Raw genomic sequence first — 56,385 nt, 5'->3', positions numbered from 1 at the left:
TTGATCTTGCTCTGCTCATCTTTAGGGTCTACGAGCCATCGGTCGACAGACTGGCCTTGATCGTATGTAGCCAAGCAGCCTTCTTCTTTTAAAAAGCTCGGGGGACCAGCTCTCCAAACCACTGTCTCGTCTGGGTTTTGGATGCTCTTGATGTAGCCTTTGACTTCCCGCTTCTTGCTGCTCATCTTGGGCTGCGAGGGCTCTGCAGCCTTTGCCGAAGTGTTGACACCAAGTGCTTTGGCTGCTTTCAGAATTTCGCTGTCGGAGTACAGATCAGTAATCGCCGGCACCCTCAAGCCGGCTTGGGTTAGCTCTGCAAACGAGATATCTTGTTCTTTGATGTCTTTGATCAATTGCGTAATGCAATGCTCTCGTTTGGCTCGTGCGGCGATCTTTTTTTGGCGCAACTCCTGGAACTCAGCTTCTTGAGCTGCATCAGTCTTACCGTCGATGTAGAGCCCTGTCAGCTCCTGGTATCGTTGCTCATCAACTTGGCTGAAAACGGGGCCGATTGGATGTGATGCTGTCTGTTCCATAGGTGTCTTTCCGTGGACTCGTGGCCAGGGTGTTAGCCCTTGTGTATCTGTAAGTGTCTTTAATATTACATGCGCCAGAGTGCCTTAAGCTCAAACATCAGGCAGGTAGCTCTACCCGGCGGTAGTGCCTCGGTTAGTTGGTGATAAGGCATTTGAAGAGATGGATTATTTAGACGCGGTTGAACGGGTGGAGCGAGAAGCTGGGCTGCTGTTCTCTCGCTCAATTGCGCGATCGTATGGGGGGCTTCGTTCTCCCCGACGTGGAGAGCTGGCCTTGGGGAAGGGGTGGTATAGCTCCTTCCCTTGGCAAGTTCTGCGCGTGGCAGTGCACACGTATCTTTCGTTGGCCGTCAATGTTTCCGGCCCTCACTTCCGATGGAACGAGTCACGCGAACGGATGGAGTTCAGCGCCCTTGGAAAGCGCTTGCTGCTTTGCCTGGACCTATCAAGGTTGGAGCAGGAGCTGCTTGCTCGTGATGTAAGGGATTCTTTGCGTTCGGCGGCTTTTGTTGAGAGCGCTCACTTTTTTCTGTTTCAGGAATTGCTCGCTCGGGAAGCTGAGGCCATAAAGGGCGCCAACGCAGAACTGTACTTAGAGAATCACCGCTTTACCAGGGAGGATGCCGTTGCACTGCAGAGTCGTCTGGATGAGACCCTCGGCAGGCTTTGCGAACCTCAGGCGCGAAAGCGCAATAAAGGCCTCTACGACGAGGCTTACCATGCAGAGCAATCTATCCAGAGCTATTTGAATGAGCTGAGGGCCGCTCACCCCCGCCTGGAAGCTTTTGCATTTGAAATTTGCCTGGACACCTTTGAAGGCAATGCCTTGGCCGTGGACCAGGAGGTAAAGCGTGCTCGGCATCAACTGATGTGCGAATTTCCAGAGAACTTCCTGGAAGCTCTAAAGCAATCTGCTGCATTCGTTGCTTATCTTAAAAAACAGGGCTCAGCTGAAATCAAAGGCCATCTGATTAAGCTCTCGGCTACAGAGCGGGGAGAGCCTCGTTGTACCTTGATCCTAGTGGGGCCAGAGGTGAAGGAACTCCTAGCCAGTCGTGCTACTCAGCACTCTCAGCTTTCGCTGTTATGGGCGGATTTCATGTTGGGTCCATGGGGAATGCTGAAAGGACATTGGGGCAGGTCAATGCGCGCCCCTGGTCTGCGGATTTTGCAAGGCTGCGAGTGGTCACTGCCGGAAAAAAGCGCAAGCGCCTGGAGGGCCCTGCACCAATTTGTGGATGAGGTCTTCGTAAAAGAACTGTATTTCATGCGATTGCTGCTGCCTCCCAGAAGGAGGGCGTGGTCCAAAGGAGGGTCAAACTGAACGCGCTGCATCGTCGCCTGCATTCTGGAGTGCATGATTCAACTGGCATACTTCCTGAGCCATTGGCACTTTTTTACCCATGTCCTCTATTGATTTGCCCATGCCTGCTCTGCGTGCCATAGACTTTTCCGCGGTTGTTCTTGCGCTGAAAGAAGCGGTCCCTAGCTTGTCCGCTGTCTATGCCTTCGGAAGCCAAGTCAGTGGTGAGGCTGGACCAGAGAGTGATCTGGATGTTGCTTTGATGTCTGACGAGCCACTGGCGGCAGAGGCCCTTTGGGGTCTCAGTAGTCGATTGGCTGGCATTGTGGGTTGTCATGTTGACTTGCTGGATCTGCGATCTGCCTCGACGGTCATGCAGTACCGGATAGTGACAACAGGGCAGCGACTGTGGGCCAGAGATGAACAGGCGGCTCTCTACGAAACCTTTATCCTGAGCCAGAAGACCGCATTGGACGAAGCGCGGGCAGGGCTGCTAGATGACATTCAGAAGACGGGGACTGTGTATGGTCGATGATGTGTTGATCAACAAGGCGGCGACCATAGAGCGCTGCGTCATGCGTGCGCGGGAAGAGTACGACAAGTCGCCTGCGACATTTGCTGCTGATCACACCCGACAAGACGCAGCCATCTTGAATGTGCAACGGGCCTGCGAAGCTGCACTAGACATGGGGCAGCACTTGATTCGACGAGAGCGCCTGGGCATTCCTCAAAGCTCGCGAGACGTGTTCACTCTACTAGCTCAAGCTGGCTGGATTGAAGCTGTACTCGCTGAGCGTTTACAGAAGATGGTTGGCTTTCGAAATATTGCGGTGCACGACTATCAAGCGCTGCAGTTGCCTATCGTGGAGGCTGTCATCACTAAGCATCTGTGTGACTTCACGACGTACAGCAAGGTGATTTTACTAAGGGATGTAAGTCGGGCTGGATATGAGAGAGAGTAATTCGGTCTCTTATGCGGCAAAGCCTAGGAAGCGGGGAACGGATAACACAGAAAATAATGTTATGGTTTCTTAGTTTTGTATCTTTTTGATCTGATCAAAATTTTATTTTGATACAATCTTCGGATGTTTTTGTCTCGGAGTCGTTCCCACTGTTATGGAATCTGATCCGACATCCGAACTGCCCCAATACCAGCGGGACCGGCTCAAACACATCGAGTTGCGGTTGCGCTTTCTCGGGGAGGTTCGCCGCCCCGATTTGATGCAGCGCTTCGGCATCCAGTCGGCTGCGGCTTCGCGGGACCTTGCGCTTTACAAGGAGCTGGCACCGGCGAACATTGATTACGAAAGCCGTGGCAAGCCTCGCCGGTGGTGAGTCAGGCCGACTTCTACGAACGTTTCGTGCAGCCCGCTCTAAGCCGAAAAGGCAAAGTGTGTGTGCTGATCTCGGATGCCTTCCGCTATGAGGTAGGCGAGGAACTGCAAAGCCTGATTCGGCGCGAAGACCGTTTTGACGCTGAGCTGGTACCAGCCCTGTCTTGCCTGCCCAGCTATACCCAGTTGGGGATGGCCTCGCTCTTGCCGCACAAGACACTGCAGATTGTGGAGGACGGCAGTGGCCAGGTGGAGGCCGATGGCATCAGCGCCACTGGCACCGCCAACCGAGCCCGCATCTTGGCTCAGACAGTGGCTGCATCCACTGCTGTGCTGGCGAAAGATGTGCTGGCCATGGGCAAGGAGGATTCACGCGCCTTGGTGCGCGATCACGATGTGGTGTACGTCTATCACAACCTGATCGACAACATTGGCGACAAGCTGTCCACTGAAGAGCGCGTCTTTAATGCTGCGGAAGATACGCTGGACGAGTTACTGCGGGTGATCAAAAAGCTGGCCAATGCCAATGCCAGCAACATCGTGGTCACGGCGGATCATGGATTTATCTACCAACACCACCCGCTGCAGGACAGCGACTTCCTCAGCACCGAGCCCAGCGGTGATGAGATCCTTTATGTCGACAGGCGCTTTGTGTTGGGGCGCGGCCTGCGTGAACACAGCAGCTTCAAAACCTTTCAGCCACAGCAGTTGAGCTTAGCGGGCAGCTTGCAGGTACAGATCCCCAAGTCGATCAATCGCCTGCGCCTGAAAGGTTCGGGTAGTCGTTTCGTGCACGGTGGTGCCACCTTGCAGGAAGTGGTGATCCCTGTCATTAGTATCAACAAGAAGCGCCAAAGTGACGTTGGCAAGGTGGAGGTGGAGTTGATCGGTGGTGGCGGCAAAACCATCACGACGGGGCAGCTGGCCGTCGTGCTTTACCAGACTGAACCGGTGACAGACAAACGGCAACCGCGCCGCTTGCGCGTGGGCCTGTATGCGCTGTCAGGCGAGGCAATCTCGGACGTGCAGGAATTGAGCTTCGATATGCCCTCCTGCAACCCGCGTGAGCGTGAGGTCGCTGTGCGCTTCATCCTCAGCCGCAAGTCGGATGATTACAACAATCAGCAGGTTGAGCTGCGTATGGACGAACCGGTGGACGGCACTTCCCACTACACGCGCTACGTGTCAGTGCGATACACGATCCGTCGCTCGTTCACCAGCGAGTTTGACTTTTGAAACAGGCGGAGGGTGTACCGATGAGTCAACTGGATAACAAGATCAATCAACACTTTGCCGGGCTGGTGGTTCGCAAGGACTTGGTCAAGACTGTGAAGGGCAACGCCATCGTGCCCACCTACGTGCTTGAGTACCTGCTGGGCCAGTATTGTGCGACTGACGACGAGAATACCATCCAGGCAGGCATCGACACCGTGCGCGAAATCCTGCGCAAGCACTATGTGCATCGTAATGAAGCCGGGTTGGTGCGCTCCACCATTAAGGAAAAGGGCCGTCACAAGGTGATCGACCGCATCAGTGTGGCGCTCAATGACAAGTCCGATGCCTATGAGGCTGAATTTGCGAACCTAGGCATCAAGAAGGTCATCATTGATTCGGCCACGGTGAAGGCGCACCCCAAGCTGCTGGTGGGCGGTGTGTGGTGCATCGCTGACCTGGAGTACATGTTCACGGAGGACAAGAACGCTACCCCTTGGGTACTCGCATCCATCAAGCCCATTCAGCTGTCGCACTTCGACTTCGACGGTTACCTAGCAGCGCGCAAGCAGTTCAGCACGGAGGAGTGGATTGACTTACTCATCCAGAGCGTCGGCTTCAACCCGCAGATGTTCGGCAAGCGCAACAAGCTCAGCCAACTGGTGCGTCTGATTCCTTTTTGCGAGCGCAACTTCAACCTGATAGAGCTAGGTCCCAAGGGCACGGGCAAGTCGCACATCTTCTCGGAGTTTTCACCACACGGCATTTTGATTTCCGGCGGTGAGGTGACTGTGCCCAAGCTGTTCGTCCACAACGGCACGGGCAAACTGGGCCTGGTAGGCTATTGGGACGTGGTGGCCTTCGACGAGTTCGCCGGCAAGCAAAAGCGTGTGGACAAAGCGCTGGTGGACATCATGAAGAACTACATGGCGAATAAGTCGTTCTCGCGTGGAGTGGAAACGCTTGGCGCTGAGGCCAGCATGGTGTTTGTAGGAAACACTGACCACACAGTGCCCTACATGCTCAAGCACTCGGACCTTTTCGATCCTCTGCCTGAGAAGTTCCATGACTCGGCCTTCCTGGATCGCATCCATAGTTACATCCCGGGCTGGGAAGTGGATGTGATTCGAGGGGAAATGTTCTCCAGCGGCTACGGCTTCGTCGTGGACTATCTGGCGGAGATCCTGCGGGCACTTCGCAACCATGATTTCTCTGACCGCTACAAGGCCTACTTCAGATTGTCAGATGACATCTCGACGCGCGACCGCGATGGCATCAACAAGACATTCTCGGGCTTGATGAAGGTGATTTACCCCCACGGTGAGGCGAGCACGGAGGAGATCGAGGCGTTGCTCCGGTCGGCGATCGAAGGAAGAAAGCGGGTCAAGGACCAGCTGCTGCGTATTGATTCCACCTATCCAGCCGTTCGGTTTAGCTACATCGACCAGCAAGGTAAAGAGCATGCGGTGACGACGCTGGAAGAGGAGGAATACCCTGCGGCCTATCACCAGCGCATTGCTGCAGAAGCGCCAAACAGTGGGGCCTTCGCAATGGACGCAGCCATCCAAGTCCCGGCCACTCCAGCAGCATCGGCTCCAGCGACCATTGTTGCTCCACCGGCACCCGTATCTCCGGCCGCTGACGCGCCGAAAGAGCAGCACTTGGTGTTCCAAGAGAACCAGCGCGGCGTGGCATTCGACAAGCTGTTCGGGCCTTACCTGGCAGGCGCGAAGCGAATCATCGTGACAGACCCGTATCTGCGCATGTTCCACCAGCAACGCAATCTGATGGAGCTTCTCGAGACGATCAGCCGCAACTCAAAACCCGAAGATGAAGTGGCTGTTCACGTCGTGACGGTGGAAGACGAATTCAGCGGGGACCGGCAGACAGAGAACTTCGAGAAGATGGCTGAGGCATGCACCTCCGTCGGTATTCAGTTCTCTTGGACATACGACACCTCTGGCACCAAGCACGACCGCGACATCACAACGGATCATGGCTGGAAGATCGTGCTTAGCCGTGGGCTTGATGTGTTTCAGCGTTGCGAGCTGAACGATGCCTTCAGCTTCGCCAACCGCATGCAGCAGCACCGACAATGCAAGGAGTTCAACATCACATTCGTGAGATTGCAGTGAAGCTGCATTTGACAGTCGTCCGAGGTCATCTTCAGATAGGCAAAAAACAAAACCGTATAACGTGGAGCCCAGCGCACAAGGCGCCAGGCTGGGTGGGTCATTGCTGACTGAAAATCATCCTTCGCTTAGTGCTCGCCAGCCGTTCTCGGTTTTGCGCATGGTGATGCTTCCCTTCATTTGAAGCTGCTGCTCTTGCAGCCAGTACAAGACATCCTGTGCCTTGGCGGCTTCGTTGTAGATCTGAAGCAGCGCGGGATAGAACAACTTCGCGGAGCCTCCATTCGGGCATCCAGCAACGTACATGGACCAGACGCTATCCTTCACCTTGCCGAAGATGGTGTTTTTGGGCTGGTTGTGCTCTTGTTTTTGCCGGGACTCTTGCTCCAGTGCATCGAGCGCCTGCATCTTCTGACGCAGGCTGTCTGGCATCGGATGCTCGTTTTCCCACTGGGTCAGTGCTTTCCGATAGGTGGTCTTTTATCCATTGATCGGCTGCTTTGATGTTGACGTAGAGGCGGCGGTGAACGACAGCGACCTGCGCGCCTTCGCGCCAGGTGCCAGCCTTCTTGCGTTGTTTGACTGTCTCTCGAGTTACGCCTGTGAGTTCCTCAAACTTCGAGGCCAGGACCCACTCGGGAGCATTGACCGACTCATCATTGGCGGCAGGTTTTGCAGCTTGTGTATCTGAATGTTTCATAAATCAAGGCCGAATTCTGGTTTTGACGAGGTAGCCAGCGTCTGGTGATGGGCGCTGCCTGCGGGTGTTGGGCTGTGGCCGGGTGGCTTGGTTGTATGCATCCCAGAGCTGCAGCCCCTCAGGACACCGCTCCTGCATTCCAGGCGTTGCGCCCGCTGAAATGCAATAGGGGCAGTTGAAGTGGTGGAGCAGGTAGTCCCGGTCTTCGGGCAGGCCTTCGCTTCCACGGTTGGCGTCAATCAGTGGGTTGTCATGGCTGCTCATCGCCAAAGTTCGGCATTTCCCAGTCGCATGGCAGCATGGCCTCGCCTAAGGTATCCCCGTAGCTTGTGCTTGTGGCGTCCCAGTCGCACGCGCCCTCGGGCATGATGAACAACGCAGCCATGGCGGCTATCTCGTCGTTCAAATGGTGGTCGTCGTGCTCTGGGTCGTAGCCTTCTTTTGCGATCTGGCGCGCCCGCTCTGCAAGCACATCGCGCGCTGCTGGTGTCAGCGCATCCCGCGCGTCTGCCTGCGCCTGGGGTGCGTGCAAGTTGACCAGCGCAGCGCGCAACCGGATCTTGATTTCGTTCAGGTCATCCTGTCCGATGGCCCCGTCTGTAATCGCGTGATGGAACGCCAGCGCCATGCTGTCGTCCACTTCCACCGCCTGCGCCTTTCCACCAGTAGCCAGCTGGGCGCGCAGTTGCTGCTCTGTGAATAGCTTGTGCTCGCCTTCTTCTTTGAGTGCATCAACGCCCCAAGTGAATTCAACAGAGCCTTTCGTGGGCGATTCACGCTTGCTTGTGGCTATGACTGCAGGCTCAGGCAGCACCACTGGCGCGGCTGCTAGAACCGCTGGCAGCGTGTAGACAGTCTCGGCACGGTGATCATTGTGGATAGCGAGGTCTGCCGGGTGCCGATAGAAAAGATCCGCTCCGGCCGGCGTGGTTACGACATATCCTAATGGCTGTGGAATGGTCAGTGCAACAGGCGCGGCTGCCGGGGTGGCGGCAAGCGCGGCGCGAACTGCAACCAGCGCCTTCGCTTCGCTGGTCACACTGATGGAATGGACTGGATCGGCTTTCAGGATGCGCGCAGTGGCGACTTCCAGCGCTGCTTCGGATTGCAGCAGCGCGTCGCGCACTGCATCAGGCACTGCCACGGCTGCGGGCGCTGCTTCATCCATGGCGAGAATCGCCTGTTTGCTGTAGTGAGCAAGAGCTTCGGTCTTTGTGGGTGGCTCTTGGATCTGGAGCAGGCATGTACTGCGTGCTTCAATAGCCGCTTGATAGCCAAGCACCCACATTGCTTTGTCATTGGTGTTCAAGCAGTCAGGCGCATCCGCGATCGTGATCTTGTCTTGCATATAGGTAGCTCCCAGAATGAGAAAAGCCCGCTGCTGCGGGCTGGTGTGTAGGTGATCAGGGCATACAGCTCATGGCTGCTTCGATGAAGACGCGCGCGGCTTCCGCGTTGATGGCATTGCCGTAGGCGCGCAGGCGTCCCACTCTGGCGGGAGCCCCATGAGCCAGCGGGAATGAGCCGGGTTCAACTGGCCGCCACTTTCCATCCCGGCACAGGAGCCAGTCAGCAGCTGACCAGTGGCCGTTAGTCGGGCTGGTCCTTGATCGCAGTCCCAACCCGTCAGCCGGGCTGCATCCGCGGGGTTCAGTCCCGGATTCATGCCGCGTAGCACCTTGGCCTCCGGGGCCTCTCCTTTTCCATTGTTGGTTGTGGTCGGTGTCGGCCATCCTGAAAGATGGAATGCCTGGTCCGCCAGACTGATCTGAGGATCCGTTGGCTTTCGTGTGCCAAGTATTGGCGGCCGCGCTTTGGCCTGCGTCATCGTGCTGTCCGGAGTGTTCCAGCCCGCAAATTGAGCCAGGCCTGGCAGGGTTACCTGCGTTTTCGATCCATCCGGCCGGCGGCCTGTCGCGCTGGAGTTGCCCATTAAGTGGCCTCCGTCCCCGTCGCCCTTCGTCGGCGTAGGCCATCCAGTAGAGCCGGTCGCGGATATGCGGAGCACCGACGCCCGCAGACGGGAACGGGACCGCCCCGACCCTGTATCCCACTCCTTCCAAGTCATCTTGTACAAGGTCGATCCAAGGATTTGCGTCACGGCTCGCAACCTGCTCTCCAAAGATTGCTGGAGGGCGGCACTCCGAGATGAGCCAGTGGAAGTGCGGCCAAAGGTGCCGCTGGTCATCAAACCCAGCTCCCGCGCCTGCCGCGCTGAAAGGTTGGCAGGGGCAGGAACCAGTCCAAACAGGTCGATCATCTGGCCAGCCGGCGCGGCGAAGTGCATGTGACCAGACGCCGACACCGGCGAAGAAGTGGCACTGGGTGTAGGGCTTGAGGTCTGAGGGGTGAACATCTTCGATGCTCCTTTCGTCAACGTCGCCTGGTGCGATGTGCCCGGCTGCAATGAGATTGCGCAGCATCTGGGCCGCGAACTGGTCGATTTCGTTGTAGTACGCAGGTTTCATGGCTCCAGAAAGCAAAAAGCCCGCTCAGTGGCGGGCTCTCAGGCGCTGCGAAATTTACCCGCAGCCACCAAATTGAGGACTCATGGTTTACTTTTATTGCGCATATGCGCCCATGAAAGGATAAGAATGAAAGCTGTTACTTACATCACGGTCAAGACCGAGTCCGGGGTCGAAATCTTGTTAACCCGTCGCAGTTGGCTAGTCTCGGCACAGGTGCGCGGGTACCCGAGACGCGCCAGCCCTTACCGCCTCCATACCAGTAGTTCCAGCCAACCCACGATCCATCGGGCATCCGAGCAGCGACGGAGTTGCATTCGTAATGGCGCGAGAGGGGAGTGGGGAAGTCTGTTTCTTGGCAGGTGCAGCGTATTTCGTTGCGGGCGTCCTGCAGTTCCCGGTTTTGGTTGTTGTCGTCGTAGAGTTGATCGACGTTCTCGGCGGTGATCGCGCCGGGGTCGGCGATGTTCTCGAATGCAACTGCCTTCAGCAGAATCGCCCACTTCAACTTCTGTACTGGTGTCATCTGGCACTCCTTGAAAAAACAAAAGCGCCCTCGGGTGGCGCAGGCTCTGCAACCGCCTGCTGACTCTGGACACCAACCAAGTGCAGCGCGATGCAGCGAATGGCGAAAGCGATGCAGATGATTTGATGTTCAGCCGCTCCAAGATTCTGGAGCTCAAGGACAGTGCCCTGGACCAGCTGAGCCAGACCTTTACCCACGAGGGCAAGGTGTCGCTGTGGGACAAGTCCGTGGGCACCATGCGCCACCTGGGTGAGCGCGCCCCGGCCTTCAAGCCGGTGTACGAGGCAGCCAGCCAGAACATTGACGATGTGAGCATGCTGGCCAACGATGCCGCCGACATGGCGCCGCGCATTCTGCCGCGTGTCGAGTCTCTGGGCGACCTCAAGAAAAAGCCGGTTTCTGCCGCCGACAACAAGGCCGTGGGCAAGCCGTTGTTCGAGGGCACGCTGATCTGGGGGCGCGACGAGAACGGCAAGGCGACCTTGGTGGAGGATCTGCAAAAGCGCCATGCCAGCCTCTCGGTGCACAACAAGGCGGCCATGCTGCTCAAGCAGGGAAAGATTGATTCGGGTGTGCTGGCCATGTGGCAGGGCAAGCCTTTGGAGCAGTTTGAGAAGTTGATTGACTCTCGTTTTGAGAGCGTGTTTCTCAAGCCCGGTATTGTCTGGAGTGATGCCGAGCTGCAATCTCTGTTTGGCGCCAATGCCAACCAGATCAGTCTGTACCAGGAAGCGCGCGCGGCCATTGATCGCTCCATCGACATGACGGCACGCACCGACATGCTGCGTGTAGTGGGCGAGAAGTACGAGGCCATGCGCGATGCCGTGCTGGGCCAGCCATCCGTGGAAGCGGCTGCCCAGCTGCTGATTGATACGCTTGAGGGTGATGTGCAGCGGGTGCGCGAGCGCCTGGCGGCCTGGAACCGCGACAACCCCGAGCAGCCCATGGTGGTGAAGATGCCGGATGTGTGGAAGAAGGTGCGCGAGATGAACAAGGACCGCACCCAGCGGATCGCGGATACGGCGCCCAAGGCGCTTAGGGCGCAAATGAGGGAGGAAGCGGCTGCGTTGCGGAGCTGAGAGTGGCCGGCCGTGGGGCCGGTTGCGACCCACTGCTGTCACCCAGACATCGAACGCAGATGACTGCTATGCAGCGTGTCCGGTCCTTCGTCTGCCAGGGTCGAACTCACGCTTTCTGGTAACAAGCCGTCATCGACTTGCTCGGCCCCAGATCGGTCGAGCGGCTGGTCTGAAGATCGCAGCAGCCGTTTGCGACGTTCTGACCCGTTGATAGGGTACGCAGCCTTCTGATGACCGCTTCTATCGAAAATTGGCTCACGCTCCCGATCCGAAGCAGATAATTGGGATTAGGGCAAAAGAAGGCATTAACTTTGGTCACAGAAGCTCTACTCTGCCAAGAATCCGCTTAAAGCGAATGCTGCGGGCCATATCGACTTGTGGACGCGGACTATGAACCTCGTTATCGTCTAGAGCATGTAGCCTCAGGCGGACATGCTCGCCCCATTTAGGTGCCAAGTTATTCGACATCTGCAACTTGGACTAGCATTTGATAAAACATGCTTGGCTCGTACGTCTTGCGAACCAAGGCCGCCTTCTCAGCGGCCTACCAGCTCCGCCTGTGCTGGTCTCTCTATCGTCTCTGTATGTCTAGTTATACGCACAGTCCTATGCCTATCTGGAAGATAAGCGATAGACCCTGTCCGGAGATTCCGATGGCTACCCAAAATACTTGCAGGTATTAACAGCAGGCAGATTCAATTTAAGATGTCGCTCACTCACCAAACAAAGCCACCTGCTGCGAATCTGAATTTACTTCATGCAGAAAGACTCTGCGGAGAGCGAACTAACAAAACGGGAATCGGTGAATGTCGAAGAATGCTCTCCGCGCTACTACCTAGAACGACACGCCCGAATCCACGCCTTCCGTGTGTACCCAGGACGATCAAATCAGCTCGCCATCCCTGCGCTTCGGCGAGAACAATCTCATATACGGCACCTTTAAATTCCTCTTTTAATTTTATGTCGACCATAACACCAGCTTTAAGTGCCACATCAGCAGCTTCCTGAAGAATGCGTGCACCGTCCATACGCAGTTCATTTAACCAGTCTCCAGCATGACCTGAATAGGAATCCATCGCAAGGGCGAGAGAAAGATCGTCAACAACATGAATCAATCGTAATCTTCCCTCTGTCGACTTTGCGAGCCGAACTGATTCTTCCAATCCCAATTTAGCTGTGTCGCTTCCATCAATAGGAACAAGAATTCTCTGATACATAGGATCTCCTTTTTGAAGCCAATGGATGCTTATGGCAACATTCGTTAGTGCACACTTAGCTCGCTGCATATGGCACTAAACAAAGTCTCTATCACTTCTCTAGTGCATATGAGCAGCTCTACAGATACCATTGAGTGCTCCTGCCGAGAGCCGTTCAGAGGAAAAATACTTGTAGGTAGCCGAGAATTAACATTTACGCGAAAAACCCATGAGCGATAAACCGTTACCCAACATTGATTTCAAAATTTATAGGTTGCTCCTTCTTGAGGAACAATAACGTCACACTGCTCCCAAGCTTGCTGCTGTCGCAGAAGCACCGCTAAGGCCTGGGATGCAGGATTCTCTCCATGCACCACAAAAACCTTGCGAGGATGGCGCTTGAAAGCATGTGCCCAGTCGATAAGCGCTTTCTGATCGGCATGTGCCGAAAATGCGCCAAGAGTATGTATAGAAGCCTGAACTTCGATATCGTCACCCAAAAGGCGAACATGCTTTTCACCATCGACTAAGCGTCTACCCAGCGTTCCCTCAGCCTGGAACCCTGCAATAACTACAGCGCAATCTCGGCGTCCCAGATTTTCGTGCAGATGGCGGATCACCCGGCCCGCGTCGCACATGCCGCTAGCAGAGATGATCACCGCACCAGATCTAATTAGAAGAAGCTCTATGGAGTCCTTAACATCACTTACGAAGTGAAGGCGAAACTGCAGCCGCAACTGCTTGGCTTGCGAGAGCAGTTCGCGTGCATCGTCATCAAACAGCGCGAAATGTTTGAGGGTGATCTCTGTGGCAGCAACGGCCATGGGCGAATCTATATATACATCTAAAGGGCCTAACCTACCCTGCGTTGAAAGAAGCAGAAGGTGATAGAGCAGTTCTTGCGTGCGGCCAACAGCAAACGCTGGAATAACAACATTGCCTTTGACTAAAGTGTTTTTGATCACCCCAACCAGTTCATCAAGCGTGGAAGGCATGTCTTTGTGCATGCGATCTCCGTATGTGGACTCTATCAGCAGCACATCGGCCTCTTCAATGAAGGTGGGGTCACGCAGGATGACGCGTCCTGGCTGGCCCAGATCACCGCTGGCGACGAGCTTGCATATTTTCCCCAACGAGTCCGTTAACCAAATTTCAATAATTGCTGAACCCAGGATATGTCCTGCATCGCGAAAGCAAGCCTTTACAGAAGCATGCGGTGAAAATTCAATATCGTAGGAGATGGTCCGTAACTGGCGCATGCAATGGTTTACATCGCGCAGCGTATAAAGCGGCGGGTGCACTTCGCGACGATGCACCTGGTTCTTACCTTTGGTCGCCCGTTTTTCGTTGCGCTCAGATTCCATCTCTTGGATGTGCGCACTGTCTTTTAACAAGACGTCCAGAAGATCAAAGGTGGCTGGCGTCGTAAATATCGGCCCGACAAAGCCATGCATGCTCAGCCGAGGTAGCAGGCCACTGTGGTCTATGTGCGCATGTGTGAGCAACACGAAGTCGATTAGCTTGGGGTCAAATGCAAATGGCTTGTAATTGCGCTCCTTGGCCATGCGACTGCCTTGAACCATGCCGCAATCCACGAGGAAGCGGCAGCCTTCAGCTTCTATAAGAAAACAGGATCCTGTCACTTGTTGCGCTGCGCCATGAAAGGTAATTTGCATAGACTAAAGCCAATGGAAGTTTCAGGAATTAATGATGGTGCCAAGGCAGATCACAACATGTCACTTGTAGTCGATCCAGCGTGGATCAAACGAAAAATGCTTTAAATCCGCTCTTGATCCATCCTTTTATCTTGGGCCTTGCTCATGCGTATTTCAAGTTGCCTGGGGTGATTGCATTGCACATGATCCATAGATCAATTCTTAATGGCAACTTTTAGAACTCCATCACGTTGATGACTAAAGAGGTCGTATGCAGCAACGATGTCTTCAAGCTTGTACTTATGGGTGACTAGCGGGCTGAGATCAATGCGGCCACTTTCAATCACGGACATAAGACGACGCATGCGCTCTTTGCCACCTGGGCATAAGGCTGTATTGATACGGTGGTCTCCCAATCCAGCCCCAAAAGCATTCAATGGAATCTTTAAATCTTCCGAGTAAACACCTAAGCTCGATACAGTGCCTCCTGGGCGGATGCATCTCAATGCGCTCTCGAATGTGCCTTGTGTGCCAAGTGCTTCAATTGCGCTGTCAGCCCCTTTGCCACCCGTAATTTTTAGCACCTCAGCGACTACATCCTCAGTTTTGAAGTTCAAGGTTACAGTGGCACCAAGCTTTTTAGCTACAGCAAGTCGATCTTCATTGCCATCCACACCGATGATGATGCTTGCCCCACGAAGCTTGGCGCCAGCAGTGGCACACAAGCCGATTGGCCCTTGCGCGAACACGACAACGACATCACCTATCTTGATGTTCGCATTCTCCGCACCGGCGAATCCGGTAGACATGATGTCCGGGCACATCAGGACTTGTTCATCGGTCAATCCATCTGGGACCGGCGCCAAGTTACCTTGAGCATCAGGTACAAGAATGTACTCAGCCTGTGCCCCGTCGATTAGGTTACCAAAGCGCCATCCGGCAGTTAGCTTGTATCCATGGCACCCGCAGCGCCCACTGGCTGCCAGATAGCTACCATCCTGCGAGGACGCACCATCCTGGGCTGCGTAGCTATTGAAGTTAGGGCAAATGGCGCCCGCAATCACGCGCTGTCCTTCTTTGTAACCCTGAACAGCATTGCCAAGCTTAACGATGATGCCAACGGGCTCATGCCCAATCGTCAACCCCTTGGCGACAGGGTATTCACCTTTGAGAATGTGAATGTCGGTCCCGCAGATCGTCGTTGTTGTGATCTTGATCAGAGCATCATTAGGGCCCACATCTGGAATCGGTTTTTCCACAACGTCAATGCGACCTGGCTCTACAAAAACAGCCGCTTTCATCATCTGAGTCATGACGTTTCCTTGCAAAAGGTTCGTGGTGGCAATCTGCAGTGTGCAGATTCGCATTCTGTGCCTTATTGCCCTCAAGGCTCTCACGGATGACATCTATTACGTAATGAATCAGATCTAGGTTTCGATAGCAGATTGGCAGTCCACGTCAGCCCAGCCATAGCAGTGACAGGCCTGCTCCTGTCACCATTGAGGCTAGTCCCAAGCTGATTCGTGCCCCATATTTGATTCCCCCAATGGAGAACGCCAGTACCGATTTGGCCATTGCGCTGGAAGCAAGAATTACAACCACCCCCCATTGAGCGGTTGACAATGGCAAACTACCCGAGGCAAAAAGCTGCCCTAAACTAGCAGCAGCGGCATGCAGCTCGGCTAAAGCGGCGAATGCCGCTGCGACCAAAACACCAGTGTTACCAAAGACATGCTGTAGCCAAGCGGCGAGAAATAACATCAGCGCGATGATGCCCGCAATCAGCAATGCACTTGAAAGCTTAAATACCCGTTCCGATTCAAATTCCGTTTTTGGGGCTGTTTTTTGTCGATTCAACAATCCTGAGGCTGCAGCCAGCACAAGGCAAAGTGCCGCAATGAGTAGAGGAATTGTCATAGAAAGCATCAGAGCTATGGATGTTGTCGAGAGAATTGCTATGAACAGGCATAGTGAGGCCAACTGAGCCAACATGGCGCAGCCAAATGCTTGCGCCAGCTGATGTTCGTCTGACTTGGCTAGGTGACCAAGGCTCGCTATAGCAGCGGTAGATGACACAAATCCAGAAAAAAATCCGGTAACGGGCAACCCCCAGTGCGGGCCGAGCACTCTAGTAAGTATGTGGCCAAGCATACCTATGGTCATGAACAGCACAACAACTTTCCAAAGGGCGGCGAGGCTCAATACGCCCCATGGATCCACAGGCGCTTGTGGCAGAAGTGGCATCACGATCAACGCTGCGGCGCCTAGCAAAAGGCCATTCCTCAACTCATTCTCTCTTAGCAACTCACGACTCCAGCGCTGTATGGGGCCTTTGGAGTACACAAGCAAAGCGCAAAGGATGCCCAGAGCTGCAGTCAAGGTGGCACTCTTATGCGATATCCCTCCCAGAGTTACCGAGAAAAGTAGGGTCACTTCACTTGTCAAACCTGGGTCTTTGGGGGCTGACTGCCAGTAAGCCGCGACGGTCAGTGCACCTACTAGCAGAAGGACCACAACAAAAGGCGGCACACCTAACGACCAAGCCGTGCAGCCAAGCAGCGCTGCTATGGCGTGTGTACGAGTTCCAGCCATGCTTTCTCGTTCACTGTCGCGACGCTCGCTCACGACACCAATAAGCAGACCACAGCCTAACGAGACTACCCAAGGATCAACACCGGCCCAACTCAGCTGCATAAGTCTCAATTCCTCGATCTGAGTCAGGCTCTCAAATTCGACAGGACCTCCGCCCCTAGCTACTACTAATCAGCAGAGTCGAGCATGACAAGCTGGAGGCCACCTATAGTGCCTACCTGATGACGCATTGCTGAACTGGTCAGGCCTCAGCGAAGGGCCTCCACCTAGTCTGGCATTAGCGACGATGAGCACATGGTGCTATGCATGTGCCAACTTCGTCAATCAAGTCTTGATATATTTTTAAGCATGCTTAACTACCCAAGTTATTTCAGGCGCACTTGCTCCAAATCTCGGGCGAATAACGGGTGTCTGGCGAAGAATCCAAACCAGCCAATGACCGATATGAGTGGCGCGAAGATTCGAGGAGGCTTCAAGTCGTCACCACCAGTTCACAGCTGACGAGAGTTGCTGTTCAGATTGTCTGACGCGCAACAAAGCAGCAAGTTTACGGTTTGAGGTCTACAGCGGACGCTTGAATAGATAGAAGATCAGCGTCCGCTATTGAGAGCAGCGGTCATAGGCTTTTTAAAGTGCGGAGGCGGCAATCAGCCTGAAGCCGTCGCTGGCATCAATCAGTCGAAACTCTGCTTCTGGCCGCTAATAGCCGTTCAACATTAGCACCCCTCTAGGGTTCGACTCCAATCCATGGCCGCGTAAAACTCGCGGCCATGTCTCTTTTCACGGCCATTGTTCTATCTGCCAAGCCTGTCACACTGGTTCTTCCAGGCGTGCAAGTGTTGGGCTGCACCCAGGTGCTGCGCTCTGCCGCTGACCTGCATTCCGCGCGCCTGGATGCGCTGGCCAAGGTGCAGACGCCTTACTGCTTTTACCTCGATGACGACGATGAGCTGCCCGACGACTATCTGAGCGTGCTGGCGGAGTGTGAGGCCAAGATGCGCTCACGTGGCGTGCCCATGGCTTACACCGAGGAGATTCTGCGCGAGCCCGGTAAAAGCGATGTGCGGCGCAGCTGGTACGAGTACGACAACGACCGCCACGCTGTGGGCCCCATGGCATTGCATCACCTGGTGGTGATGGAGACGGTGCCGGCGCAGGAGGTGGCGCGCGGCTTGCCACGCGGCAATTTCTGGACCGAGCACATGCTGTATTGGGCGCTGGGCCGCCAAGGCGGCGTAGGCATCTGGCGTGTGGGTTATATCTGGAACCGCAACCCCAAAGGCTTTAGCCGCGACCCCCGTACTTTGACGGCGCAGGTGCTGACCGGGCGCTGGATTGCGCAGCAGCGGGGTGCCGAGCATGGCTGAGAGCGCCGAATATTGGCTGGGCTGGGAGGACGCCACCAGTAGCGGCCCCGGCTGGGTGCACAACGGCCTGGGCCCCAATCGCAACAACCAGGGCAGCGCCCTCAATGGCAATCGCTGGGCTGCACTGAGTGTGGAGTACGACTTGCTGGCCGATGGCGATCAGGTGGTGTACCGCGTTCGTTTTGAGCCTTTGTCAGGCGAAGCGGCGCAGGTTGCCGAGTTTGCAGGTGAGCATCCCGATGGCAGCTACCTGATTGAATTCATTCTGATGGACGGCCCGGACGAGGGTGCATCCATGATTGCCGGGGTGTACACGATCACGGCCACGATCAATGGCGTGGCGACCAAGAACACCTCGTACCTGACGATCACTGGCAACGGGTCTGAGGCCGGGTATGCGGCCATGAGCTGGTATTCAGAAACCAATGAGGAGGATGGGGGCGAACTCACCGATGCCCTCATGGGCTGGGGCACGCCGTACTTTGCCGGTGGCGAGCCTGCCGGCGACCCGGTGAGCCAGGAAAGCGCCGGAACGGCGTCGTACATGCCTGGCTCCAACTGGATGTTTGGCGCGGCGACGTTGGGAGGGCATACCGGGTCCGTGCAGTTTTTGATGACCTGCACTCCGGTCGATGGCTCTCCCGTGCTGACCAGGACTTTTACAGACAACCCGGTACTTGCCGACATATTTTTTCATGCCGGCGAGTCCTGGTTTGATCCGGTGATCTACGGGGTGTACGAGATCACGGGCACGGTGGGCGGCGTGCCTTTTGCCAATCAGTTGGTGTGCACGCTCACGGCGCCTGAATGGGGCGGCTATGGCACGGTGGTCTATTACGCCGAAGGCATGGCGCCACCTGTTTCTGAGTTCTGGACGGACTTCCTTCAAACCCGGGAGGTGCCGTAATGCGCCCCAATATTGGCCCGTTTCCTCTGGGCATCAACAACCGCCGCGCCGAGACGGATCTGTCTATCCGCGTGGAGCGCGCCACCATCGATTTGCTCAAAGGCGCAGTGAATGTGGATGTGGTGGATGGGCATCAAGGTTGAGCGTTCTTGCTCCCACACATCAGCAAGTGAGCCAGGCAATTGGCCATGCGCAATCTCTTGCCATAACTGTTGACACCGTTGCTCTAGCCAATCGTTGAGGGCTCTGAGTGTCGGAAACGCTGGTACAGATTGCCAGATACGATGGCGAGCGTCCCGAACATTCTTCTCGACCTGTCCCTTCTCCCATCCCGAGGCCGGATTGCAAAACTGTGCCTCGAACAGGAAATGGCTGGCCATCGCACTGAAGCGGGCGTTGACCTCTCTGAGCTTGCCACGGCCGACACGATCGACGGCTGTGCGCATGTTGTCGTAGATCCCCCGCCTAGGGACGCCTCCAAACACCGCAAAGGCACGGTTGTGGGCATCGAACAGCATCTCATGGGTTTGCAGGGGATAGGCCCGCAGATAGAAGGCTCGGCTGTGGCTGAGCTTGAAGTGAGCCACTTGCAGCTTGGTGCGTACACCCGCAATGACAGCCCAATCCTCGCTCCAATCAAACTGGAAGGCTTCTCCAGCGCCGAAGACCAGGGGCACAAAAACGCCTCGCCCTGATGTCTGCTCCGCCGCATGACACTGAGCCTTCCATACTCTGGCAAAGGCAGCGACTCGGTTGTAGGAGCCGGTGTAGCCCAACGCCTCCAAGTCCAGAAACATCTGCTTGATCGTGCGCCGCTGCTTGCGAGAGCGGTTGACTTCTGTACGCAGCCAGCCTGACAGCTTGCTGGCGAAGGGGTCGAGCTTGGTGGCAATGGTGCGCTGTGCAAGTTGAGGTTGCACAACGTCGGAGCGCAAATACTTGCGGATGGTATTGCGAGAAAGCCCGGTTCTGCGGGCGATCTCTCGGATGGACAGGTGCTCACGTAGAGCCCAGCGTCTGATGACACTCAAAGTAGCCACGTCAATCACTCCTGGTCTCCTACTGCACAAGAAAGCAGCAGGCTAGGGTTAATGCGTGGATCAGACTGAGATGGAAAAACCGGGGGCTAGTGGGTCACTTCTGGGTGGAAATCAACAAGCTTAGCCCATGGTTTGAAGTATTGGCGCAGTTTGGGCAGCGAAAATCTACCTATAACACCTACAGGGCAGCGTTGACGTGGTGGGTAGGTGATTTTGTCCCTGTGGGACTTTCAGACTTGTTCCAAGAGCAAGTCGCTAAAAAGCTGAAGTACCCCAATGTGCATCCCTTTGTGCTGAACTATTTGGACTATCTGCTGTGGCGTAACAGTGCTGACAAAGCTGTGAATTTTGCGTTCTCCACAGCGCGGCGCTCTGTTGAGCACTTGCACCCCCAAAACCAAAATATTTCCGGCTCAGCGTACCAATGGGATCCATCGCACCTGCATGCCTTTGGCAACTTGTGCTTGGTTACTCAGTCTATGAACTCCAAGCTCAGTGATCGTGCCGAGGATGCGAAGTTTGGAGAGCTGTTGGGTAGTGCATTCCCACAAAGTTTAAAAATTCATGCAATGCATAAGTCATATAAAGAGAATAACGAGAAGTGGAATGAATCTACTATGAGTAAACATGAGCAGGGAATGTTGAAATTGCTAGGGTTAAAAAGTGAGGAGCCTAAAAAATGAGTGATTCTGAATCAATCGCTCAGCTTATTAAGCTATTAAAGAACGATAGCAGTGAGCAGTTTTCTGTTGCTTGGGTTCAAAGAAAATTGCGAACGGGTTACAACAAGGCTTGTTCTATTCGCGACCAAATGATTGTTCAAGGGCTTATTGAAAAAGTCCAGAGAACCTCTTTCTCAGGCGATATAGAGTTTTGTTATGTTTTAGCAGGTGAGAGGCCTAAAGAGGGACAGCAATGGTTTGAAATTTAAAAGAAGCGTGTATTAAATTTCAATTCACCCTCAAGAAAAAAAGATGATTATTGAGGGTGAAAACCTTTTATTTTGACTGATAGAAGCTTCTGATGAATTCTGTGATTTCTGAATCCAGCCAAACAGAGGTTCTGGCTCCGAGCTTCTTGGGTGCAGGGAAGATGCCTGTCTTCATCCCCGCATAGAAGCTAGACCTTGAGACAGTCAATCGCTCCAAAACCTCAGGCAAACGCAAGAATCTATCTTCGGGGGAAATACTATTTTTCATCATGTTTTCAATCATCAAGTTACACATTTACCATTTGGTCCAGCGTGTAGAAGTAACTCGCCAAGATTCAGAGAACCTTGCCTTGATATCGAATTATTCACAGATCAGCATTGAATTACGAACTTGATGGAGTCTAAGACAAACTTTCTTCAGAATATTTTTGGATGATTCAGGTGTATTGATATAAGTTATAATTCTTCAAAGATCCTTGATTTCCAATGCCCCATTTAATGGGGAACAATATGGGAATATTAAAGTTACTAAAATAACAAAAACTTATATTTGACTTTGTTTTTGAAAGGTGATTAAATTCACGCCAGCACGTCCAAGGGCGTTCACTGAAGTCCAGTGAGCGCCATTTTTCTTTGGTAAATCAACGACTTGCCTTCCGTAGTCGCCCGCCGAGGTTCGTGGGCATCCGAGGCAAAGTGGGGGTAGAACTCGCCAAAAGCCTATACTTTGGCTAAGTTGTACCCCCACTTTCAGGCTAAACCCAGCAACCCAGCAACCCAGCAACCATGCGGCCTGGCGGCCCATGCGTTGTACCCCCACCCTGGGGCCGAGAGCGGGAATTTGTACCCCCACCTAGGAAGGCTGTACCCCATGCTGACCGATGCCCACTGCCGCAACGCCATCTGCCCACCTGATCGCAAGCAGGCACGCTTCACCGACGCTGGCGGGCTGTACCTGCAAGTCAGCCCCAGCGGCTCCAAGCGCTGGTTCTACAAGTACCGTACCGACGGAAAAGAAAAGCAGCTTGCGTTGGGCAGTTACCCCGCCGTAGGGCTGACCGCAGCCCGCAAAGCGCGTGATGTTGCCAAGATGCAACGGGCGCAGGGCAGCGACCCTATCGAGGCACGCAAGCTGGAAAAGCTCAAAGGCGGGATCGATCGCGGAGATAGCTTCCAGGCCGTGGCGCTGGACTGGCACGGCAAGCAGGTAGCCGGTTGGAATGCCGAACTTGAGACAGTTGGAGCGCGACCTGTTCCCCTGGCTGGGTCAGCCCCCTTGGCCGGCATCGAGCCCATGGAGCTGGTGTTCGTCTTGCAGAAGGTGGAAGAGCGTGGCGCACTGGAGACTGCCGACCGGGCACTAATGCTGGCCCGCCAGATATGGCGCTATGGGCTGCCCACCGTCAGCAACAACCAGTGCGACATTACCGAAGGCCTGAAAAGCCGCCTCACCCCGTACCATGCAAAGAACTTTGCCGCCATCGTCGAGCCACAGCGCTTTGACGAGCTGCTGGGGGCCATGCATGCCTACAAAGGTGGGCGCACGCCTTGCTGGTGGCTCCCTTGCTGTGCCAGCGCCCCGGCAACCTGCGCATGATGGAATGGGCTGAGCTGGATCTGGATGCTGGCCTGCGGACCCTTCCCAGTGAAAAGATGACGCGCACACCAGGCAGGAGAAAGAAAATGGCGAGCTGCACGTGGTGTCCATGCCCGTCCAAGCGGTGGATCTGCTGCGAGAGCTGCACTCCCTAACAGGCCATGGCCGTTATGTGTTCCCCGACCAGCGCAACCACGACCGCACCCTGTCCGACAACTCTGAGTGCAGCACTCTCGATGGGCTGGGCTTCGGTACGGAGCAAAGCTGGCATGGCTTCAGAGCCAGTGCCCGCACCATGCTGGTGGATCTGGACCCGCTGGCCATCGAGGCCAAACTGGCCCACGTCGTGAAAGATGCCAACGGTCGTAGCTACAATCGCACCAAGTACCTAGCCAAGCGCTTTGACCTGATTCAGCAGTGGGCCGACTACCTGGACAAGCTGCGCCTCGGTGCCGATGGGCGTTGTTGCATAAATCGCTGCGCTACAGGCCGTAGGCTTGTGGCATGAGCCAGTCCAGTAAACCCCGTTACCGCACGACCAACTGGAAGCAGTACAACGCTGCCCTTAAAGCGCGGGGTTCGTTGTCCATCTGGCCATGTCCTGGTTTGCCGCTGTTAGCGGCAAACGTGGGCGAAGCCCGAAGTTCTCGGATGCAGCCATCCAATTTTGTTTGACGCTCAAAAACCTGTTTGGCCTGGCCCTACGGCAAACCACGGGCTTGGTGCAATCGGTGTTGCAACTGAGTGGGCTTGCATGGCCAGTGCCGGACTTCAGCACGCCTTGCCGGCGGCAACTCGAGCTGAATGTTCAGGTGCCGTACACACGCAGCCAAGCAGGGCTGCACATTGGCATTGATGCCCAGACATTACAGATTCGAGCGATCTGCTTAACTTCAAATAACGTCAGCGATGCGTCTTTTCTACCTGACTTACTGCAGCAGTTGCCGGAGGATGAAGCGCTTGAGAGCTTGACAGGCGATGGCGCTTACGACACGCAGCCAGTCCATGAAGCGGTGATGAGGCGTGGTTCTACTCCTGCCATCCCTGCTCGAAAGAATGCACGACTCCGTAAAGGGTGCGTCTTTGAGTATCGCAATGCAGCGATTGCCGCGTGTTGGCGATTGGGACGAGGTATCTGGAAACGTTGGAGTGGCTATCACCAGCGAAGTTTGGTGGAAACCAAGATGAACTGCATCAAACGGCTGGGTGAGCGTGTGATGTCCCGCACCTTTGAGCGCCAAGTGAATGAGCTGCATATCCGAGCAGCCATATTGAATCGATTCACAGAGCTGGGCCGTCCTCAGACGGCAGCCGTGGCATAGCCACGGCTGGGGTTAGAGGGAGCTTGCCTCGAACCGGATTTATGCAACAACGCCCGAGTAATTTTAACTAAGCGAGAACTACGCGATTGCGCCCTGTCGCTTTACCTTTGTACATGGCGACATCAGCACGGGAGATGAGAGCTTCGGCGGTTTCTCCCTGTCGGTACTGAGCAGCACCCAGCGTGCAGGTTACTCGCAGTTCTTTGTGGAGCATTTGCGACCACGGAAGGGATTCTGTTCGCTCGCGAATTCTCTCAAGCAATACCTTGGCTTGGGAAGCTTCGGTGTCACAGAGCACTAGAAGAAATTCTTCTCCACCATAACGACCAACATGATCGGCTGCACGAATCTGCGATGAAAGAAGTTGACCAAAGGCTCTAAGCACTTTATCTCCGCCTTCATGACCATAGCGGTCATTAACTTGTTTGAAAAAATCAATATCAAGTAATGCAATGCAAAATGGAGTATTACTGCGCCGGGCTGTGTTGATGCATTGCTGCAGCCGCTCCATGATGCCTCGGCGGTTCGCTATTCCCGTCAAATCATCATTGCGCGCTAAGTCTTCAATCTGCTTTAGCGCGATGGCCAGTTTTTCATTACTCGCACTGAGTCGATATTGCATGCTGCGAAAGTAAGTGACTAGGACACTGCATCGGACGACCGCACCCAGCATAGTGCCGACGGTTAGGAATTGCCCGATCAGTGTGTCGGTCGTCATACGCATCTGTGGCCCCACCCAGTAAACGGCCAAAGCAATTGCAATGAGCGTGCGGCTCCAAGTCATCCAGAAGCTGGTACGCCGTGGCGCAAGAAATCCATCGGTGCTGAAGACTAAAAGCATAACCAGTGCCTGAAACGCGACTTTGGGTGCTGCCATAAGCAAGCCCAGCACCCCTGTAACCGCGATCAATTGGTGCCAGAAGAACAAGCCAGGGTCGCGTTGAGTCTGACTCCAGCCACTTGCGTAGGCCCAGGTGATGAAGGCCATTCCTATGCTTATCCAGAGGCCGTAGAGCAAAACTGCATGCAGTGGCGCGTAGCCTGCCCAGGAGTGTCCGAGAAATAGTCCAAAGGCATATAGATGGCTCAATAGGACTGATATATGTAGCTGCCAGGTGCGCCGTCGCCAGCGCTCGAAGTGCTGAACCTCATCAGCCAGAGGCGATGAAGACTTAGGGCTCCACAGAGGAAGTCCACGTGTTTTCTCGGAGGTGGATGCCATTGCCAGTTAATAGACGCGTAAATCCGTAGCGCGAATAGTTGTTGCAAATAGCAGTTTGCCTGACTTTCCTCATAAGTAAATCACGTTGAAGATTCTGAATAGGATCTGCTTGAGGTCATGGACATCAAGAGACAACCTTCTAGATTTCTTGAATCTGGGCATTGATCCATCCGGCCTTGGCGGTCAGTTCTTTGCATTGCTGGGCAGCCTCTTGAAGGATGTAGGCCTTGCCGCGTACAGCAGTGTGCTTGGCGGGGCGAAGCCATGCTGTTTCATCAAATGGTTCTGGCAGTTTGCCGCCTGCCTTTTGCGCCATTTGGCGCAGCCGCCCGTGCGCTTGCATTGCCTTTTCCAGCTTGCCAAGCTGGATACCCGAGACGCGCCAGCCCTTGTGCACTGACACGGGGTCTGTCTTGACAGTAAGGCGACGCTTGCGGTCGAGCTCTGCTCCTTGGGCTCGCATGTCTGCCATTCGGCTCTGAGAGATACGGTCGCCGTTGTGGTTCACGAAAGTCAGACTCAATTGAGCCTCCAAAGAAAAAAGCCCGCTGCATGGCGGGCTGGGTTGTGAGGTGGCTTCTTAGAATGGGTTTTCGCTGGGGGGGCGGTATCAGCAGGTGCAGCTTATGGGCCGGTCGTCCCATGTCATGGCCAGCTTGGTGGGCATCTTGCCGTGCTCGATGTGCTGGCGCACCTCGTCAATATCCAGCGGGTGGAGTGCGTAACGCACCACAGCCTTGGATTCGTCGGCAGCCTTCAGTTCATATTCGCGATCCACCACAAAGCCTGCGGGCGGCTCTTGCGTCATCAGCCAATGGACCATGGCAGCCTGTGGGCTGGTCTGTGTATCTACCAGTGCCAGCGTAAAACCGGGCAGGCGTTCGTCTTCGGCGGCCAGCAGGGCCAGCTTGGCCTCGTCCTTCAGGTCTTTTTTCTCTTTTTTGCCTAGCTTGCGGACCTCAGTCGCCTGAATGTGAGCAGCCTTTTCGTGAACCCTGCGGTTGAGCATACTGACAGGCAACATCTTGGATTCGCTCATGAAGCGCATCACGCATTGCCCGGCCACAGATTCGACCAGCCGGCCATGCTGCTCACCACTCGGCAAAAACTGTCTTTTGCAGGGCATCAGCCAGCACCTGCAAGCTCTCGGTAATGCGGTAAATGGTTATGTTATTGAACATTTTGGCTCCATAAATAATAAAACCCGCTGATTGCGGGTTTGTTGGTTTTTGATGCACTGCAATATTTCGGAGTGTGAGCTGCCGCAAAATTGATCACAGATAACAAATTTAGTTGTCGGGGTTGCTTCTTGTCTGTCATGTCATGAAAACAAAAGCCATTACGTTCTTACTGGCATCAATCTGTTTTGCCACACTGTCTGAAAAAACGATTGCGCAGGACACCAGCGATGTCGCCAGTACAGTTTCGAGCGAGGTAAAGAGAGCTGTTTCCGATGCGCTGCAGGTTTATAAGAAGAGCGGCATACCAGGGTTGACCGACGCTGTGTCAGAGTGCTGGAGGGTGCCACGTGACTTCTGTCTCTACTTGGACTTTGCGTCACACCGCATTGCATTAAGCGCAACGTACACAGGGCCCCCTTTGTCCCCGTATTTCTACACTTCATCCGTCTCTAAGCGAGGTCATATTTGGCTCAGGCCAAACGGTCGCGGACAAGAGTCGAACGATCAGTATTTGAATGCCGTCGATCAAGTGATGAGCCGGGTATTGATCGCGCAACGGGACAGAATGTTCAGCAGCAGTCCTTGATGCTCGTCACGGCTTATCCTTTGGGCATTGCGCAGTTTGTTCGTCCAGCCACTCAGCGGCGTTGTTGCATAAATCAGTCAGTGCGATCCGATAGGCTCGCCGGATGAGTAAGACCCGCAGTTCTAGGCCCAGCTATCGCACTACCAACTTGCCTAGCTACAACGCCGCTTTGAAGTCACGGGGCTCGTTGACTATCTGGCTCGATAAACGCATGCAATGGTTTACCTCAGCCAGCGGTAAACGTGGGCGCAGTCTGAGGTTCTCTGATGCAGCCGTCCAGTTTTGCCTGACCATCAAGAACTTGTTCGGTCTAGCGTTACGCCAGACGATGGGCTTTGTTGAATCCCTTTTGCATTTGTCAGGACTGCATTGGTCAGTGCCTGACTTCAGCACTGTCTGCCGTCGTCAACATAGTCTGCAAGTTCATGTGCCGTATCGCTCTAGTCAGGCAGGGCTGCATTTACTCGTGGACTCTACGGGTATCAGGTTTTTGGGTGAAGGCGAGTGGAAGTGCAAAAAGCACGGCCCTGAGCGCCGACGTCAGTGGCGCAAGCTGCATATCGGCATTGACGCTCAAACGTTGCAGATACGGGCGATTTGCGTGGCCAGCAATGATGTGAGCGATGCGGCTGTCGTTGCCCAGATGTTGGACAAGTCCCTGGCAACGAGGCTGTACTCAGCCTTACCGGTGATGATGCCTATGACACCCAGCCGATGTATGAAGCGGCCATCCAAAGAGGAGCCATTCCCATCGTTCACCCGAGGAAAAATGCACGAATACGCAAAGGCGATGCCTTTGCGTATCGCAATGCGGCTATCACCGCATGCAGACACTTGGGCCGAAGGATATGTGGTTATCACCGGCGCAGCCTAGTAGAGACCAAGATGAACTGCATCAAACGACTGGGCGAGCGGGTCATGTCCCGCACCTTTGAACGGCAAGTCAATGAACTGCACATCCGCAGACGGTGGTCGTGGCATAGCTGCGTCTGGGGTTAAGAGGTAACTCAACCTCAGACGGATTTATGCAAAAACGCCTAGTGGATCTCATTTCGGTGAATATAGCGGCAGCGGGTCTTGTACTCCAGCGGGTTTCCGTACCATCGACCGCAATCATCACGCCAGTGATGTTGGGGTCGATTTCAAGGGATATCCCATATTTCAGCTGAAGGCTCATTTAGATCCTACGGCTTGGGCTTTCAATTATTTGGGTAGCAATACCTTGTCAATCACGTGAATTACGCCATTGGATTGATACACGTTTGGAATGGTCACTGTGGCCATGCCACCTTTTTCATCTATTAGCATGATTTTCTTGCCGCTGGACTTGGCCGTGAGGGTGCCACCGCTGACAGTCTTGATCATGGCCTTGCCTTTACCGTCCTTGATCATTTTGCTGAGAGCCGCGGCGTCCCATTTTCCTGGGACAACGTGGTAGGTAAGGATTGTTGTCAGCATCTCTTTGTTTTCCGGCTTGAGCAGCGTATCGACAGTGCCTGCGGGCAGAGCATCAAACGCGGCATTGGTTGGAGCAAAGACGGTAAATGGTCCGGGTCCTTTGAGTGTGTCGACGAGGCCGGCAGCTTTGACCGCTGCAACCAAAGTGGTGTGATCTTTGGAGTTGACGGCGTTGTCGATGATGTCCTTGGAAGGCAGCATGGGCGCTCCACCCACCATCACATCAGCCATTGCCGCAGCGGATACAGCAGACAACGAGATTGCCAGGCTGAACGAGGCCAACTTACGTGCAGATTGAATCGAGAACATGGATGCTCCTTGATATACAAGCCGAAAAATGCCGGCTGTAATGAGTACGCAGGCAAGCCATGTCTGGATTCATTAAATTTTTCTAGTTACTTGTCTTGGTGATGATTTAGCTGCGCACACGAAGACATATGGCAAGAATGCCTTAAATAGCGAAGATGCTAGTCTATGAAAATGCTCAGGCGAGGCGGTGCCTCTCTGTTTTTTATCGGCGGTAATCCTAGATCTGGACGGCTCGGCCTATGAACTGGATGGGGCCTGTGGGGCGGCCAATCGGCGATCCACCGTAGGGCTCCAAGGTTAGCTCGAACAACTGATTGGGCTGCAGAGGGGGAAGCTTGTCCACCGGAATCTCTATGACCTCGCCAGGCTTTACCAAGCCCAGAGATGCAGGTGCGCTCCAGCCGTCAGCCTTGGTCCAGAACTGCAGGGATTTCTCGGCGGGAACGCTGTCAGTACCTAGCGGGACCAGACGCAGTCTTCCCTCGACCTGGGCTTGCACCAGCCACCCCGGAGACTGGCTTTGAGGTGCCGCTAGTACGACGAAATAGCGGGGCGCTGCAGGAGTTGAGGCTTCGCGCGCAACAAGGACTGCTGCCAACACCGCCGCGGCGGCGAAGCTGGTACCGGTCAGTCCGCGCCAGAGAGCCACGCTCTCCCACTGCCACCAGCGAATCTTTGCCGCTGCAGCTTGGGTGGGCTTGGCTTTTGTAATGCTTGCGGCAATGCGCTGCCAGAGGCTGGTTGCCGGTTCGACCGGCTCAGCCAACGAGGTGAGGGGCAGCAGTCGCTGCTCCCATTCGTCCACGGCTGCACGCAGGGCGGGTTCGTAAGGCAGGCGAGCTTCGATGGAACGACGCTGACTGACTTCGAGTGTACCCAATACATACTCTCCGGCCTGGGTATACAGGTCGTCTGGAGGCTGTGGTTGTTGGGCTTCTCTGCTCATTGCATGCATTCCCGCAGTGCGCGCAGTCCGCGCTGAATCCAGGCTTTTACTGTGCCCAGGGGGACTTTGACCCTCTCGGCAATTTCGCTATGTGTGCAGCCGTCAACATAAGCGTGCAACAGGCATGCGCGGCGTGCTGGCTCTAAACCATCAAGGCATTGTCCCAGACGGCCAAGCGCTACCTGTCGTGCAAGTTCATCGCCACCTTCCTGCCATGTAGCAAAAGCTGCCTGTGCATCGAGGTGAGTCGTAGCCGGTTCATCCAGCACTGTCTCGCGTGCGCTGTCACGCACTCTATTCAGTGCGGCATGTCTGGCAATGCTGTAGATCCAGCCTCGCCCAGCACCTCGGCCGGCGTCAAAACTCGAGGCGCGCTCCCAGATGGACACAAAAGCATCGTGCAGAACATCCTCTGCAGCGGCACGATCGCGAACAATTCTGAGAGCTACACCCAGCAGGTAGCGCGCTTCGCGCTCATAGATGCTGCGCAAGGCCTCGCTATCACCTCGCGCACAGGCTTGTAGCGCAGCGTCGTGGTCGAAAGCGTCGTCTTGGAGGGCGGCTGCAGGCGGCACAAATAAAAGGGTAGAAAGAAATAGAGGTAGATCCTTCATTCATTCTAGTCATGCCGTGGCAAAGCCTTACATCGTGGGTTTCCAGAAGATGTAATCAGCTTGGTACTTGACCATGGTCTTTTGACCCTTGGTTACCGGGGTGCAAGGTTGATCGGCCGGTGCCACGCCCCCTTGGAGCGCTACGCGCTGTATGTAGCTAACGCCTACCAGTGAGCCGACACCCATGGCGGGATTGGCTTTGACCAATTGATATGGCAAGTTGCCAGGGCCGGAAGGAGCCACTGCGAGCTGTGTGGCGGTGAGCTTAGAGCCGTCGTTGGCTTCCCAGGTTGCGGGCGGGCCGTAGTAGCGGCCTACAGTTTTGCCGGAGCGGTCTTTCAGTACAGCATTAGGTCCTACGAAGACCCATTCGGTTTGACCTGGTGCGTTGGTTTTGTCCCGGCATTCGTAGGTGATGTCGCCACTACCCACAGTTTCCCAGGCGACCTTGTGACCGGCTGGGACCTGAATGGGCGCTGGCAGCGAGGCCTGAGAGAAGTTGCTAGCCGGAGACTTCATCGAGCCGCAGGCAGTGAGTAAAGCTGCGGTGGAGGTGATGGCAGCAAAGGCTGCTAGGCGGTGTGCTAATTGAGTGGTCGACATCGAGATTCTCCAAATAGATTGGTTGAGAAAATTCGCTGATGCAGCACATTTGCTGTGTTGCTGCAGGTACTACCCATGAGATCGATGTTTGGATGCACTGATTGCAAATTTTTTTGCAGAAGAAGCGGCAATGTGCCTTCTAAGAGCTAACCGGACTGTGCATCAACCGATTGTTGTGGGCGCTGGCCGGTACCCAGATGGAGGCATAGTCTTTGCTGATGCTAGCTCCGGTGAGTGTTTTCGTGCAGCCCAAGCCTAACCTAAAGCCTCTTGTCAGCGGGCTGCTATCGGCCAGGAGCAGCCGCGCTATAAACGTTTTACGGTACCATATTTCTCCTTAAGAATGCACACGTTCAGACTGGATTGGAGTCACTCCATTCACCGCCCATAGGCGCTGTTGCACAAATCGACGCTGCGCAAGCGGTAGGCTAGCTGCATGAGCCAGCCACGTAATCCACGCTACCGCACGACCAACTGGAAACAATACAACGCAGCCCTTAGAGCCCGTGGTTCGTTGACGGTTTGGCTGGATAAGTGCATGGCTTGGTTTGCCGCAGCCAGCGGCAAACGCGGGCGTAGCCGAAGTTCTCGGATGCAGCCATCCAATTTTGTTTGACGCTCAAGAACCTGTTTGGCCTAGCGCTCAGGCAAACCACGGGATTGGTGCAATCGATGCTGCAACTGAGTGGGCTTGCATGGTCGGTGCCGGACTTCAGTACCCTGTGCCGACGGCAACTCGATCTGAATGTTCAAGTGCCCTACACACGCAGCCAAGCGGGGCTGCACTTGCTGGTGGACTCCACAGGCATCAAGTTCTTGGGTGAAGGTGAGTGGAAATGCAAAAAGCATGGACCTGAGCGCCGTCGTCAATGGCGCAAACTGCACATTGGCATAGATGCCCAGACCTTACAGATTCGGGCGATCGCTGTGACGTCCAACAATGTGAGCGATGCATCAGTGATCCCTGATTTACTTGCACAGCTACTTGCAGATGAGGTGCTCAAGAGCATGGCAAGTGATGGGGCCTACGACACGCAGCCGGTCCATGAGGCTGTGATTCGCCGTGGTGCGATCCCGATTATTCCGCCACGCAAGAATGCTCGAATGCGCAAAGGCTCTGCCTTTGTGCATCGCAACGCAGCAATAGCTGCATGCAGGCGGTTTGGGCGAAAGATATGGAAAGTGTGGAGCGGCTACCACCGCAGAAGTTTGGTGGAAACCAAGATGAACTGCATCAAGCGCCTAGGCGAGCGTGTGATGTCCCGAACCTTTGAACGCCAAGTGAATGAGCTGCATATCCGGTCAGCCATATTGAATCGATTTACTGAACTGGGCCGTCCTCAGACGGTGGCCGTGGCATAGACACGGCTGGGGTTGGGGTGGTTCGCCTCAAACTGGAGTTATGCAACAGCGCTCCTTCTAAGCCATCAATAATTGATTTAGAAAAATCTGCACGTTATTGATTTTTAAGAGGTTGAGGTTAAAAAAGAATAGCAAAATTCCTTTGAATTCCTTTGAATTCCTTTGAATTCCTTTGAATTCCTTTGAATTCCTTTGAATTCCTTTGAATTCCTTTGAATTCCTTTGAATTCCTTTGAATTCCTTTGAATTCCTTTGAATTCCTCCAAATCCTTCCCAATTCCGTGCAGGTTTCCCCAAAAACTTTTTCAATTTTTTCGAAAAATTTGATGGATAGTAACCATCAATAATAGTCAACAATTTTAAGTTTGCCAACGTAGACTGTTGACTTAGAATTGCGCTATCATTGCAATAGCAAAAATGTCTCGTTAGCTCAGCTGGATAGAGCAGCGGTCTTCTACACCGTAGGTCAGTGGTTCGAATCCACTACGGGACGCCAAAAACAAGCACCTTCTGGTGCTTTTTTTTCGTCCAAAATTCAAGTTGGAGGAACTATGAACACCTATGAAAATTTGCTTGCTTATCTGCGCAACCTCACAGATCAAAAAGAAGTAATGACACCTGCACAACTTGAGAAAATTGTTGGGGTAAGCGGCGTTGTTGCACAAATCGCCGGCTAGGGTCAGGTAGCCTCGTGCGATGAGTCAGTCCCCGCAGTCCAAACCTCGCTATCGCACCACCAATTGGAAGCAATACAACGCTGCGCTCAAAGCGCGGGGCTCACTGACCATCTGGCTGGACAGGGATATGTCTTGGTTTGCCGCTGCCAGCGGCAAACGCGGGCGCAGCCCGCAGTTCTCGGATGCAGCGGTTCAGTTCTGCCTGACCATCAAGAACCTCTTTGGATTGGCCTTGCGGCAGACCACAGGCTTTGTTCAGTCACTACTGGCGTTGTCTGGACTGCTGTGGCCAGTTCCCGACTTCAGCACGTTGTGTCGTCGCCAACGCAGTCTGGATGTCCAAGTGGCGTACCGCTCTAGCGTAGCCGGACTGCACCTACTGGTCGACTCCACTGGCATCAAGTTCCTGGGCGAAGACGAGTGGAAGTGCAAAAAGCACGGGCCAGAGCGCCGCCGCCAGTGGCGCAAGCTGCACATCGGCATTAATGCGCAAACGCTACAGGTACGAGCCATCTGCGTTACTTCGAACAATGTCACTGACGCCGCTGTGTTGCCGCAGTTGCTGGAGCAAGTTCCTGCCGAGGAGCCACTGCTGACAGTGACAGGCGATGGGGCTTATGACACGCAGCCCGTCCATGCGGCGGTCATGCAGCGCAATGCCACGCCCATCATTCCCCGGAGAAAGAATGCCAGGATGCGCAAAGGCGATGCCTTTGCGCACCGCAATGCGGCTATCTCCGCATGTAGGCGCTTCGGTCGCAAGCTATGGAAAAACTGGAGTGGTTACCACCGGCGCAGCCTGGTGGAAACCAAGATGAACTGCATCAAACGGCTGGGTGAACGAGTGATGTCACGCACGTTCGAGCGGCAGGTCAACGAACTGCACATTCGAGCCGCCATCCTCAACCGGTTTACTGAACTGGGCTGCCCCCAGACGGTGGCTGTGGCGTAGCCACGTCTGGGGTTGGGGAAATCTGACCTGGGGCTGATTTATGCAACAACGCCGAAGCCATCCCGCAAAAAACGGGCTTGATAAGTAGTCCCTTTTTTACCTTCACGCGGAACAATCGTAGCCCCACTACGTTTGTCTTAATTGCAGAAAGTTCTTTCATTTAAGTTCTTTATATTTGAACTTTAATTTTTTCCAAAAAATCTCCCCAAATTATTTTAGGATAGAAAAAAGTAAGTAAATTCAATGGGTTGATGAAATGTAGCAATTTCCTTCTGAACTGTGGGTCACAGGTTTGATCCCTGTCGAGGAAAATTCTGCGACTTAACTGTTTTTTATTCCATTTCTTCTTCGAATACGACCGAAGGTGCTGCGACGACTCGACCTATGTCTGCTGGCGATGTGATCAAACTCTTGCTGACATAGCTAAACGGCGTGTCTGGCTCCAGTGCTGAAGTGGCCAGATGGGCTTTAGCTTGGTTGAGTGTGATGTAGTAGCTGCCCATTGGGGTGTCGATGGCTCCGCGTGTCAGCACTGGCGAGCTGCTGCCGCTGCGAGCTGCGTTGTAGCTGTCGGCGAGCATTTGTCCAGGTTCTGCAATTTGCATGACTTGCACGCCTTGCAGACGAAGCCGATCTACCGCTCTGCCTGAGTCTGCAGATAGCCAGTAGCCGCAGGGGCGTGGGCGTGTCTTTTCAGGTTTTATGCGCAGGGATGAGTTCCAGTCCACGCGTGCTTCGACCTCTTGTCCTGAGTCGGCTTGCAGCATGCGAACGCTGTGTTGTTCAGGCGTTTGGACTGCTTGAACAGTAAGTGTGTTTCGGCAAGCCAGAGCCGAGATGTCGCGGGACACAAAGGATTCGACTTGTTTCAAGTTCTGTGATTTTTCTGCAGTTGCTCTCAGCGAGGCGGTGGCGGCGATTACAAGGCTGTGCACGCGACGCTGGATATGCAAGCGGCCTAAGTCGGAGCCGCGGCTGGCGATAAGCAGAGCGGCCGAATTTTTGAGGCTGCTGGCGTTGATCAGCGTGTCTGCATCAAGGCTGGCCATGGAGAGCGATTTGTCGCCTGGCTGCGCACTGGGCTGAAAGAACCATTCATTGCTGAGCTCTGCCTGATTGAGGGCCGAGCGTATAGGTTGGCTGAACCACTCCCGGGCAGCTTTGTTGATGAACTCGTGCGTATTAGCGGCGGCGGCGGGTTGCAGCAGTACGTCATAGCGCTGTACGGCCTGAAATTTCTGCAGAAAAGCACCGCCAGCAGCAAATTCATGCAGGTCGATGACGGCTGCTGGCCGGTAGTTGCGCATCAGGCGAGCGAGTGCCTGTGCTTCAGGGGTGTTTAAAAGCAGGTGGTCGTGTGTGAGATCGGTGCCATCTGCTGTCACGGGGCTGGCTGTGTCTGCTGCATCAGGGTTGGCTCGCGGCACGATGATGATGTTGATTTGTTGTAACAAGGGCGCGAGCAGGCCGCCTTGGCCTAGTTCGCTGGCGACAGCCAGCAAGGCCTCAGTACTGGCGGGTTCATCTCCACGCTGTCCGCCGACGAGCAGCACAGTGGGCTTGCCATTGTTGTTAATGGCAGTGGCTTGCGTGCTTTGGCCTTGTGTTGCAATCAGTGCCTGAATTGGCAGCCCGCGCTGAGAGGTGCCGATGGCTGTCGTGCCAAGCTGGTAACCGTTGCCAGCTTTGCTGCTCAGCGATTGCAGCAAAGTAGCGATTTCTGTATGGGTGCTGAACTGCTGGCGATTCGCACCCAGGCCCGGCGTGGCGTAGAGGGCTGTTGGGTCTGGAAAAAGAGATTCGATCGCGGGGTTGTAGGGTAGCGCTGCGAGTTGTGGAGCAGGTGCGACGGGGTGGCTAACGGCCGGCTGCACTGCAGGTGCTGAAGTCACACTGGCACTTGGCTGGCTTGTTTTTGTTGGTGAACTGTTTGACATGCCAGTCCAAGGCGGTAACTGCACATTGGCGCAGGCCGTCAGTAACACTGCAGAGCCCACGGTCGTCAGCTTGAGCATGCGATGAGCCCAGACAGGCTGAGGGCGCTTGGCTTGAGAGAAAACGGGCTTGGTTAGAAATGTCATAAGTTCAACGCAAATAAAAAGAGCACGCCAAGCGCGAAACCTGAAGCTTCGCACATCCAGATCGGATGTTAGGCCGACTGGCTTGCGATCTGCTGTCAGCGCGTAGCGCTGCCGAGCCAAGAAAAAACAAAAGGGCTGCAATATTTGCTATTGCAGCCCTTGATGAGGTGTGAATTGCTTTGACGGCGTTTTCACGCCCTCAGCTAAGCCAGCGGTTAGCGGCCGTAACCGCCGCCAAAGCCACCACGGTTGCCACCGCGATTGCCGCCACCACCGTTGCTGTTGCCGCCGCCGAAGCTGCCACGGTTACCACCGCCAAAGCCGCCACGGCGACCGCGGTCGGCCATGCTGTCTACGCTGGTGCGCATAGGATCAGGCTGGCCGCCATTGCTGCCGCGCGCGCTGTTGTTGCGAGCATGACCTTGCTGAGTGCCCAGGTGTGCATCAGCGCGTGGGGGCTGGTCGTCATAACGGCCGCCGCGTTCACGGTCACCAAACTGGCGAGAGTCGTTGCGCTTGGGTGCGCGCTGCTGGTCGTTGTTGTAAGGGCGGGGTGCGCGTTCGCTCTGGCCAAATTGTGGCTGGCCTTGCTGCTGGTTGCGATCAGAGCCGCGCTCAGCACCACGTTCAGAACTGCGCTCGGAGTGGCGGTCAAAACCGCGGTCCGAATTGCGGCCGTTGCTGCGTTCTGCGCCTTGCTGGCCCTGGCCTTGAGGGCGTGGGCTGCCGAAGCGGCTGTTGCTGCGTGGCTTGTTCTGGCGTGAAGGACGCTGCTGGGCTTCGCCTTCGGCCTCGCCCTGGCCGTCCGCTGCGGGGCGGCGAGCACCGCCACGGCCACCGTTGGGGGCCTTGTTGGTGCGGATGCGATCCATCATTTCTTGGCGTGCAGCCTTGGCAGCTGCCTGCATGACGTCGCGGCTAGGAGGCTTGCCTGCGCCGCCCCACAGAGTTTGGCGACCCATGGCGATGGGCTCAGCCACTTCGCCTTCTTCGGGGCCAAAGCCTTCGACCAGCGCCACTGGAATCTCTTGCTTGGTAAAGCGCTCGATGTCCATCATGAAGCCTTCTTCGTCCATGCAGACCAGGCTCACGGCGTTGCCTTCGCGACCTGCGCGGCCAGTGCGGCCAATGCGGTGCACATAGTCTTCCGAGATGTTAGGAATCTCGTAGTTGACCACGTTGGGCAGTTCGTCGATGTCGATACCGCGTGCTGCAATATCAGTAGCTACCAGTGCACGCAGTTCGCCGGTCTTGAAGCCTTCGAGGGCTTGAGTGCGGGCACTTTGGCTCTTGTTGCCGTGCAGGGCCATGGCGGAGACGCCATTCTTGGTCAGGTACTCGGCAACATTGTTGGCGCCAAACTTGGTGCGGGTGAACACCAGCACCTGGCTCCAGTTGTTTTCCTGAATGATGTGCAGCAGAACCTGCTTCTTCTTGCCGCGACCCACGGGGTGGATCACCTGCTTGATGCGCTGCACTGTCGTGTTGCTGGGCGTAACCTGAATGGACTTAGGGTTGCGCAGCAGGCCATTGGCCAGATCACGAATTTCATCGCTGAAAGTGGCCGAGAACAGCAGGCTTTGCTTGTCCTTGGGCACCAGTGCCAACACCTTCTTGACGTCGTGGATAAAGCCCATGTCCAGCATGCGGTCGGCTTCGTCCAGAATCAGCATCTCGACGGTAGACAGGTCCATGAAACCCTGGCCTGCCAGATCCAGCAAACGACCGGGAGTGGCGACCAGAACGTCCACGCCTTTTTCGATGCGGGCGATTTGTGGCTTCATGCCAACACCACCGAAGATGACGGTGGAGTTGATGTCCATGTACTTGGCGTAGCTGCGCAGGTTTTCTTCAACCTGAGCGGCTAGCTCACGGGTGGGCGTCAGCACCAGCGTGCGAATGCCCTTGCCACCAAATCGGTTCTTGGGCGCTGTGCCAGTTGCCAGGCGTTGCAGCATGGGCAGCGTAAACGCTGCGGTCTTGCCGGTGCCGGTCTGAGCGCCTGCCAGCAGGTCGTGACCTGCGAGAACCAGCGGAATGGCTTGCGCCTGAATGGGCGTGGGGTTTTCGTAACCCTGCTCTTGTACGGCCTTGAGAATGGCCGGAGCCAGATTCAGTTCTTCAAATGTCATTGTGATCAATTGCGCCAATCCTGGGCGCGGGGTATCAGCCTGTCATGGCAGCCCGTTGGGCTGCCTGGCCAGTTGTAGGCAGATAAAGTTGCGTGTTGGGAGCTTGGAAACGCTTCCGTTGTCCCCAGCTGAAGTGCTGCTGCAGAAGGCAACTGGACGCCTATTGCGAGGGGTATTGTCGCATGCGCCGATAATCATGGTTTGTTTGCCGTGAAATGCGGCACACTTTTTTGCATAAATTCAAGCAACTCAAAGCAATTCGAACATGGCTCAATACGTTTTTTCGATGAATCAGCTGACCAAGACGGTGCCGCCAAAGCGCCAGATCTTGAAAGGTATTTCGCTGAGCTTCTTCCCTGGCGCCAAGATTGGCGTGCTGGGCCTGAATGGTTCGGGCAAGTCTTCGCTGCTGAAGATCATGGCTGGCGTGGACAAGGAATTCGAAGGCGAAGCTATCCCAATGCAGGGCCTGTCCATCGGCTACCTGCCCCAGGAGCCTCAGCTCAACCCCGAGCACACCGTGCGTCAGGCTGTCGAAGAAGCCATGGCCGAGGTGAACAACGCTAAGGCTCGTCTGGAAGAAGTCTACGCAGCCTATGCTGAAGAAGACGCTGACTTTGATGCGCTGGCCGCAGAGCAGGGCGAGCTGGAAGCGGTGATTGCTGCCGCTGGTACAGACTCCGAGCACCAGCTGGAAATCGCTGCTGACGCGCTGCGCCTGCCCGCATGGGATGCCATCGTGGGTCAGTTGTCTGGTGGTGAAAAGCGCCGCGTGGCGCTGTGCAAGCTGCTGTTGTCCAAGCCCGACATGCTGCTGCTTGACGAACCTACCAACCACTTGGACGCTGAGTCTGTCGACTGGCTGGAGCAGTTCCTGCACCGCTTTACCGGCACTGTGGTGGCGATTACCCACGATCGCTACTTCCTGGATAACGCTGCTGAGTGGATTCTGGAACTGGACCGTGGTCACGGCATTCCTTACAAGGGCAACTACTCCGACTGGCTGGTCCAGAAGGGCAACCGCCTGGAAGCTGAACAAAAGGGTGAGGAAGCCCGCGCCAAGGCCTTGAAGAAGGAGCTAGAGTGGGTGCGCCAGAACGCCAAGGGTCGTCAGGCCAAGTCCAAGGCGCGTATTGCACGCTTCGAGGAACTGAGCGATTACGAATACCAGCAGCGCAACGAAACACAGGAAATCTTTATTCCTGTGGCCGAGCGTCTGGGCTCCAAGGTTATCGAGTTCAACAACGTGTCGAAGTCGTTTGGCGACCGCATGCTGATCGACAACCTGTCGATGAACATTCCAGCTGGTGCCATCGTCGGCATCATTGGCCCTAACGGTGCGGGTAAGTCGACGCTATTCAAACTGATCGCTGGCAAGGAACAGCCTGATTCGGGTACCGTGGATATTGGCTCCACCGTGAAGATGGCTTTTGTTGACCAGCACCGCGATGCGCTGGCCAATGAAAAGACGGTGTGGGAAGACATCTCCGGTGGTCTTGATATCATCACCGTGGGCAAGTTCCAGATGGCTTCGCGTGCCTACGCCGGTCGCTTCAACTTCAACGGCCAAGACCAACAAAAGAAGGTCGGCAACCTCTCCGGTGGTGAGCGTGGTCGTCTGCACCTGGCCAAGACCCTGATTCAGGGCGGCAATGTGCTGATGCTGGACGAACCATCCAACGACTTGGACGTGGAAACCCTGCGTGCGCTGGAAGATGCGCTGCTGGAATACGCTGGTACCGTGATGGTGATTTCTCACGATCGCTGGTTCCTGGACCGTATTGCTACCCATATTTTGGCTGCTGAAGGCGATTCGCAGTGGGTGTTCTTCGACGGTAACTACCAAGAGTACGAAGCCGACAAGAAGAAGCGCCTGGGCGTTGAGGGTGCGGCACCCAAGCGCATGCGTTACAAAGCGTTGAAGTAAACGACAAAATGCTTCCAGCCTCGGCTGGAGCGGGTATTCTTAGGGGCTATGAGCCTCGCACATGCATCTGTCACCGTGCTGCGTACATGCCTAGTCCAGGCAGTACGTGGCGCTGATGCATTCGCGCTGCGTTTATTGCAGCGCACCGAATATGCGTTGGAGCAGACGCTCTCAACGGATTTTTCCTTTGCAAGGCGCGATGTGCTCAGTGCGGCGCTGCACAACCTGCAGCAGCACCGGACCTCGATCATCAACAGCTTTCCGCAGAACTTGCTGGAAGCACTGGTCCTGTCAGCGCGCCAACCTTTTTCCTTTAGTGCCCAGACGCTGGACACTGGCACTGGGCAGCTTTTACCACTGGCTTCCATGGCGGAGTCAGCAAGTCGTCAGCTCAAGGCTGAGCACAAACTGGTGCAACTGATCTCCCCGCAGGTCGAGCTGGCACTGGCCGATCTGGATGCGTTGATGAGTGGTGCACAGGGTCTGGAATCTGCCCATCCCGAGTGCAACCCGCTGCGACTGGAAAACTATGTACGGGCCCTGAGCCAGTCATTGACAGCATTGCAGCCCGCTACTGAAGTGGCCGATTGCTGGCGCGAGTTCATGGTGCAGCAACTGGGCGCGTTACTCGTCAGTGAATACTCCCGCGCCGCTAATCTGTTGCGTCAGCAGGGCGTGCAGCCTGCGCGTTATGGCGCAGACGTTGATGCCCAACCTCAGTGCCTGCTGACCCTGCGTTTGCTACAGGAAATGGCATCAGACCTGCGCTGGATTGACGACATGCGCTGCACCGTGCCGCAGTCGCTGACCGATTCCATGTTAGCGGGCTGGCCGGCGACTGAGCCTGCTCCCGTCGCGATGCCAGACCGCGGGCAAGGCCTGCAGCCGGGCTGGACTTCATATTCCGCCTCTGCATTGCAGAACACGCATCAGCCCTGGGTATCCAGTTCTCTTGGTGGGTTGCGACCGGCGCAGCCGAGTCAGGCACCTATCTCGCTGATTCATATGCGCACGCTGCAGCGCATGATGAGCCATATGACCAGTGACGGGCGTTTGCTGCCCGCAGTGCAAAAAGTGCTGCGACACCTGGAGCCTGTGCTGCATCAGCTCGTGGTGCATGACCGTAGCTTTTTTGACGATCGGATGCATCCGGCACGGCAATTGCTTGATGAGCTGACGGCACGCAGCCTGTGGTTTTCCAGCGAATCTGCTCTGGGCTTTGCGCACTTTATTGCCGTGGCCGAAGCGGCCACGAACAAGCTCGCCAGCCTTGCTCAGGTGAATGCAGCCATGTTTTCGCAGGCACTGCAATATGTGCGTGAGCAGTGGCCGCCAGAAGGGCGGATGAGCCGTATTGTCGCACTGGGCTCGCAGGCCGATGGTGAGCAATCTACCCAGCAAGGGTTGATGAGTTCGGCCTTGGGGCTGGTAGATCGCCAGATGGTGAGTGCCGTTATGGAGCAGGCGCAGCCCGATGCCATGCAGCTGGCGCAGATGATTCGCAGCCTGCCCAGCGCCAAGGGCGTGCCTGAAGATATTCTGGATTTTGTGACCGGCCCTTGGGCGGGTGTCATTGCACAGGCGCAGCAACAGGCTTTGCAAAAGGGCGGGACTGCTCAGGAGCGTGATCCCGGTGGTTATCTGGCTTTGGTGCCCAGTTTGCTGTGGAGCGTGTCACCTCAGGCGTCTCAAGATGTAGAGCGGCTGGTGACCATTGCCCCCAAGCTTCAGCGCCGCTTGGCGCGGGGACTGCGCGGCGTGGGCCGTACGGATGTCGAGATTGCGGCGCTGGCAGCCCGTCTGGGTAGCTTGCAGCAGCGTGTTCTGGATGCTGCCGAAGCTGCGTGCCTGCGCGCAGAAAGCTTTTTGGCGACGGATGTGCTGGATGAGTTGCCCAGCATGCTGGTTGGGCTCGATGGGGCGACGGAAACCGTGCATGCGGGTCTGGACTCGTCACCGCCGGTTTTGACCGAAATGATGGATGTGGTGTTTGACTTTGCTCCCGAGCCTGAAGCCAAGCCGCTGCACCCACTCAAGCCAGCGGTGCCGTTCGCGTTCAGGCCTGAACCCGTAAGGCGAGAGCCTGCTGTCGTGGTCGAACCGGTGGTTGCCCCTGCCTCCGCCCAAGCCCCGCAGCCCAATGGCGCTGAACTCTTCGAATGGCCGCTGGGCACCTGGGTGGAGCTGCGCAACGAGCGCCAGCAACTGCGTACCAAGCTGACCTGGGTCAGCCCGCAACAAAGCCTGTTCCTCTTTACAGCAGAGGATGGCAGCACCCAGTCTATGACGCGGCGCATGCGCGACAAGTTGCTGACACAAGGTCAGCTGCGTCGCCTTGAGGCAATGGCCTAATTCTTGGCATTGAAATCTTGATAGCTAGGCAGCGTTGCCTGTCCTGCGACCTGCACCGACTGCGCCAGCAAAATAGCGCGGACCGTCGCTACCGCGACGGCTTCTGCTGCAAGCGTGCTAAGTGTCATCATTCCCGGACTTTTACCGCTCTGGCCTGTCCCCAGTGCAAACAGGCTGTCGCCATCACTCATGGTGTGCACGGGGTTGATAGCGCGGGCCAGACCGTCATGGGCCACTACGGCCAATCGATGGGCCTGCGCCTTGGTGATGATGGCATCGGTGGCGACCACGCCAATCGTGGTGTTGCTGCCTGCCAGAATGGGGCGGGGCTCTTCGCCGGCCAGCAAGGCATCGCGCGTGTTGCGCAACTGTTGACCATCAGCGGTGCGTGCTCCCGCCAATAGCTCGCCATTGAAGGGGTTGAACACATCGCCCAGCGCATTGCAGGCAATGATGGCGCCCACGGTCACACCATCCACGGTAAAGCTGGCCGTGCCAATACCCCCCTTCATGGCACGCTCATGGCCAAAAACTTTGCCCACCACGGCCCCTGCACCTGCGCCCACGCTGCCTTCGGCGGGGCGATCGGTGTGGGCGCTCTGGCAGGCGGCGTAGCCCGCAGCGGCATCGGGGCGAATGCGCATATCGCCCAGCATCACATCAAACAACACGGCGGCGGGTACCAGTGGAATGCGGCCCACGCCAATGTTCAGGCCTGCGCCTTGCTCTTCCAGCCACTGAACGGCGCCGCTGGCAGCATCCAGCCCCCAGGCGCTGCCACCTGCCAGCATGATGCCGTGCACCTCCTGCACCAGATTGCTGGGGTGCAGCAAATCCGTCTCGCGCGTGCCCGGTGCTGCACCACGCACATCCACGCCGCCAACAGCGCCTTCAGCGCAGAGCACGGCGGTGCAGCCGGTGGGGCGGCGCGCATCGGTGAACTGTCCCACGCGAATGCCTTTGACGCGGGCGATATGGCCTTGGTGGGCCAGCAGGTCTTGGATGGACGAGATAGAGGTCATGCACAGGCTCCCGGAGATCTTTTATATGCTTTTCAAGATAAACAGATGGGTTTTTATTCTTAAGAGTGGGCTCTAAGAAGGTTCATACTTACTCACATTGTTGCAGCGCGGTAAACAAATGAGAACTGTGCTGCGAAAGCGCATTCAATTCAAGGAGTGATTCATGTCTGCCCATTTCTCTTTTGCCGCTAACCGCCGCACCGTGCTGGCAACTGCTGCTCTGGCCTTTGCCGTCACTCTGGGCGCTCCTGCCATGGCGCAAGACGCAGCCAAGAAAAACCTGCTGATTGGCGCCACCGCAGGCTCCAACTATGACCTGCTACAAAAAGGCATCGTGCCTCAGCTGCAGAAAAAGGGTTACCAGATCAAGCTGATCGAGTTTAACGACTATGTTCAGCCGAACCTCGCGCTGTCCGACGGCTCGCTCGACGCCAACTTCTTCCAGCACCGTGCTTACTTTGACCAGTTCACTGCCGACCGCAAGCTGGCGCTGACTGCTATTGCTCAAGGCCCGGTGGCGCCCATGGGCATCTACAGCAAGAAGCACAAGGGTCTGGCCGATATCAAGAGCGGCGCCAAGGTCGCTCTGCCCAATGACCCCAGCAACCTCGCCCGCGCACTGCTGGTGCTGCAGCAGGCTGGCCTCGTCAAGGTCAAGGAAGGCGTGAACCCCGCCCGTATCTCCGAGCTGGACTTGGCTGCCAACACCCACAAGCTGAAGTTTGTGGCGCTGGAAGCCGCCCAGCTGCCCCGCGTGCTTGAAGATGCTGATTATGTGGTGGTCAACGGCAACTTTGCCGTCTCGTCCGGCCTGAAGCTGAGCGAAGCCGTGGTGCTGGAAAAGACCCCCGATCTGTACCTGAACGTGGTGGCCGTGAAAACCGGCAACGAAAAGTCGCAATGGGCGCAGGATCTGGCAGCAGCCTACCGTTCGCCCGAGTTCAAGGCCGTGGTGGACAGCCAGTTTCCTGGCTATTCCAAGCCGACATTTCTGAAGTAAGCCAAGTTGGCGTAAAGCCGTTGGCTGGAGAAAAAGGACCGGAGCTACCGGTCCTTTTTTCGTGGACGCACAAATGGTGCCAGCTTCTGGTTCTCGGCTCTCAGTCGGATTGCAGGGCTTGCCGCACGGCATGGCTGTCCACGAACTGCTCCATGCGCATGATTTTTCCATTTTCAAGGCTGTAGAGGTGGGCAAAGCTGGCAGTCATGGGTTTACCGGTGGCGCGATAAATGCCCGAGTAGACGCCGAAGGCGGCCACGCGCTGTCCATCGGCCAGGTAGGTGTGAACCTGGGCCTGATAGTTTTCCCATTCCATGGTCAGGCGCTGGAATACGCCGGAAATGATCTGCTCGGCACCGACATAAGTGCCAGCGTAGGGAAAGCCGGCAGCTTCCGTCCAGCGGGTATCCGGGGTCAGCAAGGCCCGCAGATTTTTGACGTTTCTTGCGGCAAGCCTTCATAGGTCGCGCGAATGAGGTCGAGGTTTGTAGTCATGCTCAACCCCATTTCATCTCGCCCTTGGCGACCTTGGCGCCAATCTGCAGCGCAGCAGCCAAGCCTGCATTCGGGTAGCGACGCTGCATAGCAGCAATCAATGCCTCGGCGTTGGCGGCCTGGGCCAATTCCTGCTCAAAGGCCAGCAGGTAGTCGCGGGTGTAGTGGATGGCCGAGACATCGAGCGCGCCGTTAGCCGCCATATGGCCTGGCACGACCACGGAGGGCTGGCGTGCAGCCATGGCTTCCAGGTTTTTGATCCAGGCGGCGCGAGAGGCTGGAGTGGGCGTATCTGCCGTCCAGACATGCAGGCCCGAGAAAATCAGCACGCCGCCGAATACGGCATTTAGCGAGGGCACCCACAGATAGCGGCGGTTGTCCATGCCCTGGGCTTTTACGATCTCGATGGTCTTGCCTTCCAGCGTCAGCGACGGCGCATCGAAGGCCTCGGGCAAGACAATGTCGGCCAGCTTCTGTGGCCCGTTTTCCTTGAGCTGGGGGGCCCAAGTGTCAATCTTCTTTTGCACATTGGCGCGGATGGCGGCCAGCGTGTCGGATGCGGCAATTACCCTGGCCTGTGGAAACGCTGCCTTGATGGGCCCCAGGCTGAAATAGTAGTCGGGGTCGCTCTGGCTGATGTAGATGGTGGTCAACGTCTTGCCTGAAGCCTTGATGGCCTCCGCCACGGCGCGGCCATCGGGCAGGGAGAAGCCCCCGTCGATCAGCATGGCTTCCTTGTCGCCGGACAGCAGCACCGGGGCGCGGAAAAAGCCTTTTTCACCTGCTGGGAAATGCTTCCATTGCAGCGGCGCACCGGTGTTGTTCGATGGGGCAGCGCAGCCCGCCAGAGCGGTGGCCGCACCAGCGGCAGTGGCGGTGAGAACGAAGTGGCGACGAGTCAGCATATGGGTTTCCTGTTGAGTTTGGTCGAGGTCCGATTCCAGAACTCGTCACGCAGGGTTTGCGGGCACCGGGCTTGGTTTCAGGCTAGGTAGCAATGTTAGAAAGAATGCATTGACAAATAAATAGCGATGAAATAGATAGACCGTATGCATAAAGCAAACAATAACGAGGAGCCCGGCGCGAGTAACTTCGCCAACCTCAAGCGACTGGCGTACTTTGCGGCCGTGGTCGAGACGGGCAGCTTCACGGCTGCTGCCGACCGTCTGGGTATCACCAAGGCCGTGGTCAGCCAGCAGGTGGCCAGACTGGAGCGTGAGTTCAGAGCGAGCTTGCTCACGCGCACGACGCGCAGGGTCGCACCCACGGACGCCGGCAGAGCGTTTTACCAGCGCTGCGCGCTAATACTCAAGGAGGCGGGTGAGGCCTTTGACGAACTGGCCGAGGTGGCGGCGGAGCCCACAGGCACGCTGCGGCTGACGGCGGCGCTGGACTACGGCATCGCCGCCGTCGTGCCGGCCATCGCAGAGTTCACACGCCGTTATCCGCAGTGCAAGGTGGATGCCGTGCTCAGCGATCAGTCTGTCGATTTGATGTCTGGGCAGGTGGAACTGGCGATTCGCGTTGGCTGGCTGACGCAGCTCAATCTGCAGGCCAGGCAGGTCGGCAGCTTCAATCAATTGCTGGTGGCCGCGCCTTCCTGGGCCGCACAGGTGCAGAGGCTGAATGAGCCCCAAGAGATAGAGGTGCTGCCTTTTGTGGCGAACACCGCGCTGCGAGATCCGGCGCACTGGTGTTTTTCGCATACAGATCAGAGAGTCCAGAACGTGGCCGTTCATCCCATTGTCTCGTTGGACGCAACGCTGGCGGTGCAAGAGGCCGTGCGCCAGGGTGTCGGCCTTTCGGTGTTGCCGGACTATGTGGTCGCCTCAGATCTGGCTGGCGGGCGGCTTATACAGGTTCTGCCAGCGTGGCATTTGCCGGACGGCGGCATTCATGCCGTATTCCCGGCAGCACGTTTTCGCGCAGCCAAGGTCAGGGCTTTTGTGGATTTACTGATTGAAAGAGAGGGGCGGGAAGCCGGTTTTGCAACACCGGGCTTACCTGGATAAGGGGCACCCTCCTCCCAGAGGAAGCCTATGCGAAAGACGTAAGAGATGGTCTATATATGAATTTTTAGATAAAGAGATGGATTTTTGTTGTTTTGAGATTGTTCGCCTTGTCTTGATACTGCATCTGGCCAGTGCTTTTCGCCGTCTTATCAAGGCCGTCGGCCCCAGAGATTTCATTCAAGAAACCATAGGAGCATTTCATGGACTTTCCCTTCTCCGTAGTGCAGGCTCGCCGTCGTTTTCTGGCTGTGGCGGCCCTCGCCATGGCCGGCACTACAGCGCTGGTAACGGCTCTGCCGGTGGCTGCTCAGGATACGAGCAAAAAGCAGCTGGTGATTGGCGGCACGGCGGGCTCGAACATCGACCAGCTGCAGGCGGGTATCGTCCCCATCCTGCAAAAGAAGGGCTACAAGGTCAAACTGGTAGAGTTCAATGACTATGTCCAGCCCAATCTGGCGCTGGCCGACGGCTCTCTCGATGCCAACTTCTTCCAGCACGAGGTGTATTTCAACCAGTTCAAGAGCGATCGCAAGCTGGATCTGGCTGCTCTGGTGCAAGGGCCTATTGCGCCCATGGGCGTATACAGCAAGCAGCGCAAAAGCCTGGCTGATCTGAAGGAAGGCGACCGTGTGGCCCTGCCCAATGACGCCAGCAATCTGGCGCGCGGTATTTTGCTGCTGCAGCAGGCTGGGCTGGTCAAGCTAAAGGAAGGCGTGAACCCGCTGCGTGTCTCGGAGCTGGACCTGGCATCCAACCCCAAGAAAATCAAGCTGGTGCCGCTGGATGCGGCCCACCTGCCGCGCGCCCTGGATGATGCGCAGTACGCCATCATCAACGGCAACTTCGCGATTTCCTCGGGCCTGAAACTTTCGGACTCCGTCTTGCTGGAAAAGACGCCCGAGCAGTATCTGAACATCGTGGCCGTCAAGTCCAAAGACAAGAACAGCCAGTGGGCCAAGGATCTGGCCGAGGCTTACAAGTCCGTGGAATTCAAGTCCGTGGTGGATAGCAAGTTTTCCGGCTACGCCAAGCCGGCCTTTCTGCAGTAAGCAATCAATAGGCAGTAGAGGTTCTTGCCTGAACCTCATCCTGCAAGTGGTGCAGCGCGCGCAGCTCGATCTGCTGCAGCTGCGCCATCTGCTTTGGGGACAGTGATTGCAGCAAGGCGGCGGCGCCAAAGTCGCTGAGCACGGCTTCGCCCGTTGCCGCATTCCAGAGGATGTTGTGCGCATACAGATCGCCATGCAGCACGCCGCGCGCATGCAGGTGAGCGACAGCGCTTTGCATGCCTTGCAGCAGGTACTGAGCGGCCTGCTGTGAAAAATGCTGCTCAGCGCCGTAAACATCGCGCGTGCAGCTCTCAAAACTGGGGGGCTGCGCCAGTGCCTGCATGGCGGCTGGCAACAGTGGCAAGGCCATGGCCAGTTGCTGCTCGGGTAGGCCGCTGACCGGGCCTAGCGGCGTCAGCAGGTTGGGGTGGCTGCCTGCCGCAAGCCCTGCCGCCAGTTCAGATTGCGGCGTACCGTCGCTGGTGTGGGCGGCTTTGAAAACCTTCAGCGCCAGAGCATGGCCTGCATGGTTGGCGCGGTAGATGTGGCCGCTGGCGCCTTCGCCCAGTTTTTCACCTATCCGCAGGTTTTGATAAGAAATGGACTCTATCCCATGCTCATCAAGCGCTAGCAGCTCACTTTTTTGAGTAATAGGGTTGCCAGCCATGGCCAACCAGGCCAACTGCGGCAGTGCAAAGATCAGCTCTGGGAGCTGCTCAAAACGGTTGCTGGCAATGCGCAGCAGCTCCAGCTTCTGGCACTGGACCAGAGCCTCAGGCAGTTGCTGCAACTGATTGCAAGACAGCATGAGCTTTTGCAAACGCGTGCACAGGCCTATGGATTCTGGCAGGGCTTGGATCCGGTTGTCGGTCAGGATCAGCCAGCGCAGGCGTGGCGGCAGGCTTTGCTCGGGAACATGGGTAATCTGGCAGGCCTTGAAGCCCACCATCTCCAGCTCTGGCATCTGGCCCAGCACGGTGGGCAGCTCAGTGAACGGATTGTTCGAGGCAAACAGAATGCGCAGCTTTTTGAAGCGCGGCAGATCGGCAGGGAGCTGGCTGAGCTGGTTGCCCGACAGGTCCAGAATTTCCAGCGAATCAGCCAGCGCATGTAGCGCCTGTGGAAACTCCGTCAGTGCATCGCTGATGCGGATATGGCGGGCACCGGCCAGCGTACCTTCGGCTAACTGAGAGTGAAATTGCTTGAGCGTCAACATGGAGCCGCAGTCTAAGCGCAGCATCGAATGAAAATCTTTAACGCCTTGCAGGCATTGGCGCTGGCAGAGCTGTATGCGGTGGCTTGGTAGGACTTGCCGCTCAGCCAGCGGGAATCTTCAGCGCAGAGCTACCGCGCTGCGATCCTGTATCAGCCAGAAGCGCTGCTGAAGGTATTGGGGTGAATAGTTTCTGATCAAGTCAGCGTGAACTAGCGTGGGCTTATTGAACCCACAGCACCTCAAACTGCTGGACCAGTATCGATACCTCATCACCCTCGCACTTGCCCAGCATGGCCCTGCCCAAGGGGGCTTTGCAGCTGATGATCTGAACGAGTTCAGTGCCGCAGACCAGCTTCATGCTTCCCCCATCCGGGCCGAGAAAGAGCTGCTGCTGCTTGCCGTCGGCATCCACCAGGCAGACCAACGCGCCTAGCTGTATCCCTTCGCTGGCGCTGTAGGGGCGCGGGCGGAACTGCTGCCAATGGGCCATCGCCTGGCGGATGGCTTCGGCGCGTCTAGCCTTGCCAGTGGCCAGATAGGCGGCTTCGAGACCCAAAGTGTCGTATTTGTTTTCGGCGATGTTTTCTTCGTGAGTCGCCGTCTCATGGGCCGCCCGCGCTGCCTGCTCGACTTGAAGCAGGTCCTTGGCTAGCCGTTCCAGCACCTGCTGCTGCAGCAACAATTTATCCATAGTGAAAGGTATATATCTCGAACAAGTGGGAAGGAGGCCTTGACTATGAAGTGCCTCACCCGCATGAATCAGTACTGCTTTGATACTTAGTCGCCTTACAGGCCCAAATCTGTTGCTGCTCTCTTTAATTCTGCGAACTGGTAGTCCTGCACGGTCTGCCTGGAAGAGATGGCGCGGTTGTTGGGTCCCGCGATGAGCAGCCAAGCCGTTGCTCCTTCTTCCTGCGGGTGCGGCATTGCAAACATCAGGAACTCGCAGTCGATGCCCCAAACGTCATCGACTTGCATATCTTTGCACTGTGATGGAATGTGCATGAAGGTCACGCGGTCGCTGACGGCACGCAGCAACTCATCGTCTTGTGGATCTAGTGCTTCCGGTGACCCCTGCATAGGATCAATGAAGACAATCATGGGCGTACTGCTGAATGAGTCATGGGCCCAATCTTCCTTTTCGCGTTGGAACATCAGCGTTGCCTTGCCCGTGAAAGCGAAGCCGGATTCGTCATCTCCATACTTGAAGGCCTTGGCAGTAGCGACCGCCTGCGCATAGCCTTCGTCGTCAATACCTACAAAGCGCAAGTCTTCAGTGATGCTCGTCATGTTTCCATCCAAAAAATAAGCCCGATCCAAACACTCGGATCGGGCCTTGTTTAATCAGCCAATTATCAGTGACTTGGCAGTCGCGAAATCTACTCTTTCAAGACCCGTGATTCCGAAGCTAATAAGCACCGCTAGCTGACATACAAGAACCCACACGGCGGCAAACCCGCATCTGTCGATATCGGTGACGAGGTCTGTCTGACCATGAAGCACCGACATATCGCCTTTGTATATGCGCAGTGGCAGGAAGATACCCAGGGACAACCTGTTTGGTGCAAACATGCGCAGGCAGCCGGGGTGTCCGAAAAACGCGGCATAGGAGGAGCTGCGCTTGAGGTGGCTTTTCTCATGGCTCCGGTTTTGACGCCCGTCGCTTCTCAGGAGAAAATCGCCGTCGGCCGACTCATTCAGGTGCTGGACAAGCCCTGGCCGGCAAGGTTTGCCTACTATGCGGTGACTCAGCCTGGAGCGACTGACCGTAATGAAGTGCGTGTGTTCTTGGATTGGATTCGCGAAGAAGCGGCCAAGTGAGGCCGCGACCAGAGCCCGGCTGCGATGTTTAACGAATGTGCTGCATCTACCGGTTGAATCCACGCCCGCTTGCCATGCTGATCCAGTCGTCAGGATGCCGGTTGAATGCGCGTGATGATCAACGCGCCTTCTTTTTCTTCGGCGCGGAACAGCACCTTGTCGCCAGCTTTGATGGCTGCAGGCTTGGCCGATTCAGCCAGCGCAAACACCATGGTCATGGGCGGCATGTCCAGGTTCTTGATTTCCTCATGGCGAATGGTGAGCTTGCCGCTACGGGCATCGACACGGGTGACTTCACCAGCGGTCAGCACAGCCTCAGCGCCGGGGGCAGCGGCAACAGCAGCGCTGTGGTCGCCGTGACCGGCGTGGGCAGAGTGGTCCTGCGCAAAAGCAGGGGTGGCCAGCGCAGCGCTGAGGGCCAGAATAGACAGAATGGTTTTCATGAGTTTCTCCAGAAATGGTGCTCGCGGGTCTTAGCCGCGATAGCTGGTGAAGACGCGGGTCGATACATCGCTGTTCATCAGGTTTTTGGTGACCAGCAGCACGTCGTAGGGGTCTTTGCGGCCGTTGTATTCAGGGCCGTCCATGCCGGGGCTGCCAATGGGCATGCCGGGCACGGTGATACCCAGTGCCTTGGGCTTTTCCCTGAGCAGCTTGTGCACATCGGCGGCGGGCACATGGCCTTCTACAAAATAGCCGCCGACCAGTGCGGTGTGGCAGGAGCCCAGACGCTGGGGCAGGCCCATCTTGGCGCGCACGGCGCTGTTGCCCACGTCGTGGACTTGGACGGCAAAGCCGGCTTTTTCCATGAGAACGATCCAGTCCTTGCAGCAGCCGCAGTTCGGGTTTTTCCAGACTTCCATGGCGGTCTTGGCCGTGGCTTTGTTCGCGAAGGCGGGCAGGGCAGCCATGCTAGCGGCGGCGGCCAGCAGGTGCAGGGCGTGGCGGCGGGTGGTGGTTTGCATGGGGTGATTCCTTTTCAACAGTTATTCGGTGACGGTGAAGCGGCCTGTCATGCCAGCCTGGTAGTGGCCGGCAATCAGGCAGGCAAAGTCAAAGTTGCCTGCGCGGTTAAAGCTCCAGACCAGGTCTTCGCTTTTGCCGGGCGCGACATGGGCCATATAGGGCTCGGCATGCTCCATGCCGGGGTACTTGAGCATCATCTGCGCGTGTTCATCCAGGCTGGTCTGGGTGCCCAGCACCACTTCGTGCATCACCTGGCCTTTGTTCACCACGCGCAGGCGCAGTGTTTCGCCCTTTTTTACGCTGAAGTGGCTGGGCGCAAAGCGCATGTCGTCGCTCATGTTCAGAGTGATGGTGCGCTGGGCATCCTGGGCCTTGCCTGCAATGCCCCAGGTCTTTTGTTGTGGGGTGGCGGCTGTCGGTGCATGGCTGATATTTCCATGCGCAAATGTGGCGCTAGCGCCCGCCAATAAGGCGCAGGCAGCTATGAATTGCATAGTTTTCATGATGAGCACTCCTTTCAATGGTTGGCGTGGTCTTTGCCGGTATCAGGCTTGCGCACGCTGGCTGCGCCGGGGGCGGTGCCGGGTATGGTCTGGCGCGGGGCGGTTGCATCCAGCGGCGCTCCCTTCCATTCATAGGCTTGTGTGCCCTTGGGCTGCTGGTACCAGCCGGGGTCCTTGTAATCGTTGGCGCCCAGGCCCTTGCGCACCTTGAAGCTGGTGAACATGCCGCCCATCTCGATAGCACCGTAGGGGCCGGTGCCCGTCATCATGGGGAAGGTGTTGTCGGGCAGGGGCATTTCCATGGCCCCCATATCGCCCATGCCGCGCTCGCCCATCAGCATGTAGTCGGGCACGATTTTTTGAATCTTGCCAACCAGCCCCCGGTGGTCCACGCCAATCATGGTGGGCACATCGTGGCCCATGGCGCCCATGGTGTGGTGGCTTTTGTGGCAGTGAAATGCCCAGTCGCCGGGCTCGTCTGCGATAAAGTCCACTTGGCGCATCTGGCCCACGGCCACGTCCGTCGTCACCTCGGGCCAGCGCGAACCCTTGGGCGTGGGACCGCCGTCGGTGCCCGTCACTTCGAACTCATGGCCGTGGATGTGAATGGGGTGGTTGGTCATGGTCAGATTGCCCACGCGGATGCGGACCCGGTCGCCTTGTTTGGCCACCATGGGTGTGATGGCGGGGAAGGCGCGGCTGTTGAAAGTCCAGATGTTGAAATCCGTCATTTCGTTGATGCGCGGCGTCATGGTGCCGGGCTCGACCGCGTATGCGCTGAGCAAGAAGGCGTAGTCGCGCTGCACATCGTCGATCAGCGGGTGCTTTCCCTTGGGGTGGGTGATCCACAAGCCCATCATGCCCATGGCCATCTGCACCATTTCGTCGGAATGCGGGTGGTACATGAAGGTGCCGGGGCGGCGTGCTTCAAACTCGTAGACAAAGGTTTTTCCGGGCGGGATATGCGGCTGGTTCAACCCACCCACGCCGTCCATGCCATTGGGCAGGCGCTGGCCATGCCAGTGGATGGTGGTGTTCTCCGGCAGGCGGTTGGTGACAAAGATGCGTACCTTGTCGCCTTCCACCACCTCGATCGTGGGGCCGGGCGACTGGCCGTTGTAGCCCCACATATTGACGAAAAAGCCCGGTGCCACCTCACGCACCACGGGCTCGGCCACCAGGTGGAATTCCTTGACGCCCGCATTCATGCGCCACGGCGTGGTCCAGCCATTGAGCGTAACCACGGGCTGGTAGGGACGGCCGTTGGGTGGCGTGAGTGGCGCAGCGGTATCGGCACTGCTTTGCATGACGGGCTCGGGCAGGGCTGCCATGGCGACCTTGCTAACGGAGGCGGCGGCGACTGCGGCAGCAGCGCCGGTGAAAAAATTGCGGCGTTGCATATCAGTGACCTGCCTCGGGAGCTGCAGCGGGCGCTGCGGTGTTAACTGTGGGCGATGTACCAGGTGATGTACCTGTTAAGGCCAGTTGAAGATCGGTCTCGGCCAGCCAGAAGTCGCGTTGCGCCTCGGTTGCCGTGACCACGGCCTGCGTGGTGCTGCGCGCCTGTGCCAGCAGCTGCCAAACGCTCATGAACATGCCGTTGTAGCGGTACACGGTTTCTTCCTGCATCAGCTTGGCAAGAGGAAGCACCTCGGCCTGTTGTTGCTGGGCCAGGTCGTAGGCGGTGCGGTAGCTCAGCCAGTTGCTGCGCGCCTCGCTGCGCGCGCGGATGGCGTTGTCGCGCAGCAGCGATGCGCTGCGCAGTACCTGATTGCGCGCCATGCCGCGTGCGGCAAAGCCCCAGTCAAACAGCGGCAGCGGCACATCGAACTCCCAGCCCTGGGTCTTGTCGCTGTGGCCGGTGGCTCTATCCGTGCTGGTGTTGTTGCTGTAGGTGGCGCCAATATCTCCAAAGATGGAGCCAACCGTGGCCCAGCCTTGGCGGCCCGCCGTCACATCCAGATCGCGGCGCAGCACGCCCAGATCAAGACGCTCTCGCAGGGCCGTGGCTTCGGCGTCATCGCCGCTGCGCAGCTCTGCATTTTTGGGCAGGGCAGGCAGTTGCGCAGGCAGCTTGAAAGCCAGTTGCTGCCCCCACAGACCCATGCGGCGGGCCAGTTGCTCGCGCTCCAGCTGGGCGTTCAGGCGTGCACGCGCCAGCTGGGCGGCGGCTTGCTGTTGCTGGGCCAGTTCACGGGCCTGATCCATCTTGCTGAAGTTGCCGACCTGCGCCATGCGTTTTGCCAGCTCGCCGCCCAGCGCAGCAGCATCGTGCATGCGCTCGTTGGCGGCCAGCGCCTGTTCAGCCGCCACGGCGCGTAGCCAGGCGCGGCGCGTGTCTGCGGCCAGCAGCAGCACTTGCTGGGCTGCCGTCATCGTGGCTTGCTCCATCTGCCAGCCTTGCCAGCGGCTGCGCCAGGGCAGGGTGACAAGCTGCACCAGCCCAAAGCTCAGCTGGCGCTCAATCTCGCGCTCGTGGCCGTTGCGAAAGCGGCCAAAGGTAAAGCTGGGATTGGGTAGGGTCAGCACCTGCACGCGCTGTGCATCGGCAATGCCCAGCTGCGCCAGTTGGGCCTGCAGGCCGGGGTTGTTGAGCAGGGCAATGCGCACGGCCGTGTCGGCATCGACGGGCGTTTTGAGCCAGTCTGTGACCTGCGCTTGTGCATTTTGCTGGGCCTTGGCATCGACAGGCGGCAGCTGTGCGCCTGCGGGCAAACGGCCTTCGGTGCGCTGGGCGACATCGCCTCGCAGCCCGTCGGGCGAGATGCTGGCGCAGCCGGCCAGCACCAGCGCGGCCAGCAGAGGCGAGAGTCGGGTCAGGGGGCGCTTCATCGCTGGCCTCCGTGGTCGTGATGGCCATGCGCAGGCGCGGCCTGATCTGTGTTTTTTGTGGCGGGGTTCTGGGCTTTTTCCCACTTGAGCACATCGCCATGGCCACGCGGAAACTCGGCCACGGCCGCATTGGCGGCCTTCCAGTCGGCGGGCTGGGCAACGATGGCACCGCTGGCAGCCAGCGGCTGGTGCTGCAGGGGCAGGGTGGGCGCAGAGGGGCTAAAGACGGGGTTGTCTTGAGCCGGGATGCTGGCCTGCGGCTGCGCAGCTGTGGTCTGGGCAAAAGCCAGCGGGCTGGCTGTTGCGACAAGCACGAGGGCCGTCAGAGAAAGAGGATGCGCTTTGCGCATAGAGGATTCCTGTCGTCTAAAACCAAGAGAAGGTCCGCAGGTTTGAGCGATAAAAGGCTCTAGCCTAGACAGCAAGCGCGGTGGCTGCTATCAAAAATGCGGACGCACCTAGGGCGTCAGAGGGCAGAAATCGGTGGTTTGACGAGCTGAAAAGGCGCAGCGCTGGAAAAGCGCGCTGTGCCATGAGCCAGCAGCACGGCTCGGGGTGCTTTGGCGTGAGGGCTCAACAGTTCTGGCGTGGCCAGCGTCGAGTGGCAGATGCCGCAGGCCGTGCAATGGCCTTCATGCTGGTGGCAATCGCTGCTAGCTGCATCTGCGCTGCAAGTGGCTGCTGCATTGGGCGCTGCTTCATGGTGCGAGCCCATGTCGTGATGCATGTGCTGCGCCATGGCCGCCATCTCGCCCAGAGGCTGAGCATGACTCAGGCTTTGTTCATGTCCCATGGAGTGGCCCGGAGCCGTGTTCTGCTCCATGGCCATGGCGTCGCCTGCCAGGCCACGCAGGGCCAGCAGAAAAACCATGAACAGGGAGAGAAAACGACGCATGGCTTGAATGATAACGATGGGCGGGGTTTAGTTCCCCGCCCAGGTTAAGGTGCTATCAAAAAAGAGAGCTGCTTGCGCTTGCTGCTAAAGCGTCAAGGGCTTGTTTGATTAAATTTCACCATTCTTCCAGTGGCGCAGTCGCAGGCCGTTGGCCACGACCAGCAGGCTGACGCCCATGTCTGCCAGCACGGCCAGCCACATGCTGGCGTTGCCGCTGACAGCCAGGGCAAAGAACGCGAGCTTGATGCCCAGCGCCAGCCCGATGTTTTGCCACAGCA

52 protein-coding genes, 1 tRNA gene and 7 pseudogenes (2 of these 60 running past the window's edge) are annotated in these 56,385 nt (G+C 56.6%); 25 read left to right on the top strand and 35 right to left on the bottom strand.

The genetic code is table 11. From position 1 onward, the window contains the following. A protein-coding gene (locus CLU84_RS13260; protein ID WP_099737567.1) for a hypothetical protein crosses the window boundary here: on the bottom strand, positions 1-536 show its 5' portion. Its footprint begins 91 nt before the window's first position; the window shows 536 of its 627 coding nt (coding positions 1-536); it begins with the start codon at positions 534-536; its stop codon lies beyond the left edge, outside the window. Between the two features lie 160 nt (positions 537-696). On the opposite strand from CLU84_RS13260, the gene CLU84_RS13255 reads away from it, so the two are divergent. From CLU84_RS13255 to brxL, 6 genes and pseudogenes are all read left to right on the top strand, one after another. After that, positions 697-1,860 (top strand): hypothetical protein, encoded by a 1,164-nt coding sequence (locus CLU84_RS13255; protein ID WP_144445465.1) that lies wholly within the window; start codon positions 697-699, stop codon positions 1,858-1,860. Between the two features lie 79 nt (positions 1,861-1,939). Next, positions 1,940-2,374, top strand: a complete 435-nt coding sequence (locus CLU84_RS13250) for a nucleotidyltransferase domain-containing protein (protein WP_233210046.1) — start codon at positions 1,940-1,942, stop codon at positions 2,372-2,374. Further along, positions 2,364-2,801, top strand: coding sequence for a DUF86 domain-containing protein (locus tag CLU84_RS13245; RefSeq protein ID WP_099737565.1), 438 nt, complete (start codon positions 2,364-2,366; stop codon positions 2,799-2,801). Before CLU84_RS13250 ends, CLU84_RS13245 begins: the two co-directional genes overlap by 11 nt. A 154-nt stretch (positions 2,802-2,955) precedes the next feature. Beyond that, positions 2,956-3,159: pseudogene (locus tag CLU84_RS13240) on the top strand (WYL domain-containing protein); the annotation flags it as partial. An 11-nt stretch (positions 3,160-3,170) separates the two neighbouring features. Then, positions 3,171-4,409 carry a BREX-1 system phosphatase PglZ type A gene (gene pglZ / locus CLU84_RS13235; RefSeq protein ID WP_199173732.1) on the top strand — a complete coding sequence of 413 codons (1,239 nt, stop codon included), beginning with the start codon at positions 3,171-3,173 and terminating at the stop codon, positions 4,407-4,409. Positions 4,410-4,429: 20 nt separating this feature from the next. Beyond that, on the top strand, positions 4,430-6,520 hold the full coding sequence (brxL, locus tag CLU84_RS13230) for a BREX system Lon protease-like protein BrxL (protein ID WP_099737563.1): 2,091 nt from the start codon (positions 4,430-4,432) through the stop codon (positions 6,518-6,520). Positions 6,521-6,634: 114 nt separating this feature from the next. On the opposite strand, the gene CLU84_RS13225 is transcribed toward brxL, so the two are convergent. The 4 genes from CLU84_RS13225 to CLU84_RS13205 all read right to left on the bottom strand — a co-directional run bounded on the left by CLU84_RS13225 (position 6,635) and on the right by CLU84_RS13205 (position 10,208). Next, positions 6,635-6,949: a hypothetical protein gene (locus CLU84_RS13225; protein WP_233210045.1), complete on the bottom strand. Its 315-nt coding sequence runs from the start codon at positions 6,947-6,949 to the stop codon at positions 6,635-6,637. A 518-nt stretch (positions 6,950-7,467) separates the two neighbouring features. Continuing rightward, positions 7,468-8,565 (bottom strand): hypothetical protein, encoded by a 1,098-nt coding sequence (locus CLU84_RS13215; RefSeq protein ID WP_099737562.1) that lies wholly within the window; start codon positions 8,563-8,565, stop codon positions 7,468-7,470. Positions 8,566-8,620: 55 nt separating this feature from the next. Next, positions 8,621-9,640, bottom strand: coding sequence for a DNA cytosine methyltransferase (locus CLU84_RS13210; protein WP_233210154.1), 1,020 nt, complete (start codon positions 9,638-9,640; stop codon positions 8,621-8,623). A 196-nt stretch (positions 9,641-9,836) separates the two neighbouring features. Next, positions 9,837-10,208, bottom strand: a complete 372-nt coding sequence (locus CLU84_RS13205) for a hypothetical protein (RefSeq protein ID WP_099737560.1) — start codon at positions 10,206-10,208, stop codon at positions 9,837-9,839. A gap of 80 nt (positions 10,209-10,288) precedes the next feature. On the opposite strand from CLU84_RS13205, the gene CLU84_RS13200 reads away from it, so the two are divergent. Continuing rightward, positions 10,289-11,287 (top strand): hypothetical protein, encoded by a 999-nt coding sequence (locus CLU84_RS13200; RefSeq protein ID WP_099737559.1) that lies wholly within the window; start codon positions 10,289-10,291, stop codon positions 11,285-11,287. A 755-nt stretch (positions 11,288-12,042) separates the two neighbouring features. Here the strand turns inward: CLU84_RS13200 and CLU84_RS13195 are convergent. From CLU84_RS13195 to CLU84_RS13180, 4 genes are all read right to left on the bottom strand, one after another. Next, a complete protein-coding gene (locus CLU84_RS13195; RefSeq protein ID WP_099737558.1) occupies positions 12,043-12,504 on the bottom strand; it encodes a universal stress protein in 462 nt (153 codons plus the stop codon). Between the two features lie 239 nt (positions 12,505-12,743). Continuing rightward, positions 12,744-14,159, bottom strand: a complete 1,416-nt coding sequence (locus CLU84_RS13190; protein WP_099737557.1) for an MBL fold metallo-hydrolase RNA specificity domain-containing protein — start codon at positions 14,157-14,159, stop codon at positions 12,744-12,746. 194 nt (positions 14,160-14,353) lie between these two features. Next, positions 14,354-15,451, bottom strand: coding sequence for an NAD(P)-dependent alcohol dehydrogenase (locus CLU84_RS13185; RefSeq protein ID WP_099737556.1), 1,098 nt, complete (start codon positions 15,449-15,451; stop codon positions 14,354-14,356). Between the two features lie 145 nt (positions 15,452-15,596). After that, positions 15,597-16,832: a DUF4010 domain-containing protein gene (locus CLU84_RS13180; RefSeq protein ID WP_099737555.1), complete on the bottom strand. Its 1,236-nt coding sequence runs from the start codon at positions 16,830-16,832 to the stop codon at positions 15,597-15,599. Between the two features lie 668 nt (positions 16,833-17,500). Here CLU84_RS13180 and CLU84_RS13175 point away from each other — a divergent pair. After that, positions 17,501-18,097, top strand: coding sequence for a hypothetical protein (locus CLU84_RS13175; RefSeq protein WP_099737554.1), 597 nt, complete (start codon positions 17,501-17,503; stop codon positions 18,095-18,097). Next, positions 18,090-19,004, top strand: a complete 915-nt coding sequence (locus CLU84_RS13170) for a hypothetical protein (protein WP_099737553.1) — start codon at positions 18,090-18,092, stop codon at positions 19,002-19,004. Before CLU84_RS13175 ends, CLU84_RS13170 begins: the two co-directional genes overlap by 8 nt. Before the next feature lie 125 nt (positions 19,005-19,129). Here the strand turns inward: CLU84_RS13170 and istA are convergent. Beyond that, positions 19,130-20,053 (bottom strand): annotated as a pseudogene (istA, locus tag CLU84_RS13165) (IS21 family transposase); the annotation flags it as partial. A gap of 95 nt (positions 20,054-20,148) precedes the next feature. Here istA and CLU84_RS13160 point away from each other — a divergent pair. After that, positions 20,149-20,727 carry an HNH endonuclease family protein gene (locus CLU84_RS13160; RefSeq protein WP_158235219.1) on the top strand — a complete coding sequence of 193 codons (579 nt, stop codon included), beginning with the start codon at positions 20,149-20,151 and terminating at the stop codon, positions 20,725-20,727. Beyond that, positions 20,724-20,975, top strand: a complete 252-nt coding sequence (locus CLU84_RS13155) for a DNA translocase FtsK (protein WP_099737551.1) — start codon at positions 20,724-20,726, stop codon at positions 20,973-20,975. Before CLU84_RS13160 ends, CLU84_RS13155 begins: the two co-directional genes overlap by 4 nt. A gap of 67 nt (positions 20,976-21,042) precedes the next feature. Here the strand turns inward: CLU84_RS13155 and CLU84_RS13150 are convergent, their stop codons facing one another. Beyond that, positions 21,043-21,243, bottom strand: coding sequence for an AlpA family transcriptional regulator (locus CLU84_RS13150; protein WP_099738016.1), 201 nt, complete (start codon positions 21,241-21,243; stop codon positions 21,043-21,045). Positions 21,244-21,846: 603 nt separating this feature from the next. Here CLU84_RS13150 and CLU84_RS22475 point away from each other — a divergent pair. The 3 genes and pseudogenes from CLU84_RS22475 (at position 21,847) to CLU84_RS13140 (ending at position 23,894) form a co-directional block, all read left to right on the top strand. Continuing rightward, positions 21,847-22,572, top strand: a complete 726-nt coding sequence (locus tag CLU84_RS22475) for an integrase arm-type DNA-binding domain-containing protein (RefSeq protein WP_233210044.1) — start codon at positions 21,847-21,849, stop codon at positions 22,570-22,572. A gap of 103 nt (positions 22,573-22,675) precedes the next feature. Beyond that, the gene (locus tag CLU84_RS22470; protein ID WP_233210043.1) at positions 22,676-23,080 is read left to right on the top strand and encodes a hypothetical protein; all 405 of its coding nucleotides are present in this window, start codon (positions 22,676-22,678) and stop codon (positions 23,078-23,080) included. After that, positions 23,077-23,894: pseudogene (locus tag CLU84_RS13140) on the top strand (IS5 family transposase). The gene CLU84_RS22470 and the pseudogene CLU84_RS13140 overlap by 4 nt, the downstream one beginning before the upstream one ends. A 67-nt stretch (positions 23,895-23,961) precedes the next feature. On the opposite strand, the gene CLU84_RS13135 reads toward CLU84_RS13140, so the two are convergent. The 3 genes and pseudogenes from CLU84_RS13135 to rdgC form a co-directional block, all read right to left on the bottom strand. After that, a complete protein-coding gene (locus tag CLU84_RS13135; protein ID WP_099737550.1) occupies positions 23,962-24,882 on the bottom strand; it encodes a GGDEF domain-containing protein in 921 nt (306 codons plus the stop codon). 373 nt (positions 24,883-25,255) lie between these two features. Then, positions 25,256-25,639 (bottom strand): hypothetical protein, encoded by a 384-nt coding sequence (locus CLU84_RS13130; RefSeq protein ID WP_099737549.1) that lies wholly within the window; start codon positions 25,637-25,639, stop codon positions 25,256-25,258. A 108-nt stretch (positions 25,640-25,747) separates the two neighbouring features. Then, positions 25,748-26,297 (bottom strand): annotated as a pseudogene (gene rdgC, locus CLU84_RS13125) (recombination-associated protein RdgC); the annotation flags it as partial. A 689-nt stretch (positions 26,298-26,986) separates the two neighbouring features. On the opposite strand from rdgC, the pseudogene CLU84_RS13115 reads away from it, so the two are divergent. Then, a pseudogene (locus CLU84_RS13115) lies at positions 26,987-27,882 on the top strand (IS5 family transposase). A gap of 204 nt (positions 27,883-28,086) precedes the next feature. On the opposite strand, the gene CLU84_RS13110 reads toward CLU84_RS13115, so the two are convergent. From CLU84_RS13110 to CLU84_RS13095, 4 genes are all read right to left on the bottom strand, one after another. After that, positions 28,087-28,650 carry a fasciclin domain-containing protein gene (locus CLU84_RS13110; RefSeq protein WP_099737548.1) on the bottom strand — a complete coding sequence of 188 codons (564 nt, stop codon included), beginning with the start codon at positions 28,648-28,650 and terminating at the stop codon, positions 28,087-28,089. A 217-nt stretch (positions 28,651-28,867) separates the two neighbouring features. Beyond that, complete coding sequence (locus CLU84_RS13105; protein ID WP_099737547.1) at positions 28,868-29,596, bottom strand: anti-sigma factor domain-containing protein; 729 nt, start codon at positions 29,594-29,596, stop codon at positions 28,868-28,870. Continuing rightward, positions 29,593-30,171 (bottom strand): sigma-70 family RNA polymerase sigma factor, encoded by a 579-nt coding sequence (locus CLU84_RS13100; protein WP_099737546.1) that lies wholly within the window; start codon positions 30,169-30,171, stop codon positions 29,593-29,595. The genes CLU84_RS13105 and CLU84_RS13100 overlap by 4 nt, the downstream gene beginning before the upstream one ends. Positions 30,172-30,237: 66 nt before the next feature. After that, complete coding sequence (locus CLU84_RS13095) at positions 30,238-30,813, bottom strand: DUF3455 domain-containing protein (protein ID WP_099737545.1); 576 nt, start codon at positions 30,811-30,813, stop codon at positions 30,238-30,240. 436 nt (positions 30,814-31,249) lie between these two features. Between CLU84_RS13095 and CLU84_RS13090 the strand changes: the two are divergent. The 4 genes and pseudogenes from CLU84_RS13090 (at position 31,250) to CLU84_RS13075 (ending at position 33,804) form a co-directional block, all read left to right on the top strand. Then, positions 31,250-32,175, top strand: a pseudogene (locus CLU84_RS13090) (IS5 family transposase). 419 nt (positions 32,176-32,594) lie between these two features. Then, positions 32,595-32,671 (top strand) — tRNA-Arg (locus tag CLU84_RS13080). A gap of 55 nt (positions 32,672-32,726) precedes the next feature. Then, positions 32,727-32,852 carry a hypothetical protein gene (locus CLU84_RS22570; RefSeq protein WP_255409120.1) on the top strand — a complete coding sequence of 42 codons (126 nt, stop codon included), beginning with the start codon at positions 32,727-32,729 and terminating at the stop codon, positions 32,850-32,852. A gap of 19 nt (positions 32,853-32,871) precedes the next feature. After that, positions 32,872-33,804, top strand: coding sequence for an IS5 family transposase (locus CLU84_RS13075; protein ID WP_099737543.1), 933 nt, complete (start codon positions 32,872-32,874; stop codon positions 33,802-33,804). Positions 33,805-34,136: 332 nt separating this feature from the next. Here CLU84_RS13075 and CLU84_RS13065 read toward each other — a convergent pair whose 3' ends face one another. Next, positions 34,137-35,885 (bottom strand): M14 family zinc carboxypeptidase, encoded by a 1,749-nt coding sequence (locus CLU84_RS13065; RefSeq protein ID WP_099737541.1) that lies wholly within the window; start codon positions 35,883-35,885, stop codon positions 34,137-34,139. A gap of 215 nt (positions 35,886-36,100) precedes the next feature. Next, a complete protein-coding gene (locus tag CLU84_RS13060; protein WP_099737540.1) occupies positions 36,101-38,017 on the bottom strand; it encodes a DEAD/DEAH box helicase in 1,917 nt (638 codons plus the stop codon). Positions 38,018-38,282: 265 nt separating this feature from the next. On the opposite strand from CLU84_RS13060, the gene ettA reads away from it, so the two are divergent. Both ettA and CLU84_RS13050 read left to right on the top strand, forming a co-directional pair. Beyond that, positions 38,283-39,944, top strand: a complete 1,662-nt coding sequence (gene ettA, locus CLU84_RS13055) for an energy-dependent translational throttle protein EttA (RefSeq protein ID WP_099737539.1) — start codon at positions 38,283-38,285, stop codon at positions 39,942-39,944. Between the two features lie 48 nt (positions 39,945-39,992). Then, positions 39,993-42,296 carry a DUF1631 family protein gene (locus CLU84_RS13050; protein WP_099737538.1) on the top strand — a complete coding sequence of 768 codons (2,304 nt, stop codon included), beginning with the start codon at positions 39,993-39,995 and terminating at the stop codon, positions 42,294-42,296. Here CLU84_RS13050 and CLU84_RS13045 read toward each other — a convergent pair. After that, positions 42,293-43,318 (bottom strand): P1 family peptidase, encoded by a 1,026-nt coding sequence (locus CLU84_RS13045; protein WP_099737537.1) that lies wholly within the window; start codon positions 43,316-43,318, stop codon positions 42,293-42,295. The two genes, CLU84_RS13050 and CLU84_RS13045, sit on opposite strands and share 4 nt — an antisense overlap. Before the next feature lie 163 nt (positions 43,319-43,481). Between CLU84_RS13045 and CLU84_RS13040 the strand changes: the two genes are divergently transcribed. Next, the gene (locus tag CLU84_RS13040) at positions 43,482-44,318 is read left to right on the top strand and encodes a MetQ/NlpA family ABC transporter substrate-binding protein (RefSeq protein WP_099737536.1); all 837 of its coding nucleotides are present in this window, start codon (positions 43,482-43,484) and stop codon (positions 44,316-44,318) included. A gap of 100 nt (positions 44,319-44,418) precedes the next feature. Here CLU84_RS13040 and CLU84_RS13035 read toward each other — a convergent pair whose 3' ends face one another. Further along, positions 44,419-44,739, bottom strand: a complete 321-nt coding sequence (locus CLU84_RS13035; RefSeq protein WP_233210042.1) for a nuclear transport factor 2 family protein — start codon at positions 44,737-44,739, stop codon at positions 44,419-44,421. A 76-nt stretch (positions 44,740-44,815) separates the two neighbouring features. Next, the gene (locus CLU84_RS13030) at positions 44,816-45,718 is read right to left on the bottom strand and encodes an MBL fold metallo-hydrolase (protein ID WP_099737535.1); all 903 of its coding nucleotides are present in this window, start codon (positions 45,716-45,718) and stop codon (positions 44,816-44,818) included. Positions 45,719-45,862: 144 nt separating this feature from the next. Here CLU84_RS13030 and CLU84_RS13025 point away from each other — a divergent pair, with 144 nt between their 5' ends. Both CLU84_RS13025 and CLU84_RS13020 read left to right on the top strand, forming a co-directional pair. Beyond that, complete coding sequence (locus tag CLU84_RS13025; RefSeq protein ID WP_099737534.1) at positions 45,863-46,825, top strand: LysR family transcriptional regulator; 963 nt, start codon at positions 45,863-45,865, stop codon at positions 46,823-46,825. 200 nt (positions 46,826-47,025) lie between these two features. Next, positions 47,026-47,874 carry a MetQ/NlpA family ABC transporter substrate-binding protein gene (locus CLU84_RS13020; RefSeq protein ID WP_099737533.1) on the top strand — a complete coding sequence of 283 codons (849 nt, stop codon included), beginning with the start codon at positions 47,026-47,028 and terminating at the stop codon, positions 47,872-47,874. Positions 47,875-47,878: 4 nt separating this feature from the next. On the opposite strand, the gene CLU84_RS13015 is transcribed toward CLU84_RS13020, so the two are convergent. From CLU84_RS13015 to CLU84_RS22465, 4 genes and pseudogenes are all read right to left on the bottom strand, one after another. Further along, positions 47,879-49,114, bottom strand: coding sequence for a leucine-rich repeat-containing protein kinase family protein (locus CLU84_RS13015; RefSeq protein ID WP_233210041.1), 1,236 nt, complete (start codon positions 49,112-49,114; stop codon positions 47,879-47,881). 196 nt (positions 49,115-49,310) lie between these two features. Next, positions 49,311-49,781, bottom strand: a complete 471-nt coding sequence (locus CLU84_RS13010; RefSeq protein WP_099737532.1) for a GreA/GreB family elongation factor — start codon at positions 49,779-49,781, stop codon at positions 49,311-49,313. Between the two features lie 95 nt (positions 49,782-49,876). Next, entirely contained in the window at positions 49,877-50,380 is a 504-nt protein-coding gene (locus CLU84_RS13005) for a hypothetical protein (RefSeq protein WP_099737531.1), read from the bottom strand. Between the two features lie 147 nt (positions 50,381-50,527). Further along, positions 50,528-50,662 (bottom strand): annotated as a pseudogene (locus CLU84_RS22465) (LLM class flavin-dependent oxidoreductase); the annotation flags it as partial. A gap of 66 nt (positions 50,663-50,728) precedes the next feature. On the opposite strand from CLU84_RS22465, the gene CLU84_RS12995 reads away from it, so the two are divergent. Next, positions 50,729-50,911 carry a hypothetical protein gene (locus CLU84_RS12995; RefSeq protein ID WP_369826846.1) on the top strand — a complete coding sequence of 61 codons (183 nt, stop codon included), beginning with the start codon at positions 50,729-50,731 and terminating at the stop codon, positions 50,909-50,911. An 89-nt stretch (positions 50,912-51,000) separates the two neighbouring features. Here the strand turns inward: CLU84_RS12995 and CLU84_RS12990 are convergent, their stop codons facing one another. The 8 genes from CLU84_RS12990 to CLU84_RS12955 form a co-directional block, all read right to left on the bottom strand. Further along, complete coding sequence (locus CLU84_RS12990; protein ID WP_099737530.1) at positions 51,001-51,354, bottom strand: copper-binding protein; 354 nt, start codon at positions 51,352-51,354, stop codon at positions 51,001-51,003. A gap of 30 nt (positions 51,355-51,384) precedes the next feature. Further along, the gene (locus CLU84_RS12985; protein WP_099737529.1) at positions 51,385-51,876 is read right to left on the bottom strand and encodes a DUF411 domain-containing protein; all 492 of its coding nucleotides are present in this window, start codon (positions 51,874-51,876) and stop codon (positions 51,385-51,387) included. A gap of 21 nt (positions 51,877-51,897) precedes the next feature. Beyond that, the gene (locus tag CLU84_RS12980; RefSeq protein ID WP_099737528.1) at positions 51,898-52,380 is read right to left on the bottom strand and encodes a plastocyanin/azurin family copper-binding protein; all 483 of its coding nucleotides are present in this window, start codon (positions 52,378-52,380) and stop codon (positions 51,898-51,900) included. 14 nt (positions 52,381-52,394) lie between these two features. After that, positions 52,395-53,780: a multicopper oxidase family protein gene (locus CLU84_RS12975; protein ID WP_099737527.1), complete on the bottom strand. Its 1,386-nt coding sequence runs from the start codon at positions 53,778-53,780 to the stop codon at positions 52,395-52,397. Between the two features lies 1 nt (position 53,781). Continuing rightward, positions 53,782-55,212: a TolC family protein gene (locus CLU84_RS12970; protein ID WP_099737526.1), complete on the bottom strand. Its 1,431-nt coding sequence runs from the start codon at positions 55,210-55,212 to the stop codon at positions 53,782-53,784. Further along, positions 55,209-55,562, bottom strand: a complete 354-nt coding sequence (locus CLU84_RS12965) for a hypothetical protein (RefSeq protein WP_099737525.1) — start codon at positions 55,560-55,562, stop codon at positions 55,209-55,211. Before CLU84_RS12965 ends, CLU84_RS12970 begins: the two co-directional genes overlap by 4 nt. A gap of 116 nt (positions 55,563-55,678) precedes the next feature. Beyond that, entirely contained in the window at positions 55,679-56,107 is a 429-nt protein-coding gene (locus tag CLU84_RS12960; RefSeq protein ID WP_099737524.1) for a hypothetical protein, read from the bottom strand. 108 nt (positions 56,108-56,215) lie between these two features. Further along, positions 56,216-56,385, bottom strand: partial view of a cation-translocating P-type ATPase gene (locus CLU84_RS12955; protein ID WP_199173731.1) — the end only. The gene runs 1,936 nt beyond the window's last position; 170 of the gene's 2,106 nt are visible here — the last part of the coding sequence; its start codon lies off the right edge, out of view; its stop codon occupies positions 56,216-56,218.

The organism is Comamonas sp. 26 (genome assembly GCF_002754475.1).
Lineage (GTDB): Bacteria > Pseudomonadota > Gammaproteobacteria > Burkholderiales > Burkholderiaceae_C > Comamonas.
The sequence above is the reverse complement of the archived record's forward strand: the minus strand, read 5'-3'. Positions and strand labels throughout refer to the sequence as shown.

Bases quoted from the DNA above. Each gene is read 5' to 3' on its own strand.
- CLU84_RS13255 (WP_144445465.1), top strand. From the start codon at position 697: ATGGATTATTTAGACGCGGTTGAACGGGTGGAGCGAGAAGCTGGGCTG.
- CLU84_RS13250 (WP_233210046.1), top strand. From the start codon at position 1,940: ATGTCCTCTATTGATTTGCCCATGCCTGCTCTGCGTGCCATAGACTTT.
- CLU84_RS13245 (WP_099737565.1), top strand. From the start codon at position 2,364: ATGGTCGATGATGTGTTGATCAACAAGGCGGCGACCATAGAGCGCTGC.
- brxL (WP_099737563.1), top strand. From the start codon at position 4,430: ATGAGTCAACTGGATAACAAGATCAATCAACACTTTGCCGGGCTGGTG.
- CLU84_RS13225 (WP_233210045.1), bottom strand. From the start codon at position 6,949: ATGCCAGACAGCCTGCGTCAGAAGATGCAGGCGCTCGATGCACTGGAG.
- CLU84_RS13215 (WP_099737562.1), bottom strand. From the start codon at position 8,565: ATGCAAGACAAGATCACGATCGCGGATGCGCCTGACTGCTTGAACACC.
- CLU84_RS13210 (WP_233210154.1), bottom strand. From the start codon at position 9,640: ATGCTGCGCAATCTCATTGCAGCCGGGCACATCGCACCAGGCGACGTT.
- CLU84_RS13205 (WP_099737560.1), bottom strand. From the start codon at position 10,208: ATGACACCAGTACAGAAGTTGAAGTGGGCGATTCTGCTGAAGGCAGTT.
- CLU84_RS13195 (WP_099737558.1), bottom strand. From the start codon at position 12,504: ATGTATCAGAGAATTCTTGTTCCTATTGATGGAAGCGACACAGCTAAA.
- CLU84_RS13190 (WP_099737557.1), bottom strand. From the start codon at position 14,159: ATGCAAATTACCTTTCATGGCGCAGCGCAACAAGTGACAGGATCCTGT.
- CLU84_RS13185 (WP_099737556.1), bottom strand. From the start codon at position 15,451: ATGACTCAGATGATGAAAGCGGCTGTTTTTGTAGAGCCAGGTCGCATT.
- CLU84_RS13180 (WP_099737555.1), bottom strand. From the start codon at position 16,832: ATGCAGCTGAGTTGGGCCGGTGTTGATCCTTGGGTAGTCTCGTTAGGC.
- CLU84_RS13175 (WP_099737554.1), top strand. From the start codon at position 17,501: ATGTCTCTTTTCACGGCCATTGTTCTATCTGCCAAGCCTGTCACACTG.
- CLU84_RS13170 (WP_099737553.1), top strand. From the start codon at position 18,090: ATGGCTGAGAGCGCCGAATATTGGCTGGGCTGGGAGGACGCCACCAGT.
- CLU84_RS13155 (WP_099737551.1), top strand. From the start codon at position 20,724: ATGAGTGATTCTGAATCAATCGCTCAGCTTATTAAGCTATTAAAGAAC.
- CLU84_RS13150 (WP_099738016.1), bottom strand. From the start codon at position 21,243: ATGAAAAATAGTATTTCCCCCGAAGATAGATTCTTGCGTTTGCCTGAG.
- CLU84_RS22475 (WP_233210044.1), top strand. From the start codon at position 21,847: ATGCTGACCGATGCCCACTGCCGCAACGCCATCTGCCCACCTGATCGC.
- CLU84_RS13135 (WP_099737550.1), bottom strand. From the start codon at position 24,882: ATGGCCTTCATCACCTGGGCCTACGCAAGTGGCTGGAGTCAGACTCAA.
- CLU84_RS13110 (WP_099737548.1), bottom strand. From the start codon at position 28,650: ATGTTCTCGATTCAATCTGCACGTAAGTTGGCCTCGTTCAGCCTGGCA.
- CLU84_RS13105 (WP_099737547.1), bottom strand. From the start codon at position 29,596: ATGAGCAGAGAAGCCCAACAACCACAGCCTCCAGACGACCTGTATACC.
- CLU84_RS13095 (WP_099737545.1), bottom strand. From the start codon at position 30,813: ATGTCGACCACTCAATTAGCACACCGCCTAGCAGCCTTTGCTGCCATC.
- CLU84_RS22570 (WP_255409120.1), top strand. From the start codon at position 32,727: ATGAACACCTATGAAAATTTGCTTGCTTATCTGCGCAACCTCACAGAT.
- CLU84_RS13075 (WP_099737543.1), top strand. From the start codon at position 32,872: ATGAGTCAGTCCCCGCAGTCCAAACCTCGCTATCGCACCACCAATTGG.
- CLU84_RS13065 (WP_099737541.1), bottom strand. From the start codon at position 35,885: ATGACATTTCTAACCAAGCCCGTTTTCTCTCAAGCCAAGCGCCCTCAG.
- CLU84_RS13060 (WP_099737540.1), bottom strand. From the start codon at position 38,017: ATGACATTTGAAGAACTGAATCTGGCTCCGGCCATTCTCAAGGCCGTA.
- ettA (WP_099737539.1), top strand. From the start codon at position 38,283: ATGGCTCAATACGTTTTTTCGATGAATCAGCTGACCAAGACGGTGCCG.
- CLU84_RS13050 (WP_099737538.1), top strand. From the start codon at position 39,993: ATGAGCCTCGCACATGCATCTGTCACCGTGCTGCGTACATGCCTAGTC.
- CLU84_RS13045 (WP_099737537.1), bottom strand. From the start codon at position 43,318: ATGACCTCTATCTCGTCCATCCAAGACCTGCTGGCCCACCAAGGCCAT.
- CLU84_RS13040 (WP_099737536.1), top strand. From the start codon at position 43,482: ATGTCTGCCCATTTCTCTTTTGCCGCTAACCGCCGCACCGTGCTGGCA.
- CLU84_RS13030 (WP_099737535.1), bottom strand. From the start codon at position 45,718: ATGCTGACTCGTCGCCACTTCGTTCTCACCGCCACTGCCGCTGGTGCG.
- CLU84_RS13025 (WP_099737534.1), top strand. From the start codon at position 45,863: ATGCATAAAGCAAACAATAACGAGGAGCCCGGCGCGAGTAACTTCGCC.
- CLU84_RS13020 (WP_099737533.1), top strand. From the start codon at position 47,026: ATGGACTTTCCCTTCTCCGTAGTGCAGGCTCGCCGTCGTTTTCTGGCT.
- CLU84_RS13015 (WP_233210041.1), bottom strand. From the start codon at position 49,114: ATGCTGCGCTTAGACTGCGGCTCCATGTTGACGCTCAAGCAATTTCAC.
- CLU84_RS13010 (WP_099737532.1), bottom strand. From the start codon at position 49,781: ATGGATAAATTGTTGCTGCAGCAGCAGGTGCTGGAACGGCTAGCCAAG.
- CLU84_RS13005 (WP_099737531.1), bottom strand. From the start codon at position 50,380: ATGACGAGCATCACTGAAGACTTGCGCTTTGTAGGTATTGACGACGAA.
- CLU84_RS12995 (WP_369826846.1), top strand. From the start codon at position 50,729: ATGGCTCCGGTTTTGACGCCCGTCGCTTCTCAGGAGAAAATCGCCGTC.
- CLU84_RS12990 (WP_099737530.1), bottom strand. From the start codon at position 51,354: ATGAAAACCATTCTGTCTATTCTGGCCCTCAGCGCTGCGCTGGCCACC.
- CLU84_RS12985 (WP_099737529.1), bottom strand. From the start codon at position 51,876: ATGCAAACCACCACCCGCCGCCACGCCCTGCACCTGCTGGCCGCCGCC.
- CLU84_RS12980 (WP_099737528.1), bottom strand. From the start codon at position 52,380: ATGAAAACTATGCAATTCATAGCTGCCTGCGCCTTATTGGCGGGCGCT.
- CLU84_RS12975 (WP_099737527.1), bottom strand. From the start codon at position 53,780: ATGCAACGCCGCAATTTTTTCACCGGCGCTGCTGCCGCAGTCGCCGCC.
- CLU84_RS12970 (WP_099737526.1), bottom strand. From the start codon at position 55,212: ATGAAGCGCCCCCTGACCCGACTCTCGCCTCTGCTGGCCGCGCTGGTG.
- CLU84_RS12965 (WP_099737525.1), bottom strand. From the start codon at position 55,562: ATGCGCAAAGCGCATCCTCTTTCTCTGACGGCCCTCGTGCTTGTCGCA.
- CLU84_RS12960 (WP_099737524.1), bottom strand. From the start codon at position 56,107: ATGCGTCGTTTTCTCTCCCTGTTCATGGTTTTTCTGCTGGCCCTGCGT.